Source organism: Planococcus wigleyi (genome assembly GCF_014836985.1).
Lineage (GTDB): Bacteria > Bacillota > Bacilli > Bacillales_A > Planococcaceae > Planococcus > Planococcus notacanthi.
On sequence record NZ_JACSPU010000001.1, the window covers coordinates 1 to 57,671 of the forward strand.

General features: G+C 46.8%; 52 protein-coding genes (1 of these 52 running past the window's edge). 34 read left to right on the plus strand and 18 right to left on the minus strand.

Annotated elements, in window-relative coordinates:
- Positions 1 to 176: 176 nt before the first annotated feature.
- The 5 genes from H9630_RS00005 to H9630_RS00025 all read right to left on the minus strand — a co-directional run bounded on the left by H9630_RS00005 (position 177) and on the right by H9630_RS00025 (position 3,592).
- Positions 177 to 812 (minus strand): response regulator transcription factor, encoded by a 636-nt coding sequence (locus H9630_RS00005; protein ID WP_191713448.1) that lies wholly within the window; start codon positions 810 to 812, stop codon positions 177 to 179.
- Positions 787 to 1,833: a sensor histidine kinase gene (locus tag H9630_RS00010; protein ID WP_191713449.1), complete on the minus strand. Its 1,047-nt coding sequence runs from the start codon at positions 1,831 to 1,833 to the stop codon at positions 787 to 789. Before H9630_RS00010 ends, H9630_RS00005 begins: the two co-directional genes overlap by 26 nt.
- On the minus strand, positions 1,830 to 2,528 hold the full coding sequence (gene liaF, locus H9630_RS00015; protein WP_191713450.1) for a cell wall-active antibiotics response protein LiaF: 699 nt from the start codon (positions 2,526 to 2,528) through the stop codon (positions 1,830 to 1,832). Before liaF ends, H9630_RS00010 begins: the two co-directional genes overlap by 4 nt.
- Positions 2,529 to 2,592: 64 nt before the next feature.
- Positions 2,593 to 3,231 (minus strand): PspA/IM30 family protein, encoded by a 639-nt coding sequence (locus H9630_RS00020; RefSeq protein WP_191713451.1) that lies wholly within the window; start codon positions 3,229 to 3,231, stop codon positions 2,593 to 2,595.
- 13 nt (positions 3,232 to 3,244) lie between these two features.
- Positions 3,245 to 3,592 carry a lmo0954 family membrane protein gene (locus H9630_RS00025; protein ID WP_191713452.1) on the minus strand — a complete coding sequence of 116 codons (348 nt, stop codon included), beginning with the start codon at positions 3,590 to 3,592 and terminating at the stop codon, positions 3,245 to 3,247.
- A gap of 212 nt (positions 3,593 to 3,804) precedes the next feature.
- Here H9630_RS00025 and H9630_RS00030 point away from each other — a divergent pair, with 212 nt between their 5' ends.
- From H9630_RS00030 to trhO, 4 genes are all read left to right on the plus strand, one after another.
- The gene (locus tag H9630_RS00030) at positions 3,805 to 4,893 is read left to right on the plus strand and encodes a metallophosphoesterase (RefSeq protein WP_191713453.1); all 1,089 of its coding nucleotides are present in this window, start codon (positions 3,805 to 3,807) and stop codon (positions 4,891 to 4,893) included.
- A gap of 14 nt (positions 4,894 to 4,907) precedes the next feature.
- A complete protein-coding gene (locus H9630_RS00035) occupies positions 4,908 to 5,519 on the plus strand; it encodes a DedA family protein (RefSeq protein ID WP_191713454.1) in 612 nt (203 codons plus the stop codon).
- Between the two features lie 75 nt (positions 5,520 to 5,594).
- On the plus strand, positions 5,595 to 6,545 hold the full coding sequence (locus H9630_RS00040) for a 2-hydroxyacid dehydrogenase (RefSeq protein WP_191713455.1): 951 nt from the start codon (positions 5,595 to 5,597) through the stop codon (positions 6,543 to 6,545).
- Positions 6,546 to 6,723: 178 nt separating this feature from the next.
- Positions 6,724 to 7,686 carry an oxygen-dependent tRNA uridine(34) hydroxylase TrhO gene (gene trhO, locus H9630_RS00045; protein WP_191713456.1) on the plus strand — a complete coding sequence of 321 codons (963 nt, stop codon included), beginning with the start codon at positions 6,724 to 6,726 and terminating at the stop codon, positions 7,684 to 7,686.
- Positions 7,687 to 7,737: 51 nt separating this feature from the next.
- Here trhO and H9630_RS18845 read toward each other — a convergent pair whose 3' ends face one another.
- Both H9630_RS18845 and H9630_RS00050 read right to left on the minus strand, forming a co-directional pair.
- Positions 7,738 to 7,866, minus strand: coding sequence for a hypothetical protein (locus tag H9630_RS18845; protein ID WP_006829150.1), 129 nt, complete (start codon positions 7,864 to 7,866; stop codon positions 7,738 to 7,740).
- On the minus strand, positions 7,859 to 8,728 hold the full coding sequence (locus H9630_RS00050) for a MerR family transcriptional regulator (protein ID WP_191713457.1): 870 nt from the start codon (positions 8,726 to 8,728) through the stop codon (positions 7,859 to 7,861). Before H9630_RS00050 ends, H9630_RS18845 begins: the two co-directional genes overlap by 8 nt.
- Before the next feature lie 219 nt (positions 8,729 to 8,947).
- Here H9630_RS00050 and H9630_RS00055 point away from each other — a divergent pair, with 219 nt between their 5' ends.
- Together H9630_RS00055 and H9630_RS00060 are read left to right on the plus strand one after the other, a co-directional pair.
- A complete protein-coding gene (locus H9630_RS00055; RefSeq protein WP_191713458.1) occupies positions 8,948 to 10,429 on the plus strand; it encodes an aldehyde dehydrogenase family protein in 1,482 nt (493 codons plus the stop codon).
- A 21-nt stretch (positions 10,430 to 10,450) separates the two neighbouring features.
- Positions 10,451 to 11,617 carry a saccharopine dehydrogenase family protein gene (locus tag H9630_RS00060; protein WP_191713459.1) on the plus strand — a complete coding sequence of 389 codons (1,167 nt, stop codon included), beginning with the start codon at positions 10,451 to 10,453 and terminating at the stop codon, positions 11,615 to 11,617.
- A 76-nt stretch (positions 11,618 to 11,693) separates the two neighbouring features.
- On the opposite strand, the gene H9630_RS00065 is transcribed toward H9630_RS00060, so the two are convergent.
- A complete protein-coding gene (locus tag H9630_RS00065) occupies positions 11,694 to 12,605 on the minus strand; it encodes a diacylglycerol/lipid kinase family protein (RefSeq protein WP_191713460.1) in 912 nt (303 codons plus the stop codon).
- Between the two features lie 94 nt (positions 12,606 to 12,699).
- Here H9630_RS00065 and H9630_RS00070 point away from each other — a divergent pair, with 94 nt between their 5' ends.
- The 5 genes from H9630_RS00070 to H9630_RS00090 all read left to right on the plus strand — a co-directional run bounded on the left by H9630_RS00070 (position 12,700) and on the right by H9630_RS00090 (position 18,702).
- On the plus strand, positions 12,700 to 13,881 hold the full coding sequence (locus tag H9630_RS00070) for an alanyl-tRNA editing protein (RefSeq protein WP_191713461.1): 1,182 nt from the start codon (positions 12,700 to 12,702) through the stop codon (positions 13,879 to 13,881).
- A gap of 68 nt (positions 13,882 to 13,949) precedes the next feature.
- On the plus strand, positions 13,950 to 16,106 hold the full coding sequence (locus tag H9630_RS00075) for a beta-propeller domain-containing protein (RefSeq protein WP_225218299.1): 2,157 nt from the start codon (positions 13,950 to 13,952) through the stop codon (positions 16,104 to 16,106).
- A gap of 106 nt (positions 16,107 to 16,212) precedes the next feature.
- Positions 16,213 to 17,352, plus strand: coding sequence for a zinc-dependent alcohol dehydrogenase (locus H9630_RS00080; protein WP_191713462.1), 1,140 nt, complete (start codon positions 16,213 to 16,215; stop codon positions 17,350 to 17,352).
- Between the two features lie 114 nt (positions 17,353 to 17,466).
- A complete protein-coding gene (locus tag H9630_RS00085) occupies positions 17,467 to 18,222 on the plus strand; it encodes a threonine/serine exporter family protein (RefSeq protein WP_191713463.1) in 756 nt (251 codons plus the stop codon).
- A 12-nt stretch (positions 18,223 to 18,234) separates the two neighbouring features.
- A complete protein-coding gene (locus H9630_RS00090; RefSeq protein WP_191713464.1) occupies positions 18,235 to 18,702 on the plus strand; it encodes a threonine/serine exporter family protein in 468 nt (155 codons plus the stop codon).
- Positions 18,703 to 18,771: 69 nt separating this feature from the next.
- Here the strand turns inward: H9630_RS00090 and H9630_RS00095 are convergent, their stop codons facing one another.
- A complete protein-coding gene (locus H9630_RS00095) occupies positions 18,772 to 20,778 on the minus strand; it encodes a bifunctional diguanylate cyclase/phosphodiesterase (RefSeq protein WP_191713465.1) in 2,007 nt (668 codons plus the stop codon).
- A gap of 166 nt (positions 20,779 to 20,944) precedes the next feature.
- On the opposite strand from H9630_RS00095, the gene H9630_RS00100 reads away from it, so the two are divergent.
- From H9630_RS00100 to H9630_RS00125, 6 genes are all read left to right on the plus strand, one after another.
- Positions 20,945 to 21,478 (plus strand): copper resistance CopC family protein, encoded by a 534-nt coding sequence (locus H9630_RS00100; RefSeq protein ID WP_191713466.1) that lies wholly within the window; start codon positions 20,945 to 20,947, stop codon positions 21,476 to 21,478.
- Positions 21,475 to 22,536, plus strand: coding sequence for a copper resistance D family protein (locus H9630_RS00105; RefSeq protein WP_191713467.1), 1,062 nt, complete (start codon positions 21,475 to 21,477; stop codon positions 22,534 to 22,536). Before H9630_RS00100 ends, H9630_RS00105 begins: the two co-directional genes overlap by 4 nt.
- Positions 22,537 to 22,595: 59 nt before the next feature.
- Positions 22,596 to 23,504 (plus strand): DMT family transporter, encoded by a 909-nt coding sequence (locus H9630_RS00110; RefSeq protein ID WP_191713468.1) that lies wholly within the window; start codon positions 22,596 to 22,598, stop codon positions 23,502 to 23,504.
- Between the two features lie 267 nt (positions 23,505 to 23,771).
- Complete coding sequence (locus H9630_RS00115; RefSeq protein ID WP_191713469.1) at positions 23,772 to 25,499, plus strand: ABC transporter ATP-binding protein; 1,728 nt, start codon at positions 23,772 to 23,774, stop codon at positions 25,497 to 25,499.
- Positions 25,492 to 27,315, plus strand: coding sequence for an ABC transporter ATP-binding protein (locus tag H9630_RS00120; RefSeq protein WP_191713470.1), 1,824 nt, complete (start codon positions 25,492 to 25,494; stop codon positions 27,313 to 27,315). Before H9630_RS00115 ends, H9630_RS00120 begins: the two co-directional genes overlap by 8 nt.
- A gap of 358 nt (positions 27,316 to 27,673) precedes the next feature.
- Positions 27,674 to 28,519, plus strand: coding sequence for a GNAT family N-acetyltransferase (locus H9630_RS00125; RefSeq protein ID WP_191713471.1), 846 nt, complete (start codon positions 27,674 to 27,676; stop codon positions 28,517 to 28,519).
- Positions 28,520 to 28,580: 61 nt separating this feature from the next.
- Here the strand turns inward: H9630_RS00125 and H9630_RS00130 are convergent, their stop codons facing one another.
- A complete protein-coding gene (locus H9630_RS00130) occupies positions 28,581 to 29,096 on the minus strand; it encodes a YusW family protein (RefSeq protein WP_191713472.1) in 516 nt (171 codons plus the stop codon).
- A gap of 129 nt (positions 29,097 to 29,225) precedes the next feature.
- Between H9630_RS00130 and kynA the strand changes: the two genes are divergently transcribed.
- Together kynA and H9630_RS00140 are read left to right on the plus strand one after the other, a co-directional pair.
- Positions 29,226 to 30,080 carry a tryptophan 2,3-dioxygenase gene (kynA, locus tag H9630_RS00135; protein ID WP_191713473.1) on the plus strand — a complete coding sequence of 285 codons (855 nt, stop codon included), beginning with the start codon at positions 29,226 to 29,228 and terminating at the stop codon, positions 30,078 to 30,080.
- A 10-nt stretch (positions 30,081 to 30,090) separates the two neighbouring features.
- Positions 30,091 to 30,807: a glycerophosphodiester phosphodiesterase family protein gene (locus tag H9630_RS00140; RefSeq protein ID WP_191713474.1), complete on the plus strand. Its 717-nt coding sequence runs from the start codon at positions 30,091 to 30,093 to the stop codon at positions 30,805 to 30,807.
- Between the two features lie 113 nt (positions 30,808 to 30,920).
- Here the strand turns inward: H9630_RS00140 and H9630_RS00145 are convergent, their stop codons facing one another.
- From H9630_RS00145 to H9630_RS00160, 4 genes are all read right to left on the minus strand, one after another.
- Positions 30,921 to 31,940, minus strand: a complete 1,020-nt coding sequence (locus H9630_RS00145) for a DUF2804 domain-containing protein (RefSeq protein WP_191713475.1) — start codon at positions 31,938 to 31,940, stop codon at positions 30,921 to 30,923.
- A gap of 134 nt (positions 31,941 to 32,074) precedes the next feature.
- On the minus strand, positions 32,075 to 32,932 hold the full coding sequence (locus H9630_RS00150; RefSeq protein WP_191713476.1) for a DegV family protein: 858 nt from the start codon (positions 32,930 to 32,932) through the stop codon (positions 32,075 to 32,077).
- A gap of 95 nt (positions 32,933 to 33,027) precedes the next feature.
- Positions 33,028 to 33,600, minus strand: coding sequence for a glycerol-3-phosphate acyltransferase (locus H9630_RS00155; RefSeq protein ID WP_191713477.1), 573 nt, complete (start codon positions 33,598 to 33,600; stop codon positions 33,028 to 33,030).
- Between the two features lie 78 nt (positions 33,601 to 33,678).
- Positions 33,679 to 35,055, minus strand: coding sequence for a dipeptidase (locus H9630_RS00160; protein WP_404825513.1), 1,377 nt, complete (start codon positions 35,053 to 35,055; stop codon positions 33,679 to 33,681).
- 149 nt (positions 35,056 to 35,204) lie between these two features.
- Here H9630_RS00160 and H9630_RS00165 point away from each other — a divergent pair, with 149 nt between their 5' ends.
- The 3 genes from H9630_RS00165 (at position 35,205) to H9630_RS00175 (ending at position 38,734) form a co-directional block, all read left to right on the plus strand.
- Entirely contained in the window at positions 35,205 to 36,449 is a 1,245-nt protein-coding gene (locus H9630_RS00165; protein WP_191714457.1) for a CNNM domain-containing protein, read from the plus strand.
- Between the two features lie 192 nt (positions 36,450 to 36,641).
- Positions 36,642 to 37,178, plus strand: a complete 537-nt coding sequence (locus H9630_RS00170) for an RNA polymerase sigma factor (protein WP_191713478.1) — start codon at positions 36,642 to 36,644, stop codon at positions 37,176 to 37,178.
- Positions 37,179 to 37,279: 101 nt separating this feature from the next.
- Entirely contained in the window at positions 37,280 to 38,734 is a 1,455-nt protein-coding gene (locus tag H9630_RS00175; RefSeq protein ID WP_191713479.1) for a phospholipase D family protein, read from the plus strand.
- Between the two features lie 547 nt (positions 38,735 to 39,281).
- Here the strand turns inward: H9630_RS00175 and H9630_RS00180 are convergent.
- Both H9630_RS00180 and H9630_RS00185 read right to left on the minus strand, forming a co-directional pair.
- Positions 39,282 to 40,847, minus strand: coding sequence for an ABC-F family ATP-binding cassette domain-containing protein (locus H9630_RS00180; RefSeq protein ID WP_191713480.1), 1,566 nt, complete (start codon positions 40,845 to 40,847; stop codon positions 39,282 to 39,284).
- Positions 40,848 to 40,884: 37 nt separating this feature from the next.
- Entirely contained in the window at positions 40,885 to 41,067 is a 183-nt protein-coding gene (locus H9630_RS00185) for an SE1832 family protein (RefSeq protein WP_191713481.1), read from the minus strand.
- 147 nt (positions 41,068 to 41,214) lie between these two features.
- Between H9630_RS00185 and H9630_RS00190 the strand changes: the two genes are divergently transcribed.
- Both H9630_RS00190 and H9630_RS00195 read left to right on the plus strand, forming a co-directional pair.
- Entirely contained in the window at positions 41,215 to 43,038 is a 1,824-nt protein-coding gene (locus H9630_RS00190) for a cation:proton antiporter (RefSeq protein ID WP_191713482.1), read from the plus strand.
- A gap of 153 nt (positions 43,039 to 43,191) precedes the next feature.
- The gene (locus tag H9630_RS00195; RefSeq protein WP_191713483.1) at positions 43,192 to 43,755 is read left to right on the plus strand and encodes an NADPH-dependent FMN reductase; all 564 of its coding nucleotides are present in this window, start codon (positions 43,192 to 43,194) and stop codon (positions 43,753 to 43,755) included.
- Positions 43,756 to 43,928: 173 nt separating this feature from the next.
- On the opposite strand, the gene H9630_RS00200 is transcribed toward H9630_RS00195, so the two are convergent.
- Positions 43,929 to 44,894, minus strand: coding sequence for a nuclease-related domain-containing protein (locus H9630_RS00200; RefSeq protein ID WP_191713484.1), 966 nt, complete (start codon positions 44,892 to 44,894; stop codon positions 43,929 to 43,931).
- 266 nt (positions 44,895 to 45,160) lie between these two features.
- Between H9630_RS00200 and H9630_RS00205 the strand changes: the two genes are divergently transcribed.
- From H9630_RS00205 to H9630_RS00245, 9 genes are all read left to right on the plus strand, one after another.
- Positions 45,161 to 47,320, plus strand: a complete 2,160-nt coding sequence (locus H9630_RS00205; protein WP_191713485.1) for a DNA topoisomerase III — start codon at positions 45,161 to 45,163, stop codon at positions 47,318 to 47,320.
- A gap of 62 nt (positions 47,321 to 47,382) precedes the next feature.
- Positions 47,383 to 47,874, plus strand: a complete 492-nt coding sequence (gene ybaK / locus H9630_RS00210) for a Cys-tRNA(Pro) deacylase (RefSeq protein WP_191713486.1) — start codon at positions 47,383 to 47,385, stop codon at positions 47,872 to 47,874.
- A gap of 66 nt (positions 47,875 to 47,940) precedes the next feature.
- The gene (locus tag H9630_RS00215) at positions 47,941 to 48,582 is read left to right on the plus strand and encodes a YczE/YyaS/YitT family protein (RefSeq protein WP_191713487.1); all 642 of its coding nucleotides are present in this window, start codon (positions 47,941 to 47,943) and stop codon (positions 48,580 to 48,582) included.
- Between the two features lie 182 nt (positions 48,583 to 48,764).
- Entirely contained in the window at positions 48,765 to 49,400 is a 636-nt protein-coding gene (locus H9630_RS00220; protein WP_191713488.1) for a class I SAM-dependent DNA methyltransferase, read from the plus strand.
- Positions 49,401 to 49,419: 19 nt separating this feature from the next.
- Positions 49,420 to 49,893 carry an S-ribosylhomocysteine lyase gene (locus H9630_RS00225; protein ID WP_191713489.1) on the plus strand — a complete coding sequence of 158 codons (474 nt, stop codon included), beginning with the start codon at positions 49,420 to 49,422 and terminating at the stop codon, positions 49,891 to 49,893.
- 11 nt (positions 49,894 to 49,904) lie between these two features.
- On the plus strand, positions 49,905 to 50,840 hold the full coding sequence (locus H9630_RS00230) for a PLP-dependent cysteine synthase family protein (protein ID WP_191713490.1): 936 nt from the start codon (positions 49,905 to 49,907) through the stop codon (positions 50,838 to 50,840).
- Complete coding sequence (locus H9630_RS00235; protein WP_191713491.1) at positions 50,837 to 51,970, plus strand: bifunctional cystathionine gamma-lyase/homocysteine desulfhydrase; 1,134 nt, start codon at positions 50,837 to 50,839, stop codon at positions 51,968 to 51,970. Before H9630_RS00230 ends, H9630_RS00235 begins: the two co-directional genes overlap by 4 nt.
- A 206-nt stretch (positions 51,971 to 52,176) precedes the next feature.
- Positions 52,177 to 54,291 carry a M6 family metallopeptidase gene (locus H9630_RS00240; protein WP_191713492.1) on the plus strand — a complete coding sequence of 705 codons (2,115 nt, stop codon included), beginning with the start codon at positions 52,177 to 52,179 and terminating at the stop codon, positions 54,289 to 54,291.
- A gap of 93 nt (positions 54,292 to 54,384) precedes the next feature.
- Positions 54,385 to 55,575, plus strand: coding sequence for a glycine C-acetyltransferase (locus tag H9630_RS00245; protein ID WP_191713493.1), 1,191 nt, complete (start codon positions 54,385 to 54,387; stop codon positions 55,573 to 55,575).
- 118 nt (positions 55,576 to 55,693) lie between these two features.
- On the opposite strand, the gene H9630_RS00250 is transcribed toward H9630_RS00245, so the two are convergent.
- Entirely contained in the window at positions 55,694 to 56,899 is a 1,206-nt protein-coding gene (locus H9630_RS00250; RefSeq protein WP_191713494.1) for a M20 metallopeptidase family protein, read from the minus strand.
- Between the two features lie 100 nt (positions 56,900 to 56,999).
- Between H9630_RS00250 and H9630_RS00255 the strand changes: the two genes are divergently transcribed.
- On the plus strand, positions 57,000 to 57,671 hold the 5' portion of the coding sequence (locus tag H9630_RS00255; protein ID WP_191713495.1) for a mandelate racemase/muconate lactonizing enzyme family protein. 444 nt of this gene lie beyond the right edge of the window; 672 of the gene's 1,116 nt are visible here — the first part of the coding sequence; it begins with the start codon at positions 57,000 to 57,002; its stop codon lies off the right edge, out of view.

Genomic DNA, 57,671 nt, shown 5'->3' on the forward strand with positions numbered 1-57,671 from the left:
CTCTGCCGGGCATAAGACAGACCAGCAGTGTGGCGTTTTTTGCCGCGCAGCTGGGTTGGCTTATGACCCAAAGAGCTGGGCGCTGGAGTCTGGACATTGAAAGAACAGCTGGAAAATTATATTTCTCTAAGTAAAGAAGCCGGACAGCGTAAAAGCTGTCCGGCTTTATTCATGGTTTATTTAGGTGGAGAAATCAGCTTATGCTGGAAGGCATAAATGACTGCTTGCGTCCGGTCATGGACTTCCAACTTGGCCAGGATGTTGCTGACATGGGTTTTGACGGTTTTGAGGGCGATGAATAATTGATCCGCTATTTCCTGATTGGTCAAGCCGCCTGCAAGCAGCAGAAGGATTTCCATTTCCCGTTCGGTCAAGTCATCGTGAAGGACGCGTTCATGGCGCATCTGTTTCATCATTTTGCTCATCACTTCCGGTTCGAGAACCGGTGTGCCGTTCATCGTTTCGCGAATGGAGTCGGCAATTCGTGAAGCTTTGGAAGTTTTTAATATGTAGCTGACGGCTCCCGCTTGAAGAGCCGGGTAAACTTTATCGTCGTCGAGGAAACTGGTGACGATCATGATCTTTGCTTCTGGCCATTGGTCGACAATGGCTTTTGTCGCTTCCGCACCATTCATGATGGGCATCACCATGTCCATCAAAATCAAGTCTGGGCGCAGCTCCAATGCCATTTCAACCGCTTCCTGGCCATTCGATGCTTCGCCGGCTACTTCCATATCCTTCTGGGATTGGAGATAAGCTGAGACACCGATGCGGACCATTTCGTGATCATCCACTAATAAGATGCGAATCATGGGCTTTCTTCCTTTCAATCGGAACTTTTACTTCCACAATCGTACCTTCGGAAGGGACGGAAACAATTTTGCTGGTCGCGCCGATTTCGATGGCGCGTTCTTCAATATGTTTCAACCCGTAAGAAGTTGATTTGGATTGTTCGCTTTCAAAACCGACGCCATTGTCCTGAATGCGCAAAATCGCAAAATTATCGCGCTCAATAAAAAGAATATGGACTTCGGTCGCTTTGGAATGGCGCAGTGTGTTCGATAAAGTTTCCTGTGCAATGCGGAACAGGTGGTCTTCTGCGCCTTTTTGTAGAGGTACTTCTTCCAGTTTGTGCTCGATTGTAAAATAAACTTTTTCCTTTAATTCACTGACCAGTTCAAACAGACCCTGGCGCAGACTCTTGTCATGCAGGGCGGCAGGACGCAAATGCAAAAGCAGTGCACGCATTTCAAGTTGTGCCTGCTGGACCATCTTCTCCGTCTGCAATAGGCCGGGCTGTACATCTTCGTTTTCAGTCATGGAAGACAGCAGCATGGAAGCGGCAAATAACTGCTGCGATACGGAATCATGCAATTCCCTGGCGAGCCGCTGGCGTTCCATGATCAGGCGTTCCTGTATGATTTGATCCTGTGTTTCAGCCCGTTCATTGGCGATGCGTGTCAGGCTTTTCCGTTGTGATTCCAACAGTTTCTGCAGCTTCAAGATGGATCTGGATAAATTGCGCGGCAGGGTTTTCATTTGAGCTGCCTGAACGACTGTCTTGTCTTCATTGCGCAGAAGGGCTTGGAAAATTTCTTCAATCTCCTGAACTTTTGCCCGTGATAAGGACTCGGTCCACCACGAGATGCCGACAGACAACGCCAGCATCAAGACAAGCAGCCAAATGCCCAAAGGCAAACCAGCGATAAAATCTTCCCACAAGACGGACCAGCTGTTGACCGTTGGCAGTCCGAGCAATGCAAAAAGGATGCTGAAGACGATCAATGCGAATAACAATATGAAAAACAGGCTACGGGGCAGAATCTGTTTCATCTGCGGATCACCTCGACATCTCCCATCCATGTAGTGACGGAAATGATCAATTCGACTTTACTGCCCTCATCTGCGGGATAGCCGTCTTCCGCGTGGATTGTGCCATTCACAATCCGTTGTTTGTTTCCAGTGAAAAACCGGGCTTCTCCCAGGAGTGTCGAATAGAAGACGCGTACAGGAACTTCATAAGGCACGACAACCTGGACTTTCCCGAATCCTTGGCGAATGGAAACTAATGAGGTCTTTTTCGGCAATACGGTATGGGTGGTATCGACCAGGATATCGCCGATAAAGCCTTGTACATGAATATCTTTCCATTCATAGGACTCGATCGGTGTGCTTTGGGCGGACATGACTTTGTTTTGGATTAATCCTTTATCAGTAGAACCGTAAAGAGGCGCGGTCTGCAGCCACTCTTCGCCTTTCCATAAACGAAGCAGGAGGTAGATGGCCAGTCCGAAAACCATCAGCCGCAAACTCCACATCGACAGGATGGAAACCCCGATGAGAAAAGCACCTGTCCAAAAATAAGAACGGCGGTATTTCACGTTATTTCGCAACGCATAATAGATGGTTCCGATACCAAGAAGAATCAAAAACACACTGCCGTTTCCAAAGAAGGCAGCTTCTACGAATATCAATAATAAAGCGCTCAACAGAAAAAACGCTTGCCTGTTTGTTGAAAAATGCTGCATAGCTTTTGCCTCCTTCTTTGTATCAGAAAAAATGAGAAGAAGAAAAGCTTCTTCTCATTTCAGTTTAAACAATTTCTTTGTGGTTTGCGCTATTTTTTTCTAAAGATTCAAGACGGCGTTCCATTGCTGAACGTTCGTGGCGTTCTTCAACTTTAGCGCCCAGCGTTGTGATATAGGAAGCCATGTCGTCGAATGAACCGATGCGTTCGGCGACGAGCTCAGGACTCAGTACTTTATCCATCTGATGATGGGCACGTGTTGCATTTTCCTTGCCCATCAATTGCAGCTGTTTCACTTTCATGTCTTTCACTTTATGCTTCATTTCCTCGTAACGGTGTTCAAGGCCAGTGAGTTCAGCGATGTTTTCATCCAGGTTTTGCTGCAAAGTCTTGACGCGGTCGCTGTAAGCCTGCACTTCCATTGCGGCAAAATCAGCAAGGTCGGATTCGCCGGAAGCTTGCGCCAATTCCAATTGGTTTTGGCGTTTGTCGAGCATAGCAGATGCCTCAGCCAGTTCTTTCTCCAGTTTACCATTGAGTTGGGACTGGCGCTCTACCCATTTCCCTGTAGCCGTTGTCTGATTTTCAGCTTCTGTGATGTAGCGGTTCAATAATGCGAGCGGATTCTTTTCCTCTTTCTTTGCAACGACCGCATCCAGGTCAGTTGCGACGGCAAATTTGAAACGTTCCCATAAAGTTGTCATATTCGTTTCCTCCTTATTTGTTTAATTTATTCCATTGATGTTCAAAGTTCGTAAATGGATCGCTTTCTTTCACAGCTTCAAGTGAAACGCTTTGGCCATTCCATTGGCGGTAGATCATCCACAAGCCAGCAAGTGCAGCGGCGCCGATCAATGCAGGCACATTCGATATGGCTGCAAGTCCGCCGATGACACCAACAAATGCCCACCAGAATTTCGCCAATGCCGTGGTGCTTCTTAAGTAATAATGCACCCCCGCATAGACAATCACTAACGATACTGCCAGTCCGATCATTGGGCCCAGGTTGGAAAGTGCGACGATTCCGGCAATGATGCCGAGGGTAATTAACCAAAATTTGTTCATCTTTTTTCCTCCTCTCAATTTCTAACCTAATCATACTAAGCATGCGCATTTTCCAATACGGTCTCTGACTGCATCTTTTACTAGGACCTGAGGCGTAGAAGCGTCTAAGTACCGCAAATTGGGAGGTGAAGTGCTATACTATTTTCTACTCCAATAAAACATTAACCATTTCAAATGGGATCTATTTTATAAGAAGAAAGAGGCGGTCCTCTATGAAAATACTGGCGGGCATCGGTGGTGCCTTATTGGTTTATACATCACTCATTGCGTATCTTGGCTGGGCGGTCTATAGTTGGCTGGCCAGTTTTTGGGAAGGGGCGAATCCATGGGTTTTTGCGGTTCTGTGGCTGGTTGTTGCCTATAGTTACATCATTGGGCGAATCGGCCACAAGTGGTTGGGTTTCACGATTCTGGGTTCCTATTGGTTCGCATTTTTACAGTATGCGATCCTGGTGATTCCGGTTGCGAATGTCCTCGTACTGGCAGTTGAGTTTATGGACGATGTGTTCATTATCGGCAGTGCTGCTGCGATAATATTGCTGGTGATATTTATTGTGGGCACTTATTTGGCTTATAGTCCGGTCGTCCGGAACCTGGAAATCACAGTAGATGGAAAAGAAGCCGATCCTTTGCATATGGTCATCGGCTCCGATTTTCATCTGGGGGTTTTATCAGGGAAAAGCCATTTGCAGCGTTTCGTGGACAAGACCAATGCGCTCGATCCGGATGTAGTGTTTTTAGCTGGTGATCTCGTGGACGATGATCCTGTCTGGTTTGCCCGCTATGGCATGGGCGAGGTAATGGCGCAATTGCATCCTTCACTTGGTGTTTACGGAGTATTGGGGAACCACGAATACTACGGCAAAAAAATTCCTTTGCTGGTAAGGCTGATGGAAAAATCGGGAGTAAATATATTAAGAGATGAAACTATTCTTGTGGGAAATCGTTTCTATTTGACGGGGCGTGAAGACCGGACGAACGGCAAGCGCCATCCGCTGGCTCAGCTGAAGCCGGAAAAAGGCGGAATGCCGTGGATCATCATGGACCATACACCTTCTGATCTGAAAAAACCGGTGGAACTGGATGCCGATTTCCATATGTCAGGCCATACCCACAAAGGACAGATGTGGCCCAATCATTTATTGACAAGAAGGATTTTTGAATTGGATTACGGGTATCGGTTAATAAAGAAGACGCATTTCGTGGTATCTTCGGGTTTCGGCTTTTGGGGACCGCCTTTGCGTATTGGAAGCCGCTCAGAACTATGGTCGGTGAAAATGAATTTCCGGCCTTCTTCGTAAAAAGGAGTGTTTAGATGGAAGATTGGATTACATCAGTCATGTCGGATTATGGCTATTTCGGCATCTTTCTGCTGATTATGCTGGAGAATGTTTTTCCGCCGATACCGTCAGAAGTGATTTTGACGGTCGGTGGATTTATGACCACAACGACAACGATGACTATACCGGGAGTGATCATGGCCTCGACTGCCGGATCGGTTGTGGGTGCAGTTGCTTTATACGGTGTCGGTTTGTTGCTGGACGTGGAGCGATTGGAAAAAATCATTGATAAGTACGGCAATTGGTTGCGTGTGAAGAAGTCTGATATACATAAAGCAGATGCCTGGTTCGACCGCTTTGGAATATGGACAGTGTTTTTCGGACGGTTAATTCCTTTAGTGCGCAGTCTCATTTCAATTCCTGCAGGGATGTCGAATATGAAATTTTGGCTATTCTTAACTTTTACGACTCTTGGCACCTTGATCTGGAATACGGTATTGGTGTTTGTCGGAGAAGCAGTAGGCGATAATAGAGAGCAAATCATGCATCAATTGGAACTCTACTCCAACGTAGTCTATGTTTTGATAGCATTATGCGGTATCGCGGCTATTTGGTATTATTTTAAGAAGATTAGAGCACGCAACTAACAGGAAACTGCTGGCAATTGCCCGCAGTTTTTTAAATTGCTATAATCAGGGCATAGCAGAGAATGGGGGATTTCTATGAAGCCGATTGTATTCATCACACAAAAACTGCCGGATAAGGCAGTAGCTGGATTAAAGGAACAATATGAAGTCCGGATGTGGCCGGAAGAAGACACCCACGCACCACGCGAAAAATTGCTTGAAGAAGCGAAAGAAGCGCATGCGCTTTGGACGATGCTGTCCGACCAAATCGATAATGAAGTATTTGAAGCAGCACCTAACTTGAAAATTGTCAGCAATCTGGCAGTTGGCTACAACAATATTGACTTGGGGGCAGCCCGCAAACATGGTGTGACCGTCACCAACACACCTGATGTCTTGACGGAAGCTACTGCAGACCTGACCTTTGCTTTACTCCTGGCAACAGCCCGCAGAATCATTGAAGCGGAAAAGACGGTTCGCTCAGGTGAATGGAAATCCTGGACTCCAATGGGGATGACGGGACAGAATGTTGGCGGGGCAACGCTTGGAATCATTGGCATGGGACGTATCGGCGAAGCGGTGGCTCGCCGTGCGCAAGGATTTGGCATGGACGTCCTGTATCATAACCGGACGCGTCGAAGCTTGGAAGATGTGCGTTATGCCGGATTCGAGGAATTGCTGAAGGTTTCGGATTATGTGGTCATCTTGACGCCGCTGACACCGGAAACCGAAGGGATGATCGGAGCAGCCGAATTGGAATTGATGAAAGACACTGCTTGCCTCATCAACGTTGCCAGAGGCGGCATCGTCGATGAAATGGCTTTATACGAAGCTTTAAAAGACAACAAAATTTGGGGCGCCGGGCTCGATGTCTTTGAGCAGGAACCAGTTCCGCTCGATCATCCGCTGCTGACATTGCCGAATGTTACGGTATTGCCGCATATCGGCAGTGCAACGATTCAGACCCGTCTGGAGATGATGGCGTTGAATGCAGAAGCAATCAGCGCTTGTCTGGAAAGCCGGTCGGTGAAAAACAGAGTCTGCTGAATAAATTTAAAGAAAAAGACAGCTGCCGTTCAGCTGTCTTTTTTGAAGTTAAGAATGGAGTGCGGGATTTCTTCCAACGAGCCGAAGTTGAACTTTGCCGTTATTTATTGTAAAATGGTTGAGGTTTTCACTGCCTTTTCGGCACAGAAACAAATTGAGGAAATAGGAGGTATGATTCATGCAAAATCATACACACAATGTCTTACTTTATTACCTATATACACCGATTGAAGATCCGGAGGCTTTTGCGGTTGAGCATTTGGCGGCCTGTAAAGAGCTTGAGCTGAAAGGGCGTATCCTTGTTTCTGAAGAAGGAATCAATGGTACATGTTCAGGAACTATTGAACAAACTGAGGCTTATATGGAAATGGTGAAAAGCGATCCGCGCTTCTCAGACATCGTTTTCAAAATTGACGCTGCTGAAGGCCATGCATTCAAAAAAATGCATGTTCGTGCGAAAAAAGAAATCGTTCACCTTGGACTTGAAGAAGATATCAACCCGAATGAACTGACAGGCACTTACTTGGAGCCGGTTGAATTTTACAAGCAGATGCAGCAGCAGGACACTATCGTCTTGGATGCGCGCAATGATTACGAATACGATCTTGGGCATTTCCGCAACTCGGTCCGTCCGGATATTGAAAACTTCCGTGACCTTCCGGAATGGATCCGTGACAACAAAGAACAATTCGAAGGCAAGAAAATTTTGACGTATTGTACAGGCGGCATCCGCTGTGAAAAATTCTCAGGCTGGCTGAAAAAAGAAGGCTTTGAAGATGTTGCTCAATTACATGGCGGTATTGTCACTTACGGCAAAGATCCTGAAGTGAAAGGCGACCTGTGGGACGGACAATTATACGTCTTTGATGAGCGTATCGCTGTGCCGGTCAACCAAATTGAACACACGATTGTTGGAAAAGACCATTTTACTGGTGAACCTTGCGAACGCTATGTAAACTGCGCGAATCCTGAATGCAACGCGAAAATTCTGGCTTCTGAAGAAAACGAACATAAATACATGCGTTCATGTTCAGATGAATGCCGCGAACACCCGCGCAACCGTTATGCTTTTGAACACGGATTGAACGGGGAACAAGTACAGGCGCGTCTTGATGCGTTGAAAGAAACAACTAACGTTTAATGGAATCTAAAAAAGCTGCCGAATCGGCAGCTTTTTTGTTTTGGATTCCGTTTATTTTTCTACTTCTTCCTGGCAGTCAAAGCAGACCAATTCTCCGTCTACATAAACTCCATCGAGAAATCCATCACGGCAATAGACGTCTTTACCACAATTGCTGCAGGGCCCGATGAGTTCACGCATCCTGTAAACCTTCAGCATAGACATACATGGCTTCTTTGAGGTACTTAGCCAATCCTTCACCGTGCTGATCGATATTATTGGCGAACCGGCTATCGGATGCATACAAGTCACCCAGGCCTCGGAACATTTTCGGTGAACAATCATAGAAGCGGTTCAAAAGCGTGTAGTAAGCTTTCATCTCCGTTTGGACAGGAGCAGCCTGTGGAGGCAAATGCATCAAACTGGCAACCGTATTGTAAATGCGGTCCCCTTCACGGTTGATTTCGTCCAAGTCCTCTTCTTCTTTTTCCACCTTCACGGGTTCGCTGTAAGCTGCTGCAGGTTCTTCATGCAAAGCCGTTTCAACTGGAGCGACCGCAACGGCAACCGCGGAGTCCTCTTTGTCATAACTCGGTACAGCCTGATAAGTTTCTAGCGGTGGTTCAGTCTGCTCGAAGACAGGAACGTCCACGTCAGTCTTTTGGTATTTCTTGAGCAGGTCTTCCTGCTTTTGGCTTGAGAAAGCCGAGAAACGTTCTGCATCTGGCAAGCTCTGCAGCCCCTGCAGTTCCAGGTGGGTCTGTTGTGCATTTTCAATCAGATTTTCAATGCGCTGTTTCTTTTGTTCAAGCAATTCAATGTGCTGGGACAATGCATATTCCTGGTCAAAGCCATCAGCCACAAGTTCCTGGATTTTCTTCAGCGAAAAATCCAATTCTTTTAAGAATAAAATCTGTTGAAGCAATTTTAAATCTTTGCCATTGTAGTAGCGGTAACGGTTGGTGCCGATATTAGACGGTTTCAATAAACCGATGCTGTCGTAGTGATGGAGGGTCCGAACACTGACGCCCGCTATTTTTGCCACTTCTTGTACTTTGTACAATCTAATCACCTCTCTCTTTAAAATACACTATAACGCACCGTCAGTGTCAATAGTTTCGAGAAAAAGATGCTGAAATGTATTATTTCTGCTTTAAAACTGTGTAATTTAGAAAATAATAAAAACAGACATTTCAGAAACTTCCTAGGATTTTCTAGTTATCTATGGAATAATGAAAATGAAAGCGTTCTCAAAAGTCGAGTGATGAAAGGGGCAATGATGATGAAATTGACCAATTTCGTGAACGGCCAATGGCAACAGGCAGAGCAGGCAAAATTCAGGCCAGTTTTGAATCCGGCAAATGGAGAAGAGCTGGCTCAAGTAAGAATGTCCACTGCAGAGGATGTCGACTTGGCAGTACAAGCGGCTCTAAAAGCGCAGAAAAAATGGGCAAATGTGCCAGCTCCCAAACGTGCAGCTTATTTATATGAAATCGGGCGGCTGATGAAAGAACGAAAAGAGCAGCTGGCTCAAGTATTGACGAAAGAAATGGGGAAAGTCATCGAAGAAGGGCGCGGTGAAGTGCAGGAAGGAATTGATATGGCTTATTACATGGCTGGGGAAGGCAGGCGGTTATTTGGTGAAACGACACCATCAGAACTGGCGGATAAATTTGCCATGAGCATCCGTTCGCCAATCGGCGTTGTAGGATTGATCACGCCTTGGAATTTCCCAGTGGCGATTGCCACATGGAAGTCGTTTCCGGCTATTGTGGCAGGCAATACATTCGTTTGGAAACCGGCCACCGAAACGCCAATGATGGCTTACGAAATGGCGAAAATATTCGAAGAAGCCGGGCTTCCGGAAGGAGTCGCCAATATTGTCTTCGGATCGGGCCAAGAAGTCGGGACAGCTCTTATTGAGCATCAAGGCGTTCGCGTCATTTCATTTACAGGATCTACAGAAACCGGGCGCAAAGTGGCAGAGGCAGGTGGCCGCAACCTGAAGAAAGTATCGCTTGAAATGGGAGGCAAGAACGCTGTAATCGTCATGGAAGATGCCGATCTGGACTTGGCGGTGGAAGGGATTCTGTGGAGTGCATTCGGAACCGCCGGCCAGCGCTGTACGGCATGCAGCCGGGTGATTGTTCATGCAGGCGTTAAAGAAGAGCTGCAGAAGCGTCTGCTGTCCAAGATGGAAGCGCTGACGATTGGAGATGGAATGGACGAGTCCGTCAAAGTGGGGCCGGTCATCAATCGCCAGGCACTTGAAAAAATCCATTCCTATATTGAAGTCGGCCGTCAGGAAGGAGCTACACTGCTGGTGGGCGGCGAGATCCTGACTGGGGGCATCTATTATAAAGGGAACTATTACGCTCCGACATTGTTTACAGATGTTAAGCCGGATATGCGCATTGCACAGGAAGAAATTTTCGGGCCCGTCGTGTCAATAATTGAAGTATCAAGTTTCGAAGAGGCGATCGATGTCAACAATGGCGTGATTTATGGGTTATCCAGTTCCATTTACACCGCTGATGTGAATCGGGCATTCAAAGCGCAGCGTGATTTGGATACTGGAATCGTTTATATCAATGCTGGTACGACAGGAGCGGAAATCCACTTGCCGTTCGGCGGGACAAAAGGAACAGGCAACGGGCACCGCGATTCGGGAGTTGCTGCCTTAGATGTCTTTACTGAATGGAAAAGTGTCTATATCGATTACAGCGGAAAATTGCAGCGTGCTCAGATTGATAATGACATTTAATGGCGAAAGGGGATGCGGGAGATGAAAATCGTCGTATTAGGCGCAGGATTGATGGGCAAACAAGCGGCTCGGGACCTGGTTGAAGAGGAAGCGGTGGAACGAGTCTTTTTAGCGGATCGCAACATCAGCCAGGCAAAATTGTTCTGTGAGCAGCTTGGCAGCGATAAACTGGAAGTACTGAAACTAGATGCTGCTGATGATGCTGCATTGGCAGAAACTATCAATAAAGGCGACATTGTCATCAATGCGCTATTTTATACTTTCAATGAAAAAGTGGCGGCCACCGCCCTTCAATACGGGGTTCACGTTGTCGATTTGGGTGGCCATATTGGAGGTGCTACAGATGCTGTCCTGGACATGCACGAAAAAGCCCAGCAACAAAGAGTCACGCTGATTCCTGATCTGGGCGTGGCTCCAGGAATGATCAACATCCTGACTGGCTATGGTGCGGGCAAACTGGACCAAGTATCAGATATACGGTTGTATGTCGGAGGCATCCCACTTCATCCAGAACCGCCTCTTGAGTATAATCATGTCTTTTCATTGGAAGGGGTCTTTGACCATTACACAGATAAATCCCATGTCATTCGCAGCGGCAAGCTGCTGGAAGTTGAATCATTATCCGAAATCGAACATGTCACTTTTAAGAATTTTGGTGAACTGGAGGCCTTCCATACTTCGGGCGGGACTTCGACTTTGACGGATACCTTCAGTGATGTCGATTCTTTGGAATACAAAACTTTGCGCTATAAGGGGCATGCCAAGAAATTTAAGCTATTGGTGGATCTCGGTTTTACCGATCGTAAAAAAACCGTGGAAGTGGATGGACGGGAAGTGAACCTTCGCGCTGTTCTAAAAGCGGTACTTGAACCGATAACCGCACTTGGAGACAAGCAGGATGCCGTCGTCTTGCGGGTGTTGGTATCAGGAGTGAAAGAAGGAGAGGAAATCACCTACGAATACAATATGGTGACCGTGAAAGACCCGAAGACAGGTGTAACGGCAATGGCCCGTGCGACTGCCTATACGATTTCAGTCGTTGCGCAGATGATCGGCAAGGGAATTATTGATAAGCGGGGCGCCTATCCGCCGGAAATGATTGTTCCGGGAGATGCATATATCCAGGAAATGGCCAAGCGCGGAGTGGACATCGAGGAGACAGTCCATCGTTCGGCTTTCCAAAGTTGATGAATTAAGTTCTGGCCGTTTTAAAAACGAACAGTGAAAAGGCAGGGTTCCTATTGGAGCCATGCCTTTTTTCGGCTTATATCAGTTCTTCTGCTCGTTTGGGCACTAGCATTTTTAGGCTGCCCGGCTGAATTTCGATATCGAGCGGTGTCTTTAAATAGATTTCGCCATCGGTATCGACATCCAATTCTTCCGTTGTTTTGATGGAAATGGATTTTCCTTGGTAATGGACGATATGCTCAAGTTCTTCAGTCACCACTTCAGGCTGCGACAATGAAAACCATTCACGCAGGGCAGCCAAAGAAGATGTTTGGATAATAAATAGATCCAATAGGCCATCTGCCGGATCGATTGTGGCCAATGGGAAGTTATGCGTACCGATCGATTTGCCGTTCATGACAAGAACCAGCACGCCTTCTTCAGCATAGGTGATGCCATCAATCTTCAGCTGCACGGGGAATGGGTCTGCCTGTCGCATGGATTGCAGCGCACTCATAAAATAGCTCAGCTTACCATAACGCTCTTTTAGATGAGGATCAATATTTGAAGACGCATCCGTGATCAGCCCGATGCCAGCAAAGTTAAGGAAAGACCCGCCATTGATCCGACCCGTGTCGATATCCCTAAATTCCCCATTGATCAATTCTTCCGCTGCTAAATTCAAGTCTAAAGGGATATTCAAGGTGCGTGCAAAATCATTGCACGTGCCACTTGGCAATATAGCCATCGGAGGAGGGGCGGGAATAGCTGATAAGGCACGGACTGCAGAATGGACCGTCCCATCGCCTCCAGCGATAAACAAAATGTCTGCATGGGTTGCAGCTGTCTGGCAGGCATTTTCGAACTCTTCGGGTGATTCAGTTTGGATAAGTTCGAGTGACTTGGAGGCTTCAGCCAAGTGCGGAACGGCCATTCGCAGGACGGAGTCTATCGTAGACGCTCCTGCGTTGCCGTTATACAATAAAACGGAACGATTGAACTTAGGCATTTCATGTGCCCTCCTGTACTTCTATTTATCTATCTATTCCCACTAATACAGATCCCGTAAACTATGGCAGACTACAAAAAAATGAGGTGTCAGCATGACGATGAAATTATATTATCAGGATTCGGAGATTTCAGAAGCAATGGTAGAAGTGATAAAGACTGGAAAAGATCAAGCAGGCTTTTATGCTGTTTTGGACCAAAGCTGTTTCTATCCAGAAGGCGGCGGCCAACCGGCAGATACCGGCAATATCGGATCTGCAAACGTACTGGATGTCCAGACAGTGGAAGGAGAAATCCGCCATTATACCGATGTCGAGCTTCCAAAAGAACGTTTTGCTGCAAAATTGGACTGGCAAAAAAGATGGGATCATATGCAGCAGCATGCCGGGCAACATTTATTGAGCGCATTGTTTGAGGACGAATATGGCTTAAAAACCCAAAGTTTTCATTTAGGGCAAGAGCGTGTCTCCATCGATTTGGATTTGGATACAGTAACAAAAGAACAGCTGCTGGAAGTCGAAGATATGGCCAACAAAACGATCAGCCGACGCCTTGTGATTTCCACAAAGTGGGTCAGTCCTGCAGAAGCCGAAGAATTAAAGTTGAGAAAGCCGCCGGCAGTTGAAGGCGACATCCGTTTGGTTGGAATTGATGGCATTGATCTGAATGCGTGCGGAGGCACTCATCCCAAAAACACGTCAGACATCGGCCTGTTGAAGATCATTTCCACAGAAAAAGCGAAAGGCGGCACACGGGTTTATTTTCTATGCGGCAATCGGGCTTTAACGTATTTTAACTTTTTGATGGACACCACTGACAAATTGGTTGTTCAGTTGAATGCGCCGGCTTCTGAATTGTCCGAAGCTGCCGGGGCTTTGCTGGCTGAAAAAGCCACAGCTGATAAAACAATCAAAACCTTGCAGGAACAATTATTGAATCTGGAAGCGGAAGCGATTCTTCCAGACAATGGCGTTGTCGAAAAATTGTTTGAAGACCGGCCGATCAAAGAGCTGCAACAGCTCGCCCGTTATGTAATCAGCCGGCATCATGCGGCGACCGTGCTGTTCATCAGCCGTTCAGGGGATGATGTGCGTTTTGTTTGTGCAAAAGGTGAACAGGCGCCGGGCGATATGCGGGAAGTGCTGAAGCAACTGCTGGCATTGACGGATGGGAAAGGCGGCGGCAATCCTCAGTTTGCACAAGGCGGTGGCAAGACTGCTGAAGCACCAGAAAGATTCCAGGAGATTTTTCGGACAATGGTAAAGAATTTCGGATAAACTGTGTAACTTTTCCAGCGCATTGCTGTCTAATGGGAAAAGGGATGTCTGAAAGGGCGTGAAGCATCATGAAGAAGAAAATCTGGGCCATTGCAGCTGTCGTGGCTACAGCGCTTATTCTAGCTTTTGTTTTTCTCAATGATAAGGTGTCGGTGAGCGCATCTCCGGTGGCGTTAGCGGAGCAGGGCTGGAAAGCTAATTTTTCTTCTGCACTTCAGCAGGATGCTGTAAATAACGGCGATCTGTACATCACGGATGCAGAAGGTGAAAACATAGCTGCCGAAATGATCATCCACGCCAATGGCAAGACCTTGGAAGTGCCGGGGCTGGCCACAGGCGAATATCGATTGCATATCAAAAAAAAAGCCTTACAAAACAGTTTTGTAAAAAGCTTAGCAGCTACTGAAATAACGTTCGTTGTTCAGGAACAATTGGAAAAGCTGTCAGAGGAAGAAGAGCTGCGCATGTACTTTTCCCGGCTGATGGAAATGCAGCGAAATAATCCGCGATACGGTGGGGCCGTTGCAGAGAACAGTGAAGAGACGGCCGAATCCTCCGACTCTGCAGCAGGCGAAGCTGAAGGTTCTGGTGGAGGTCATTCAAGCACCAATAATCAGGTGGATGGGGTGGATGAAGCGGACCTGGTGAAAACGGATGGTTCGTATGTCTACTCGATCAGTGAGTCTCGAGTGGTGATTTCGGATGTCCGCAATCCGCAGGGAATGACAGTGGCTGCCGAGCTGCCATTTACAGAAGAAACTTATCCGCAGCAGCTTTTCTTATCAGGCGACACCTTGGTGGTTATGGGCAGCCGCTTTTCTGCCATGCCAACAGATGACTTCCAGCTGCCGGAGAACCAGTTGCCGCATTTGAACGTCACATCTGTTTCTTTATACGATGTCAGCAAGCCCACTTCACCTCAGCTGATCCGCGAGTTTGGCAGTGAAGGGAATTTGAACGGTGCAAGGCTGACGAACAATGTCCTTTACTTTGTCACCAATGTTTACCCCGATTATTGGATCTTGGAAGAACAGAGTGAGCCTGAACTCCGGCCGCATCACTATGATTCGAAAGAAGGCGGGACCCTTCAACCGCTCCCTTACGACAGTATCGCGATTCTGCCTGGAACGATGGAAGGCAGCTATAGCGTCATCACGGCGATCGACCTTGCTGCACCTGAAACCAACGACATTTCGACAGAAGGTTTTTTGGGCGGCAGTGAGCAGCTTTACATGAATGAAGAAAATCTGTATCTGACCGCTTCTGCCTATGTTCCGTTGGATGATGAATCGGTACGGAGCGGCAGAGAAACAATGATTTGGATTCCGGAACAAGCCAATACCGAGATTTTTAAATTCGGGTTGAACGGGACGGCTGTAGAGTTCCTGGCTTCTTCAGAAATAACGGGTTCTCTTCTTAACCAATTTTCCATGGATGAACACAACGGCTATTTCCGAGTGGTGACCACAGAAGGGATTGCTTGGGATCTCACCACACCATCGAAAAATCATCTGTTCGTTCTGGATGGACAAATGAAGCAGGTTGGATCAGTGGAAGATTTGGCACCTGGAGAACGGGTTTATTCCGCTCGCTTTATCGGAGATAAAGCCTATATGGTGACTTTCAAAGAAACCGATCCCCTTTTCGTCATTGATATTTCGGCGCCTTCTTCTCCGCAAGTGCTAGGAGAATTGAAAATACCGGGCTTCTCAAATTACTTGCATCCTTTGGATGACAATCATTTGATTGGTTTCGGCTATGATACGAAACTGGTGCCTGAAAAAAATGGAGAACCGCGCGTAGTCACAGGGGGCATGAAAATTTCTTTGTTTGACGTCAGTAACTTTAATGCCCCAGTAGAGAAAGATATGGAAATCATTGGAGGGGCAGGCACTTACTCAGCGCTTCAATACGACCATAAAGCGCTGTTTACGCATAAGGAGAAAAACTTATTCGGTTTTCCAGCTGCCATTTATAAAGAGACTACAGGCGATTACGTGGAATTTGAAGGCGAAGGTGCGTTGATCTACACCATCACGGACCAAGGCATTTCACAAACCGCAAGCTTGGTCGAACAAAGCGACAATCAGTACGAAGATTGGAACACTGCTGTACAGCGGATCCTCTATGTTGGTGACACGCTTTATACAGTCGCGAATGGTGAAATTAAGAGCTATGGTCTGGAGACATTTGAACCCATCAGCATTCTGAAATTTGATCAGTAGCAAAGAAGAGGCGGATTTTTATCCGTCTCTTTTTTTTATATGTTTTTAATTAGCAGAAAAAGGGAAGTTGAGAAGTATTCTGAAAACTATAAATGGAGGGATATCGATGAAAGCCGTAACATTCCAAGGAACAAAAAACATGCAGGTGAAAGAAGTAAAAGATCCTGAAATCCAGAAAAATGATGATATTATCGTGAAAATAACTTCCACGGCTATATGCGGAACAGATTTGCATATTTATCAGGGCGCTTTGCCGACGACAAAAGATACAGTCATTGGGCATGAACCGATGGGGATTGTCGAAGAAGTAGGGTCAGGCGTCACCAAAGTGAAAAAAGGAGATCGCATCGTACTTCCTTTCAACGTCAGCTGTGGCCATTGTTTTTATTGCAGCCATGAAATGGAGAGCCAGTGTGATAATTCAAATGGCAACCCCCATTTCGACACAGGCGGCTATTTCGGCTTAACGGAACGCTATGGAGATTATTCTGGTGGACAAGCTGAATATTTGCGTGTACCTTACGGAAATTTCATGCCGCTTGTCATCCCGGAATCCTCTGAGTTGGAAGATGAATCACTCCTGTTCCTGTCTGACGTTCTGCCGACTGCTTGGTGGAGTGTCGAAAACGCAGGAGTGAAAAAAGGCGACACGGTTGTTGTGTTAGGCTGTGGTCCTATCGGGCTCATGACACAGAAATTCGCCTGGATGCAAGGCGCCAGCCGCGTAATTGCGGTGGATGAAATTCCTTACCGGATGGAACTTGCTAAAAAAATGAACAATGTCGAAATTGTTGATTTCAGTAAACATGACAATACAGGGGCTTTAATCCATGAAATCACGCAAGGCGGGGCGAATGTTGTCATCGATTGCGTAGGGATGGATGGCAAGAAATCGCCGGCAGAAGCAGCTCAGCAAAAATTGATGCTGCAAGGTGGTACTCTCAGCGCAATTGATATTGCAAAAGACGCCGTCAGCAAATTTGGTACGATTCAGCTCACAGGAGTTTATGGCTTGACGTACAATATGTTCCCTCTTGGAAATATGTTCGAGCGGAACGTCACCTTGAAAATGGGACAGGCTCCAGTTATTCACCTAATGCCGATGCTTTACAAAAAAATCGAAAACGGAGAATTCGATCCGCGTGAAATCATTTCACATATTGTGCCGCTGGAAAGTGCCGCAGACGCATATCAGATTTTCAACGACCATCAGGATAATTGTACAAAAGTCGTCTTGAAACCATAATTATCGATTCATCTCCAACACACCATTAAACGCCCCGACGACCTGGGGCGTTTAATTTTTTGTCCATGTGCGTTATGATGAGTACAGAAACCGACCGCGAGAGGAGAGAGACATGTGGCGCAAATAGGAGAGACCCGGCGCGAACTCGCGTTGGATTGTTTTTTGCTGGCGGGCAGAATCATGATGGAGAGCGGGGCCGAAACCTATCGAGTCGAGGACACAATGATCCGGATGGCGGTATCGCAAAATATGGTGAACTCCCATTGTTTTGTTACACCAACAGGCATCATGTTTTCTCCAAGTGAAGAGCTGGCAACTCGATTTGTTCGAATCAATAACCGGAGCACCGATTTGGAACGGGTGGCACTCGTCAATTCCGTTTCACGAAACCTGGTGTCCGGTGAATATACATTGCAACAGGCTTATGATGAAATGCTGATGATTGATCAAACCAATTATCGATCCAGTATATGGGTGCAGACCCTGGCCGCTTCAGTGGCGAGTGCCTGCTTTTTTATTTTATTGGGCGGCAGTTGGATCAACCTTCCATTTGCTTTTGTAATCGGAGGAATCGGCTTCATCATTGTGGAAAAGATCCTGGAAGAAACGCGTGTTAAGATATTTGCTGAATTTATCGGAGCTTTTGTAATCGGGATACTTGCATCCCTCGCTGTCTATTCAGGGATTGCGACCAATTTGGATACGCTGATCATCGGTTCTATCATGCCGCTCGTTCCGGGATTATTGATCACAAATGCTGTACGGGATTTGATGGCGGGCCATTTTGTATCCGGCTTGTCCAAGGGAGCTGAGGCATTTTTGACGGCCTTTGCCATCGGTGCAGGAATCGCTTTAGTCATATCGTTTTAAGGAGGAAATCAAATGAATTGGCCATTGGAAGCGCTACTTAGTTTTTTGGCGGCAGGCGCATTTGGCGTCATCTTCAATGCCCCGCGCCGGACCCTGGTCAGTTGTGGACTGGTGGGCATGAGCGGATGGCTCATTTACCGCAGCTTCTTTCTGATCTTTGAGGATTCGGTCCAAGCCTCTTTTGCTGGAGCCTTTGCTGTTTCAATTGTGGCCCATTTGCTGGCGAAGAAGTTCCGGATGCCCATGATCATATTCAGTATCGCGGGAATCATTCCATTGGTTCCGGGAAGCAAGGCATACAATGCTATGCGCAACATCGTTGAAAACAATTACCTGGAAGCTATCGCTTTCGCATCCGAAGCGTTAATGATCTCCGGAGCTGTGGCAATGGGACTGGTTTTTGCAGAAGTGATGATGCAACTGTTCTTCAAGCGGCAGGCAAAAAGAATACAAAGAAAAATGGGCCTGACACAAGAGTGATTCTTGTTAGTCAGACCCATTTTTAATTTGTGGAAATGAGAGATTGAACAGGCGTTTCCGCTTTTCTAGTTAGTTCAACCATTTCTCCAAATCTGCTGCTGTCATCGGGTGGCCGATGATGTAGCCTTGAAGGCTGTCGCAGCCCATGGCGCGCAACAGTTCAAACTGTTCATTGGTTTCAACGCCTTCAGCGGTTACTTGGAAGTCGAGTGATTTGCCGAACTGAATCATGCCGTTGATCAGTTTTTGTATTTTTTCCTGTTTAGTGATGGATTGAATAATCGTTTGATCTATTTTTAATGAAGAAATTGGCAGCATAAGCATATAGCGGAATGAGGCGTAACCTGTTCCGAAGTCATCTAACGCAAAACTGATGCCTTCTTGTTGAAGAGTCTTCATTTGAGACATAATCGAACGTTCCGCTTCTGCTTCAAGTGCAAATTTCTCTGTGATCTCGATCATCAAGGAACTTGCTTTGCAGTCATTGATTTTTAATTGTTCAAGTACCATCTTCGCCATGTCTTTGTCTCTGAACTCACGGATAGAAGAGTTGATGCTGATTTGCAAGTCGATGTCCTTGGTTTGCCATTCTTTTAATTGACGGCAGGCAGTTTCGACGACAAAGCTGCCGATTTCATTGATCAAGCCATTTTCTTCAGCAATCGGAATCAGTTCGTCCGGTGTAATGACACCGATTTCCGAATCAGTCCAACGCACCAACGCTTCTACGCGCTCCACTTTGCCGTTGTTCAAATTGACCTGCGGCTGGTAGAGGAGCTGTAAGTTCTTGCGGTCCAAGGCATAGATGAGCCGTTTTTCGATAAATGCTTTACGGTTCAGCCGCTCGTGGTCATCAGATGTCAGTGCGGCAATGGCACTGCCTCCACGGTCTTTCACTTTTTTGATGGTCGCATAGGAAGCTTTGATCAAATGCATGAAATTCTGCTGATCTTCAGGGTATTTCGTGATGGCACCGCTGATGGTCAATGGCACTGCTGTACCTTGAAGGTAAATCGGGTGCTGCTTCAGGTAATGAAGGAAGCCTTCGATAAACCAGTTGCTCAACGGTGTAACCAATGCAAATTCGTGCAGGCCAGCACGCGTGATGATCGAATCGGAAAAATACATCCGAAGGCGCTTAGTGAACTCGATGAGCAGCTCGTTTTCTGTATCCGTATCCGAGACGTCGCGCAATGTGTAAAAACGGTCAATATCCAGGAAAACAAAGGAGAAATGACGTTCTTCTTCTATGTATTCATTTACGACCTGTTCAAGGCGATGGCGATTCTCAAGGCCGGTGACCGGATCAATAAAAGCAATTTCTTCGAGATGCTGCTGGGCTTTCTTATTGGCGGTTATGTCTTTTTCCAGGAAAATGTAATAAGTATCATCACCGGAAAGCTGCATCGGAATGGCCGTTAAGTCCACCCAGTAGATTTCTCCATCTTTTTTCACTTTTTTCGCTTCACCGTTCCAGACATTTCCTTGTCTGAGAGTGGACAAAATCGAATCGACAAACTGAACGTCTTCTTCACTGTCTCCGAACATATGCCAAACAGGCTTGCCCAAAATACGTTTTGGTGTCCACTTGCTCAACTTCAAAAACAGTGGGTTCGCATAGGTAATCAAAAATTCCTGATCGAAATAAAGCAACATGAAAGAGTCGTCCAGACCGTTCCGCAAATGGTTTAATTCTTTAGCGGGAGAACCGTCTTCATCGGTTTCGTCCAGTTCGTAGATGGTCATGACATACTGCTCGTCGTCGGCTGTATAGGATTTGGCTACAACTGTTGTATATGCTTTTACTCCGTCGCCCATTTCGATTTCCACATCTTCAAATCTGACCGGTTCCTTAGTCTTTAGTAACTTGTCCCAGGACTGCTTGTTCAACGCTGCTTTTTCGGGATTCATATAAGGAGAGAGCTGTCCTTTGACAGCTTCGGATTCTATTTGGAAAACACGTTCAGCATGCTGATTGCACCATGCAATGAACCCATTTTTATCCATGATGATGATGGGGAATGGAATATGGTTGAAAACGAGGGTATCGGCTAATTTTCCTTGCAATTCGCTCATTCTTTGACGCTCCTTAACCGTAGTCTATTCTTATTATAGAGAAGAAAAGGTCTATCGTCATCCTTTTCAAAATAATCTCTATGACAAGTTTATGGTTTTTTCACTATCCTTTAGCCGATAATCGTGAGAGAATAGGCATAAATCATAAGAAAATTGAGGTAAGAGTATGTTAAAGAAAATTTTTGTATTATTATTCCTGATTTTTATAATTCCTTTTTCAACTCTGGCACATACGACTCTATTGTCATCGACACCTGCTGAAGGTGAAAATTTGACGGAAGCCTTAAAAGAGGCGGAACTGGTTTTTGGAACAAGAATTGAAGAAGGCAGTACGATGACAATTGAAGGAGAAAACGGTTCTTTTGAATTCGACAGTATTGCTATTGAAGGGGATACAATGAACGGCATTTTCAGTGAAACCTTGGAAAATGGATCTTATCGTATTCTTTGGAATATCATTGGAGAAGATGGACACCCGATAGAAGGGGAAATCGCTTTTGGGGTAACTGTTGAAGAAGAGGAAGCTCCGGTTGCCGCTGAAACAGCCGAAGAGCCGGCAGAGGAATCTGCGGCACCTTCAGAAGAAGTGGTAGAACAACAGCCTGAAGAAGGCGGCAATTTACTGGTAACGATTCTGCTTGTGGCGGCTGCTGTTTTGGTCGTCTACGGAATCTTTAAGTTGCTCAAGAAGAAAAAATGATGTCTTTCTCCGCAATTGCCGATGTCTTGCTGTATGTCGCTTTTTCGTATCTCGCAGGCTCGATTGTACTCCAGTTTATCCCGGATGACCGAAAGCCATCGCTATCCACTTCCAAAATTCTGCTGCTGCTCAGTACGGCCGGTGTTATTGTGCTGTCCTTTATGCCGGTCTATGAATTGGCTTTATTCCTGCAGAGCAGCCAAGGATGGGGCGAGGCTTATCAGAATGCCATTACCGGGTTCCGGGTAGGGCAAGGCTGGCTGATCACGGTGCTGCTCAGCATCATTTTGGGAATCTCCATCTATTTGGGGGGCAGCCGGTATATTCAGGCGCTGTACTTATTTTTACTTATTTTGACCGTGGGCTTTTACAGCCACATTTCCACGCTTGATTTGTGGGCCGGCTTCGCTCTTCATTCCATCCATGTTCTTTTCATGGCAATGTGGGCGGGGGTTCTGCTCCATGTAAGCTGGTTCGCAAAGGATGGCTCAAATTGGCGGCGCTTTCTGTCCTGGTTTACGCCTTTTGCGTTTTTCTGTGTGGCAGCCGTCATAGGCAGCGGCATCATTATTATGTTCTTTTTTGTGGCGCCGGCCGATTATGCGAATTCCTGGGCATTGCCTTATGGCCAATTGCTGTTGCTGAAGCACCTAAGCATTATTCCGGTGCTGTTGGCGGCTTTGATCAATGGCTTTCTCAATAAGCAAAAAGTTTTCCGGCAGTCTTGGCTAAAACTTGAAAGTACCCTGTTGCTGCTTGTTTTTGTTTTTACTGCGTTTATGAGCAAACAGGCTCCTCCTCATGACGTTAATGACACACTCCGGATTGAAGGCGGAGCTTGGTTTTTGGAGGGATTGGCGGGACCATTATATATCCCGCTGGCAGCCGGATTGGATTGGACATTGAACGGCTCACTGCTGATGGGGCTTGGCTTGCTGCTATTGGCTATGATGCTGTTGAGTTTTTTCCGACAGCTGAATGCTTGGCTGTCATTGCTGTTCAGTCTCGGCTTTATCATTTGTTTCTACGTGGGCTTAATGATGAATCTGTCATTCTAAATAATTAATGGCCAATCTTTCGGGATTGGTTTTTCTATTGGAAGGAAAGGAGAGCTGATATGGAACGTCTAAAAGGAATAGCCATGATATTAATCGGAGCGATGCTGTGGGGAGCCTCGGGTCCTTTGATGGAATGGACCATGGAAGTTTACGGGATTTCCGTTTCATTTCTCTTAACTATACGATTGACGGTGGCGGGCCTTTTCCTGCTTCTTTTCTTGAAGCTGAAAGGCGTGCGAATTACGGCCATTTTCCGCAACAAAATGTGGGTCCGGCCTTTGCTGATATTTTCCGTATTGGGAATGTTGGGTGTCCAGTATAGTTTTGTCGCTGCCATCGAAGCAAGCAATGCAGTAGTCGCCACTTTGATGCAATTTTTGGCGCCTGTCTATATTATTGCTTTTGTTTCTCTAACCCATAAAAAATTGCCGCCGGTCTACCAAATTATCGGAATGGCAGGAACATTAGCGGGATTGTTCCTGCTGCTGACCAATGGCAGGCCTGACCAACTGATTATTAGCGGAGAAGCATTTTTCTGGGGAATTCTCGTCGGACTGGCTTTCACATTTTATACGCTTTACCCTGCACAGCTTATGCAGGAATGGGGCGTCCTGCTCGTTGTCGGCTGGTCGATGCTTTTTGGCGGAATTTTTTTAGGGCTGGTAAATCCTATCTTCCTTTCAGATGAATGGCCGGTCTTGGCCCAATGGCCGGTAATTGGATCCATATTTGCCATTATTGTCGTCGGCACAGCTGCCTTTATCTTGTTTCTAAGCAGCATGCGCTACATTACGGCCGTCGAAACCAGCATTCTTTCATCCATGGAACCGTTGACGGCAATGGTCATCTCCGTGTTCTGGTTCGGGCAGGTGCTGTCGCCGATTCAATTGTTTGGGGCATTCGCCATGCTGGTGTTTGTCACCTGGTTGTCGCTTGCCGGCAATCCAAAGAAGAAAACTGCACGGTGAATTAGCATAAGGATTCGGTTCTTTGGCGCGGATCAATATGATCAATAAAAGCAAAATGGTAATGAATGATGCCTATCACCTGAAAAAGCGATGCCCCTTAAAAAGGCATCGCTTTTCTGGCTTATTCCGCTATAGCAATCAAAAGGAATGAAGAATCGGGCTGCTTGATGTTTGCTTTAAAATAGAAATCCCTATTCGATATCTGAAAATTATGGCATACTAGTCAATATAAAGGTTCGAGTTTCGAAACGTTTAGGAGGCACTCCCATGAAAACAGTTTTTTCATACGCCAAACCATATAAATTTTATATTGTTATTGCATTGATTTTAATGCTTCTGGAATTGACAGTGGAGTTGCTTCAGCCGCTTGTCATTGCGAGCATTATCGACCAAGGGATCGTGGCGAGAGATCAGGACGTTATCATTCAATTGGGCTTAGTGCTGATGGGCTTGTCGGTCATCGCCTTTGTATCGGGCATCGTCAATTCGTATTTTGCAGCACATGCCTCGCAAAGTTTTTCGTTTGATCTTCGGCAGGCTCTTTATGGGCGGATCCAATCATTTTCACTGGCTATGTTCAACAAATTCCCGGCTTCGGGTTTGATTACACGATTGACCAGTGATGTCACGTTGGTGCAGCAAGTCCTCTATATGGGGCTTCGGATTATGCTGCGCGCCCCTTTGCTTGTCATCGGAAGCATGATTATGGCATTTGTCGTTAATCCGAAACTGGCCTTTTATTTGGTGATTGTTTTTCCATTCTTATTGATATTCCTGTATGCCATGGTCAAAAAAGGAGTCAGCTATTTCGGTTTTGTCCAAAAGCGTCTGGACCGGGTCAACCGGATTGTTCAGGAAAATCTGCAGGCTGTGCGCCTGATCAAAGCCTATCTGCGCGGAAAATATGAAACCAACCGTTTTTCGGAAGTGGCAGGCTCATTGAAAATTGATACAGTAAAAGCATTTCGCATCATGGAAATCATTTTGCCGATTTTATTGTTCGGCATGAACTTGTCCTTATTGGCTGTTTTATGGTTTGGCGCCTTTGAAATCCGCAGTGGCGGTGCCCAAATCGGTGAATTGGTCGCCATTGTCAATTACGCGATGCGGATGACGGGTGCTTTCACCATGTTCTCTTTCATCATCATGATATTTGCCCGTGCGAAAGCATCCTCAGAGCGCATTGAGGAAGTGCTGCTGGCAGAGGATGTCCGTGAAAAAGATGAGAGCGGCGAATCCAAAGAAGTGCACCGCGGTGAAATCCGTTTCGAGAATGTTTGGTTCATGTACCCGGAAACTTCAAGGCCGGTGCTGCACAATATTTCCTTCCATTTGAAAGCCAATGAAAAACTGGCAATTATGGGAGCGACCGGCTCCGGCAAATCTTCTTTGCTGCAGCTGATTCCGCGTTTCTATGACGCCACCGAAGGAACGGTCTCAATCCATGGCAGGGATGTAACGAAATGGCAGCTGCGTGCTCTGCGAAAAACGATCGGCATTGTGCCCCAACAATCGCTCCTTTTTACAGGGACCATTTCCAATAACTTATCTTGGGGGAAAGACGAAGTAGTGCAGGACGAATTGGCTGACGCGGCGATTAAAGCGCAGATCCACGAAACGGTCGAACGTTTCCCGAAAGGCTATTACACCCGCGTGGGTCAAAAAGGCGTCAATTTATCCGGCGGCCAAAAACAGCGTCTGTCGATCGCCCGCGCTTTGGTGCGCAAACCTTCCATTTTGATTTTGGATGATAGCACAAGTGCACTGGATGTTAAAACCGAAGCAGCATTATGGGAAGAGTTGGAACAGGAACAAGCGACAATGCTGGTGGTTACGCAGAAAATCAGGACCGCTATGAGGGCGGACCGGATTCTGTTGCTGGAAGATGGCCAAATTTCCGGTTACGGCACCCATGCCGAGCTCTTGGAAAGTTCTGAGCTGTATCGCCAGATTGCGATGTCCCAACAGGAAGAGGAGGTTGATGAATATGTTTAATGCCATTCGCCGCCCATTCGGCCATGAACCGCTTTTTTCGAGAGAAGACTTGAAGAAAAAGGATGAGAAGAAGAACGAACGTGCAGAAAACTGGAAATCAACCTTGCTGCAGATCTGGAGACTGGTCGACGAGCAGCGCTTCCTGCTGATTGTGGTGTTGTCGTTGGTGTTTGTCAGCTCGGCTCTTGCCTTGCTGGGACCTTATTTAATCGGCTTCATCATTGATGAATACATCGTTCCCCAGAGCTTCAATGGCATGGGCATCGTTGTCGTGTGGTTGATTTTCGTCTATATCGGGCATTCCGTTTCGCTGTATCTGCAGAATTTCTGGATGGTGGGAATCGCACAGCAAGTGATTTTCCGTATGCGGACGCGTCTCTTTTCACATCTTCAGCGTTTGCCGGTATCGTTTTTTGATAAACGGCAACATGGGGAGTTAATGAGCCGTATGACCAATGATATCGAAAACGTTTCTTCGACCTTGAATACGTCTTTTATCCAGGTGTTTTCGAGTATTTTGACTTTGACCGGTACGGCGATCGTCATGCTGACCCTGAGCCCGTTGTTGACGTTGTTGACCTTGATCATCATTCCGCTTATGTACATTTCGATCCAATGGATCACCAAACGCACCGGCAGGCTCTATAAAGAGCAGCAAAAAGCAATCGGTGAATTAAACGGCATGATCGAAGAAACGATTTCCGGACAAAAAATCATCAAGGCGTTTTCACAGGAACCCCGTGTCATGGAAGAATTCCGCGAAAAAAGCGAACGGCTTCGGCGTGCCGGATTTTGGGCATGGACCTATGCCGGCTTTATTCCAAAAGTCATGAACTTCCTGAACAACGGCAGTTTTGCCATCGTGGCAGGTGTCGGAGGCATCTTGGCGCTTAACGGGTCCGTGTCGATCGGTGTCATTGTCATTTTCACAGAGTACTCCCGACAATTTACCCGTCCATTAAACGATTTAGCCAATCAGTTCAACACCGTTTTGTCTGCAATTGCTGGAGCTGAACGAGTTTTCTCGATTATGGATGAAACAGAAGAAAAAGACGACCAGGTCCTCAACGTGGAAAAACAGTTGGAAGGCGAAGTGGTTTTCGACCAGGTGTCGTTTAAGTATGAAGGCGCAGAAGAAGATTGGACCATTCGTGATGTCAGCTTTTCCGTCGGCATCGGCCAAACTGCAGCACTTGTCGGTGCAACTGGGGCAGGCAAGACGACAATCATGCAGCTCTTGGCGCGTTTCTATGATGCCAATGAAGGCGAAATTCGTCTTGATGGCACCCCGATTGCAGAGATGCCGCGTGAAACCTTGCGCAAACAGATCGCTTTTGTGCTGCAGGATCCATTTCTGTTCGAGGCGAGTGTCAGCGACAATATCCGTTACGGGAAATTGGATGCAACGGATGAAGAAGTAGTGGAGGCAGCAAAAGGTGCCAATGCCCATGACTTTATCGAGAAGCTGCCAGATGGTTATGACACGATTCTGACAGGAGACGGGTCCATGATCAGCCAGGGACAGAAGCAATTGCTGTCGATTGCCCGTGCGTTGATTGCCGATCCGGTTATCCTGTTGCTGGATGAAGCGACGAGCAGCATCGATACGGTTACCGAACTGAAAATCCAGGAAGCGCTGGAGCACTTGATGGCAGGGCGAACCAGTTTTGTCATCGCCCACCGATTGAATACGGTGCGAAAAGCCGATATGGTCTTGGTTATGGAAATGGGAAGATTGGTGGAATCAGGAACGCAGCAGCAGTTATTGAACGGAAATGGCATTTACGCCAATATGCTGGCTGATGCGAAATTATAAAGAGAAACTTCGCTCAGTGGGGGTCTTCCCCACTGAGCGTTAGTTGAACCAATCGGACTTTTACGGTCAGTAAACCCCCGCTGAAAAGTGGGGGGGGTACTGCCCGTTGAAGCGGGATAAAGAGAAATTTCGCTCAGTGGGGTCTTCCCCACTGAGCGTCTGTATCGGATAACTAGAAGGCCTGTTCCGGAAAATTCGGAGCAGGTCTTTCTGATTGAAAAGGTCTGTGTTTTTCTTTCTTTTCAAGCTCGATTTGTCCAGTTGATGTGATAGGATGAAAATACAGAGAAATACTGAAAAAACGAGAGCTATTCCCGCGCATTGCATTAGCAGGATATCGTTTACAGGAGGTTGAAAAATGGATTTATCGCTATCGATCGTTTCATTTCCGATAGATGAGCAAACTGCCAGCGACATGGCGCAATTGCTCGAACATCTGCCATCCGAGAATCGGACAGTTCTCCATCCATCGCTATGGAGAGCGGATGAATCCAGGGGTTTCGCAGTGATTGCCTATACCGCTGAGGATGAATTGATCGGGTTTGCTGCGGCAGCGGATATGGTGGGCCTTCACCATTATGAGTGGTCGCTTTTCGTCCATCCGGATTACCGCCGGCTTTCGCTTGGAACAGCGCTGGCAGACGGTGTGGCTCATGCTTTGGCGCAGCGCCAGGCGGAAAGTGAACTGGCGGCTTTCGTCAACAATTCGGACATCGCTGCATTTATGGAAAGCCTTGGCTTCCGCCCGGATTTCAAGGAGATCCTGCTATCTGCAGAACCGCTGCCAAGCAGTAGCCTGCCGGATGAGTTTCAGGTGGTTCCTTATGCAGGAGAAGCGGAGGAATTGACTGAGTTGCTGGCTAAGGCATTCGACGACAGCATTCTGCCTATATTGGAGCATAATATGGAGGCTTCGGAAAGAGAAATATGGCTGTTCAAGAAAGGCGGGCAGCCCCTTGCCACGGCAACGCTTTTGACAGAAGAAGGTGCATTATGGGTAACGGCATTTGCTGTCCATCCGGATCAGCAGGGGAGAGGCTATGGCAAGCTGTTCTTGAAATGGTGCCGGGAACTGGCTTTCAAGCGTAACCTTGAAAAAGTCCTTTTGGATGTCGAAACAGAGAATGATGCGCTCCATGTCTATGAGAAATCAGGTTTTCACAGACTGCAGACAATTTCATATTGGAAACGGGAAACAGCTTAGAAAAATGAAAAACCATCCGCTTATGCGAATGGTTTCCCTGTCGGCAACAGCTGCTTTTAAATCAATTGCCGGTTTGTTTATATTCTTTATCGGTGCCGTCCGGATATCTGACTTCAATTTCGATTTCGGTATAACCACTATCGATGCCAAAGGCTTCGACGACCTGTGAGATGGCTTCATCATCGGGAGTGTCCGTTGTCAGTTCCAATTGGCTGAGGCCGGGTTCGATTTCATCCATGGCATCATTTCCTGACAAATTCGTTTCCGTCATTTTGTTTTGGTATTCAGCTTCCACTTTGTCACGGTCTTCTTCATAATTGATTTCAATCATGTCATCCATGTCGGGGAAATCGACATTAACATCAAGTTCAGTAAAGCCGAATGTTTCACCGCCGATGCTACCTTCGTCCAGGCCGCCTTCAGGAGAAGCGTTGCTGGTTCCACCGGCATCAGCAGGCTGTCCTTGATTTTCATTATTTACAGGCTCAGTCACTTGTTCGTCATCCCCACAGGCGGCAAGAAGCAGCACCGAAGAAAAAAGTATGGGAGCCAATAGATTTTTTTTGTTACTAGTCATTTGCTAACATCCTTTCGGGGAATTGGTATAGTAAGCACTTTCCCGTTTTTTTGAGAATTTAATCATTTGCAGACGAAACGGTAAAACAGACCAGCAGAGCCCAAGCCGAGAATGAACGGAGCAACTTTGATGAACAACTATGAAAATGGACAGAATATCGCCGCTGCCGCTGAGAAGAATATCCGCACAGATTTTAAGGAAAGCATGACATATGGTGACTATCTTCATCTGGACAAGCTCTTGACGGCACAAGATGGCGTCAGTGGCCATCATGACGAAACCTTGTTTATTATCATCCACCAAGTATCGGAACTGTGGATGAAGCTGATCTTGCATGAACTGCAGGCAGCTATCGACAATATCCATAAAGATGATCTTCAGCCGGCGTTCAAGCAATTGGCCAGGGTCTCACGTATCCAATCCCAGATTATCCAGGGCTGGGATGTGTTGTCGACATTGACGCCTGCTGAATACATGGAGTTCAGGGACGATCTCGGCAATGCCAGTGGATTCCAATCCTACCAATATCGCATGATTGAATTTGCACTTGGTTATAAAACCAAACATGTGTTGAAAATCTACGAAAAAGATGCGCCGCTTCACGCCGAGCTTGAAAAAGCTTTTAATGCTCCAGGGCTTTACGATGCAGCGATTCAGAAACTGGCAAGAAGCGGGTTTGCTATCGATAAAGAGATATTGGAGCGGGATGTCAGCATGGTCTACGAATCGAATGAAAGTGTACGCGATGCCTGGAAAACGGTTTACCGTGACGTGGATACGCATTGGGAACTGTACCAGCTGGCTGAAAAACTAGTAGACATTGAAGATTGGCTCCAGCAATGGCGCTTCCGCCATATGAAAACAGTGGAACGTATCATCGGTTTCAAACAAGGAACGGGCGGTTCGTCGGGAGTCAATTACTTGAAAAAGGTTCTGGATCAATACTTTTTCCCGGAATTATGGGAGATACGAACAGATATTTAGGAGGGGTTTTGTGAAGATTTACGCACATAGAGGCTGCTCAGGGGCCTATCCGGAAAATACATTAGTGGCCTTTCGTGCAGCAGCTGAATTGCCGATTACAGGCGTCGAAATTGATGTGCATTTAACCAGAGATGGAGAAATCGTCGTCATCCATGATGAAAAAGTCAACCGCACCACCAACGGCAAAGGCTATGTAAAAGATAAGACCTTAAAAGAACTTCGTGAATTGGATTGCGGTTCCTGGTACTCCGAAGAATGGAGCGGCGAAAAGATTCCGACACTGGATGAAATCTTTGATATTTTTGAAGAGACCAACCACAGGCTGAATATCGAATTAAAGACCGATGTCTTTCCTTATGATGGCTTAGCGGATAAAGTTGTCGACCTCGCTGCAAAACGCGGGTTCACGGATCGTGTGCTGATTTCTTCTTTCAACCACGAAGATATTCTGTCGATTGTGCAGGACAAACAGGTTGAAAGCGCCATCCTGACTTTTGAAGTGCTGGTTGACGTTTACGACTATGCCCGCGTTATCGGAACAAAACGCATTCATATTTCCTTGCCATCCGCTTTCAGAAGAATGACAACAGACGCTTTGCGAAAAGGCGCCATCGTCTATGTTTATACGGTCAATGACCTGAGCTACGCGGAAGAACTGCAGAAAATCGGCGTCCACGGAATTTTTACCGATCATCCCGAAAAGATGCTGGAACATTTCGGACAATAGAGTCGGAAGTAACAGGAGTCGGGCTTTCAAAGACTAGGGTGCAGAAAAAAATAGTGCCACTAAAGAAGGCGAAAAAAGACGAATTGGATGTTTCTCCAATTCGTCTTTTCTTTTTACCATTTAGCGTAATGCTCCTCGATGGAACCGAGAAGCCGGGTGATTTTCAGTTTTTTGCCATCGGAATAACGGACATAACCATTATAATAGCCGATTAGTTGATGGACTTCCGATTTGACGAGGCGTACATCGGTTTTGGAGACGCGTTCAAAAAATGGAGAGAACGTCAGTTGGACATCATCAGAAAATTTGGTATGGATCAGCCAGGGTTTCTTGTAATCTTCTTTGTCGTAATGAAACAAAATGTCTTCATGGATCTTCGTCATTTTGCCATTGACGAAAAAAGCGTTTTCCGTCATTCCAGTCCCATCAGTCCATTTTCCGCCTAAATTCAAGCCAATCACTTTCCCGAGTGAGCGTTGGGAAGCCATACCCCAATTCCAAAGAGATTCCCGAGGCCAAACCCCACGGCCATAATCCAATACCGCAAAACTGTCGAGTTTTTCAAACTCAAACCGTTGGCTGCCGATTTTCACCATGCCATTGACTGGCAGTGACGTATGCTTCCCAGTGAACTGGAAAGTTTGGCGATTCCATGGGACAACAACATTCAAGGATTCGTAATCTTTAGGATGAGAAATGACCAGGATCGCTTCCAAGTCTTCTCCATCAAAGTCCTTGACGCTGACTGTTAAATGGGTCGCATCCTGGCTGTATATGGATTCGATCGTCATGGTATCGCTCCGGAAATAACAGGGATCCAAGGCATTTTCAGACAACTTCACGTGACGTGTAAAAGGAAGCACGACTGTTTTTTCATAAAAGCGCTGGGTTTCGTAATTAAGGAAATACACAAAGCAGACAGTCGCATAATCCAAATGGGAAATAGTGGCTGAAAACAGGATTTCATCCCCGAATACACACCAATAATTCCATTTTTTCTTACGCATGAAATTTCCGCTTAAATTGCTTTCCACCAAAGGCTGCTTGGCATAACCAATGGCTTTTGGATTTAATTGGCCTCTTGCATCACAAAGTTTTACGTATTCAGTAAGCTCTCGTTCAACATGTTGCATTAAATCCACCTCACCATCAATCTTCTCCTCTTATTGTAGCAGAATAGAGATGGAATAGCCGTCCAAGAACGGTCAGTTTAGACAAAAAGTCTGAAAATTCTTATGGGCTATGTGTCATTAGTCACGGAGAAGTTTTACGAAACTTCCCGTCGCCATTGAAATGCCAATGTTCCTTCCCCGGCATGGACAGCAAGAGAAGAACTTAAATCGCCGATTAAAATTTCAGCTTCCGGCATTTCCTGAAGCAAGACCTGTTTCAGGTTTTCGGCTTCTTTCACAACATGGCCGTGCATAATCTGGAAACGCCGCACACCGTGCTCATCGTAATCTTTTTTGGCATGGTTGATCAAATACTGAATCGCTTTTTTATGTGAACGAACTTTATCGATCGGCTGAAGTTCGCCATCGGAAGTGAGCTGGACAATCGGTTTGATCTGCAGCAGGCTGCCGATATAGTACTGGGCGCCACTCATGCGGCCGCCTTTGTAAAGCTGTGTCAAATTGCCGATCAGAATGTAATTGCGGAAATTAGCGGTTTCTTTTTCCAGGTGTTGGGCGATTTCTTCTGCCTCAACTCCTTGTTCCTGGAGCTTGAGCCCGCGTTCAATCAACCCAGATAAACCGTAAGACAGCGCCAGAGAGTCAATGGCGTAGACCTTGAATTCACTCATCTCGGCACCGGCAGTGGAAGATGCGATGGTTCCGCTGAGCTTGGCCGATGCATGCACGGCGATGGCGCATTCATATTCTTCTTTCAATTTGTCATAGAGCTCTGCAAATTTTCCTGCAGCAGGCTGTGAGGTCTTAGGGAATTCGGTTGATTCTTTTATGCGCCGGTAAAGTTCATCGTTCGTCAAATCCACCCCATCATCAATAAATTCCTCTGTGCCAAAATGAATATTCAACGGCACAATATAGACATCAGGATGAGCTTTAAATTCTTCGGTGACAAACCCGGTTGTATCCATTACCCATGCAATCGGTTTCTTCATAAAAAAACTCCCTTTTCTGTTAGAATAGTTCGAATACAAAAACTATAACACGGATAATATTTCTGCGGTAGCAATAGCTGTAAAAGCAGAAGTTCCTATAGAGAAGAGGAGCGGAAACGCCCATTGAACGATTCCTCGATATCGGTTTTATGTTTAATCACAATAATAATTATGGCTCCAATCAATGGCCAAATGACTAACCAGACATTGAGGATTACGGCCATTGCGATAAACCCGGCAAAGCTGGCAAGCATCGATAAAGTCGCACTTTTAAGCCAAGGAAAAAATGCCAGGAACAATATGAACATCGCCAAAAATAAATCCGGTGTTAGACAAAATGTGACCCCGATGAAAGCGGCGATTCCTTTCCCCCCTCGGTACTTGAGCCAGAAAGGGAATAAGTGGCCCAGGACAACGGCGAGGCCAGCCACAGCAATTTCCCAAATGGAAAAATGGTAGAAGAAGCCGATCCAGACAACGAGGGCACCTTTACCGGCATCGCCAAGAAAAGTCAGGACAAAGGCGGTTTTGCCGAGGATAGCACCAGCATTTCTGGCGCCGAGATTGCCGCTGCGCTGCTGGCGCAAATCAACGCTTTTCCATTTGCCGATCCACCAGGCTGTCAGGAAATTGCCGATAATATAGGAAAGTAGCCAGTATACGATCATAAGCGGGACCTCCAATTTCAAAATAAAAGCAGAGTAGAAAGGCCTTCCCGATACGCTGGGAAGGCCTTTATGGGAAAATCAGTCCAGCTCTGCAACTTGGTATAGGTAATCGCTGATGACGCGAAGCCCTTTATCGAAGTTTTCAAGATGGAAATGTTCATTGGGTGCATGGAAATTTTCAGATGCAAGACCGAAGCCCATCAAAACCACGGGCAGGCCAAGAATTTCATCAAAAGCGGCAACGATTGGAATGGATCCGCCCATGCGTGTGAAAGCGGTCGGTACGCCATATACTTTTTCATAAGAGCGGCCGGCTGCCTGAATGGCAGGATGGTCATAAGGCGTCAGGAATGGTTTGCCTTTGTCGAACTCAGAAATCTCGACGGTTACCCCTTTAGGCTTATGGGATTCAACATGTGCTTTCAATTTTGCAACGATATCATCAGGGTCCTGGTTTGGTACCAGACGGCAAGTGATTTTTGTGCTGGCTTCTGCAGGCAGCACGGTTTTGATGCCTTCGCCTGAGAAACCGCCTGTAATGCCGTTGACTTCAAGAGTCGGACGAATCCATGTACGTTCGACGAAGGAATAGCCTTTCTCGCCAAAATCCTCTGAAATGCCGATTTCCTGTTTCTCGTGTTCCAGGTCAAACTCAAGCGCCGCAAACTCTTCCCGTTCTTTGTCGGAAACTTCGAGTACGTCGTCGTAAAACCCTTCTACTTGAATCAATCCTTCCTGGTCGCGGAACGATTGAAGGATCTCCACGATGGCATGAAGCGGATTCTGTACCGCGCCGCCGTAAAGTCCGGAATGGAGATCGCCTTTTGGCCCTTTGACATCAATCTGGATGCCGGCAAGACCGCGCAAGCCGTAGCAAACAGCCGGGCGTCCTGGCCCTTGCATACCGGTATCCGAAATAACAATAATATCGGATTTCAATAATTCCTGGTTTTCTTCCACGTATTTCGGAAGGCTTGGGCTGCCGATTTCCTCTTCGCCTTCAATGATGAATTTGACGTTGACCGGCAATTCACCGTTCAATTGCAATAATGCTTCAACAGCTTTCAGGTGCATGAATACTTGGCCTTTGTCATCGCTTGCGCCGCGCGCATAAAGTTTGTTGTCACGGACTTGCGGTTCAAAAGGTGCGGATTCCCACAGGTGAAGCGGATCGACCGGTTGTACATCATAATGGCCATATACCAGTACGGTCGGTTTGCCTGCTGCGTGTAGCCAGTCGGCATACACCACAGGATGTCCGTCGGTCTCATCGATTTTTGCATTTTCCAGTCCAGCGCTTTCCATTGCGGAAATCAGCCATTCAGCGCCTTTGCGCATATCGGCTTTGTGTTCGGATAAGGAGCTGACGGAAGGGATGCGCAAGAACGTTTTTAATTCTTCCAGATGTGTTTCACGGTTATCTTTAAAATATTGATCAACTGCTTGAGCGTTCATCAGGATCCCTCGCTTCATTGGATTTAACTATGAAAAAATTATAACATACCAGGTTTTGGTTTTCGACAAGTGGAAATTAGCTATGGTATAGTGTTTAATACGGAAAGAGTTCGTAAAATTTTGTGTTTTTGACACTGGAGGAAATGAAATTGTTTATAGCTTTAGGTATCTTTCTATTCATGTCGTTCTTCTTATCGGGAAGCGAAACGGCATTAACGGCAGTAAATAGGATGAAGGTCCATCTTCGCGCCGAGCAGGGTGACGTCAAGTCTCAGAAACTGCAGAAGTTAATTGCGAAGCCGGACCGAATGATTACAACGATTTTAATCGGTAATAACATAGCGAATATTATGCTGCCTACATTGGTGACGACGATTGCCATTACAAGAGGATGGGAAGTTGGACTTGCAACAGCTATTTTAACGGTGATCTTGATTATTTTCGGTGAAGTGCTGCCGAAAACCATCGCGGCGACTTTTGCTGACAAAGTGGCTTATATTGTATTCCCGGTCATCAGCTTTTTGGTCGTTCTTTTGACGCCGTTAACATGGCTGCTTGCACAGTTCACCAATATCTTCATTCGCATCATCTCCAAAGGAACAGTTAAAGAAGCGACCATGACCAAAGAAGAGTTGCGGACGATGGTCGACATCGCTTCAACTGAAGGGACGTTTGAAGAGGATGAATCCGAACGCATTAAAGGTGTTTTGGATTTCCCGCATAAAGACGTTTCGGATGTCATGTCCACCCACAGAACCGATACGGTAGGGATCGCCATCGATTCCACTTATGAAGAGGTTCGCGACCTGATCCTGGATTCTTCGTATACCCGTTATCCGGTCTATGAAGACAGCATGGACAATGTTGTAGGCTTGTTCTATTCGAAGAAACTGATCGAATGGTCGATGAATCCGAATTTAACGCTGGAAGAGCTGATGGACGATAATCCATTATTCGTGGTTCAATCGGTCAGCGTTGAAAAAGTCTTTAAAATGATGATGGCAAAGAAAAAGCACATGGCTGTCATTTTGGACGAATACGGCGGAACTCTTGGTATTGTCACCCATGAAGACATTATTGAAGAAATGATCGGCCAGGATATTGAAGATGAAACAGATGAAGAAGACGACGAACTGGTCTTTGAAATGACCGACACGACTTTGTCTTGCCACGGCCGCTTGGAAATTGAAGATGTCAACGACATGTTCAAAGTGGAAGTGCCGAATGACCATGACACCATTGCCGGTTTCGTCATGCAGCAATTGGGACATGTTCCGGACGAAGGTGAAGAGTTTGTGTATGAAAATCTTCACGTAGAAATCAATGAAATGGACCGTAACCGTATTGTGCGTTTAACCATCACAAAAAAAGATAAAGAAGAAGCGCTAGCATAGAAAACTCCTGTCCTTGGACAGGGGTTTTTCCTTTTTAACAACTGGATTTTGAAAAAGTTCCCTTTATTACACCTTTGTAAGGAAAATGAAAGCAGAAGCGATAGAGTGAAAGATGGACTTCCGTCATTATAAGGTTATAAGAGAAAGCGAAAATCACTTCGCTGGACAAGCAGAACGGACGGGGGCACGATCATGGAAACGTTATACACAGAATACAATCGCTATATTTATCATTTATGCTTGAAGCTGACACGCAATAAAGCCGAAGCGGAAGATTTGATGCAGGAAGTTTGGTTAAAAGTTGTACGCTACGAATCTTCGATTGCTGAAGTGGATCATGTAAAGGCGTGGTTGACGACAATCTGTATGAATACGTTCCGTGATCGTTACCGCAAAAATGTACGGCGAAGCAAGCATCTGATCCAGCAGCCTGAAGGCTTGGATGTTTCCTTGCTTGACTTGATTCCTTCAGATTCAACAGGTGTCTCTGAATTATTGGAAAAACAGGATGTCTCTGTGATGATCCGCCATAAGATTTCCGAGCTGGATGCGATCTACCGCACGACCATTCTTTATTTCTATGTCCACCAATACTCACTGATTGAAATTGCCGATGCGATGAAAGTGTCAATCGGCACAGTGAAATCCCGTTTGTTCCGAGGCAAGCAACGCCTGAAGGACATGCTGATGGAAGACGATCGGACACGTGAATACGTAGTGGCAATTTAATTTACCTGAAACAACCGAATTTTCGGTTGTTTTTTTTATGGAAAATATTAAAAGAATTTTTCTCTGGAGCAGGTATAATAGAAACACGAGGAGGAAGATTCATGAAAAAGAGAAAGTTTCAGGATTGGAGCAAAAGGCGGCGAATTGCCATGGGCAGCGTCGGCATTTTGGCATTCCTGTATATTACGGTCATTGTTTGGCATACTTTCAAGCCATTGCCTGAGGGAATTTCAGTCGCAGGCGACCTCCATGCGGCCGAAGAGGTGGAAATGATCTATGATTTATCCTATGCACAAGATAAAGAAGGTACAAAAACAGAAAGCGAACTGCGGATCTTCAATGAAATAAACGACATGATCGATCAGGCAGAAGAATTCATCGTCATCGATCTCTTTCTCTTTGACAATTACAATGACCAGGACATGGATTTTCCCGCAGTAGCGGAAACCTTAACAGATCATTTATTGGATAAAAAAGCTGAAAATCCCGATATGCCGATTTATTTCATTACCGATCCATTGAATTATGGCTATGGTTCCTATGAAAATCAGTTTTTGGGTACGCTGGAAGATGAGGGAGTCGAAGTCATCACTACGGATCTGGACAAGCTGCGAGACTCCACGCCGCTTTACTCCGGATTCTACCGCGTGATTTTTCAATGGTTTGATGCAGGAGGCCGAGGCTGGGTTCCGAATGGCATGTCGAGTGATGCACCTGATTTAACGGTATCTTCCTACTTGAAAATGATGAACATTAAAGCCAATCACCGAAAAGCGGTGATTACGGAAAAAGAAGCGTTGATCAGTTCAGCGAATCCTCATAATGCCAGCGGTTTGCACGGCAATATGGCCTTCAAAGTCAGCGGCCCAGTAGTGAATGACATGCTGGAGGCTGAAGAAGCCGTATCCCGTTTATCGGGAGGGCCCGATTTGCCTAGAGTAGAAGTAGCTGAACAACAAGGGGACTACCAGGTGCAATACCTGACCGAACGCAAAGTGCTCGATGCCCTGCTTTCCGATATTGAAAAGACGGCAAAAGGGGATGCCATCCGTTTGGCGATGTTTTACATTGCAGAAAGCAGTGTGGTGGACGCCTTATCAGAAGCTGCCAATCGCGGAGTGGATGTCCGTTTGATTCTTGATGCCAATGAAAATGCCTTTGGAACCGAAAAGACCGGTTTGCCGAACCGGCCGGTGGTCCATGAGATGTTGGCGGAATCAGATGAGCATCTGCAAGTCCGCTGGTACAACGCTGTGGTCGGGCAGTTCCATACTAAATCGATCATGATCCAAACCGACAAGGAAACCATTGTCTCAGGAGGCTCGACCAATTACACGGAGCGGGCATTCAATGACTACAACCTGGAAAGCAATATCCGGATTGTGGCTCCAAACGACAGTGAAATGACCCAGGACATGGAGGCGTATTTTGATCGCTTATGGAATAACGAAGACGCTCTTTACACGCTGGAAACCGATGAATACCAAAACGATTTCACTTTCTGGCAACGCGGAATCTACGGCTTCCAAAGATTGTTCAAATTAACGACCTATTAAAAAAACGCCTCTTCTGAAAAACAGAAGAGGCGTTTTTGTTTGTGGATGTAGTCTAGTAATAGTGAATGGCGGTTCATAACCCCAACCGCTCTGGCTACTCCGCTTTCCATAGGCTCAACCTCTTCGTCACTGGAAAACTAGTGCTCCTGCATCGCTGCGCTAGCTTTCATCGCTATGCTGCACGCATAGCGACGAGGCCGGTTCGGTTGTGTGTATGTGACTTCAGTGAAAGAGAGAAGCTTGTTAGTCAATTCCAAGGTGAAATAGCCTGAGCAAATTCAGTCATCCTCTCACGCAAGGATCCGGAGCGCAAGTCGGCGACTCCAGCGGGAAAGCGAAGTGCCGAAATCCACTCGGGCGCTAGTCCGAGTTAGTTCGGCGCAAGCCCGCAGGAAAGCGTCCGAATGGAGCACAGGATTCGGTATAAGTGTAATGAAATGTGTAAATGTACTGCAAAACATATAATTTTTTTTATTCACAAGCTACAAAAACGCCTCTTCTGAAAAACAGAAGAGGCGTTTTTATTTTTATTCGATTAAGCGGTACTTTACGATTGCACGGGTTTGCCGGCTGAAATCCATTCTTCGACATTCCAGACTTTCGTAGCCAGTCCTTCGTAGAAATCAGGTTCGTGGCTTACCAGAACGATGGTGCCTTTATAGGCTTGCATAGCGCGTTTCAATTCTGCTTTGGCATCTATGTCCAAGTGGTTGGTCGGTTCATCGAAAATGAGCCAGTTGCTTTCTTCCATCATCAATTTGCACAGACGGACTTTGGCTTGTTCGCCACCGCTCAGCTGTGTCATCGGACGGGAAATGTGTTCGTTCTTCAATCCGGTACGGGCAAGGGCACCGCGAACCTGGCCTTGGTCCATGCTTGGATAAGCAGCCCAAATTTCATCAAGCGGCGTATGCGTCGGTGCTTTGACTTCCTGCTCGAAATAGCTAGGTGTCAAATATTCACCGCGAAGTACATCGCCGTCCAACGGTTTGATTTTGCCGAGCATCGTTTTCAACAACGTCGATTTCCCGACACCGTTCATGCCGACAAGCGCGATTTTTTCGCCGCGCTCAATCATAAACGTCAACGGCGGCAGAAGCGGTTTATCGTAGCCGATGGAAAGAGCTTCCGCTTCAACTACGTAACGGCTCGGGCTGCGTGTTTCTTTGAAAGCAAATTGCGGTTTTGCGGCAATTTCCGGCTTGTCGATGCGGTCCATGCGATCCAGTTGTTTCTGGCGGGACTTGGCACGGCCGGTTGTCGACGCACGCGCTTTGTTTTTCGCAATGAACGTCTCGGTTTTCTTGATCATGTCTTCTTGTCTTTCATAAGCATCCAAATGCTGCTGCTTGCTCAATTCAGCAAGTTCGATGAATTTTTCGTAAGTGGCTGTGTAGCGCGTCAGACGTGAAAATTCCAAGTGGAAAATAACGCTAGTGACGCTGCTCATGAATTCCGTATCATGCGAAATCAATAGGAACGCATGCGGATAGTTTTTCAGGTAGTTGACGAGCCATTGAATATGCTCTTCATCCAGATAGTTGGTCGGCTCATCCAAAAGCAATACTTTCGGTTTTTCAAGAAGCAGCTTCGCCAGCAACAGTTTTGTGCGCTGTCCGCCAGATAAGGCTTCCACATTGCGATCAAGGCCGATGGCATCAAGGCCCAAGCCGCGTGCAATCTCTTCTACTTTGCCGTCCAATGTGTAAAAATCTCCAGCATCCAAAGCATCTTGCGCTTCTGCCATCTGCTCAAGCAATTCTTCGAGCCGTTCAGGATCGGCATCGCCCATTTGCATGGCGATATCGTTCAATTCCGCTTCTTTTTTATAAAGAGGCAGGAATGCATCCTGAAGGGTTTCGCGGATTGAACGGCCAGGCTGCAGTTGCGTGTGCTGGTCCAAATATCCGTAATGCGTCCGTGGCTGCCATTCAACGCGGCCATCATCGTGGATGATTTTGCCCGTTAAAATATTCATCATCGTCGATTTTCCGACGCCGTTCGCTCCAACCAATCCGACATGTTCGCCTTCTACCAATCGGAAAGATACATCGTTGAAAAGGGTCCGGTCACCGAAAGTGTGGCTTAAATTTTCTACTGTCAATAAACTCATTTAATAAATTCCTCCATTATCATAAAAAAAATCGCGGTTACAGATCCGCGAGTTTTTGGTTTAATTCCGCAAGTTGTTGTTCCATTTTTTCCAAACGCAATTCCGCTTTCTCAACCATTCCGGCATGTCCAGTCGTTTCCAGCTTTTCGATATCGCCTTGGTAGCGGACATAATCCATCTTGAGTTCAGCAATCGCGTATTCCAATTCCTGTTTGTTCACAAAATCACCCTTATTTTTCTACCATTGTAACACAAAAACACAAAATTTGAATCTATTACGATTTTCATTCACAATATAAAACCTGTATAATTCCAAAAAAGAACTAAAGGAAGTGGACTTGCCATCGATACTTTATTATTTGATTTGATGCTCATTATATTTCTAGGAGTGCTCTCCCAATGGATTGCGTGGCGTCTTCAGCTTCCTGCAATTGTACTGATGTCGATTGCCGGCCTCCTTGTCGGCCCAATTTTTGAAATCATCCACCCCGCCGAGAGTTTCGGGGAACTGTTCAATCCGTTTATTTCATTGGCAGTAGCGATCATTTTGTTTGAAGGCAGTTTGAATTTGAATTTCAAGGAAATCCGAACCTTCAGCAAGCCGATTTTACGGATCGTCACACTCGGCGCATTCATTGCCTGGATCGCCGGGTCCCTGGCTGCGCATTACATTGCCGGTTTATCGTGGGCAGTGGCATTTGTTATCGGCGGGCTGTTTATCGTAACCGGGCCCACCGTTATCCTGCCGCTATTGCGGCAAGCAAAGTTAAAATCACGCCCGGCAGCCATCCTGAAATGGGAAGGCATCGTTGTCGATCCTTTCGGGGCGTTGCTGGCTTTATTTGCATTCCAGTTTGTATTGTTTGCCAATGGTGACGAAACAGCGGCCGCCTTTGGCCTGTTTTTCCTGGCATCCCTTTTTGCAGCCGCACTTGGCGCAGGAGCAGGGTGGCTGATGGGGCTGATGTTCGAGAGAGGGCAGGTTCCGGAATTTCTGAAGGCGCCGATGGTTTTTGGTATGGTGCTGCTGACTTTTGTCGTGTCGGATTTGATCATGCATGAAACCGGGTTGCTGGCGGTGACCGCAATGGGCATGATGATGGCCAATATGAACATCGCTTCGATTAATGACATGCGCCATTTCAAAGAAAATATTTCCGTTCTGCTGATTTCCAGTATTTTCGTGATGCTGACTGCTTCATTAAGCCTCGAAGTCCTGATCAGCATCTTCAACTGGCAGATCATTTCATTCGTTTTGGCGACGCTGTTTGTCGTCCGGCCTTTGTCGATTTGGCTATCGACGATCGGCACCGATTTGACGATTCAGGAAAAAACCTTGGTCGGCTGGATTGCGCCGCGCGGCATCGTGGCTTTGACGGTTTCCGGTTATTTTGCGGGCGTTTTGCTGGAAGCCGGATTTGCAGATGCGGAACTGCTGACGGCGCTGACTTTTGCGCTGGTCTTTTCGACCGTTATCGTACACGGCTTTACTATCAGCTGGCTTGGCAAAAAGCTTGGGTTGGCAACAGCGGATGACCCAGGTGTCATCATTGTGGGAGCCAGCCGGTTTGCCACAAAGCTTGGTGAAGCAATGGCAGATTTCAATAAAAACGTACTGATTGTGGACCCTTCCTGGGGTCGCCTGCAAGGGGCGCGCCAAGCTGGATTGAAGACATATGCTGGTGAAATCCTGTCGGAGCATACGGATTATGAAGTGGAGTTAACGCCTTACGAGACGATGATTGTTGCTACAGAGACCGATTCCTACAACTCTCTTGTCGTCAATAATTTCGTTCCGGAACTGGGTCGTACGAACCTTTACCAGACAGCGATCCATATTGGGGATCCGTCTGACTTTCATGTTTCCTTGAGCGGGCGGACGTTATTCGCAGAACAATGGAATATCCATGAACTGGAGGCGAAGACCGAAGAAGGCTATACGATGCGCAAGACGCAATTGACGGATCAATTCAGCTTCGAGGACTTCAAAGGAAAATGGTCAGATGAGATGATCCCGCTCTTTATTCAAAGGTCCCAAGGAAAAATTGAGTTCTTTGAGGGCAGCAATAAACTTGAACCAAAAGCTGGGGATGTAGTTGTCAGCTTTACTTCTCCTGCACGCCAATCGGACCGCACGCAAGAACGTTTGGAAAACAAACGGGTTAAAATTGCGACTCAGTCTAAAGAATGAAATCATCCATATGTAAGCTTTTCGATACGTAATGTGAAACAGGGTTTGTTATGATTGGAACAAACGGGTTGCTGCGGATTTAGTTGCAATAACGTGGATTTACACACATACAACCGATTCGTTACTTACGCATTTTGAGGAGGACATAGAATTATGAAAGTTTTATTAGTAGACGGAACGATTCTTGGACGAAAAACCGGTGCCATTCTGGAACAGGTGCAGACTTACATCAAGGAATTCGCTCCTGAAATGGAATTAACGATATTGAAGCTGGCCGATTACGACCATCAGTTTGTCGATGGCCGTCCACTTGGTGAATACAATGACAGCATGCAGGAAATTGTCCGCCGCTTTGAAGAAGCCGACGGCTATATCATTGCCTCGCCGATTTTCCAGGGTTCGATTCCAGGTGTCCTGAAGAATACATTCGACATGCTGCATCCGCGCACCATGCGCTACAAGCCGGTATCGATTGTGGCGAACGGCGGCACTTACCAGCATCACTTGGTCATCGAAAACCAGCTCAAGCCGATTCTCGATTACTTCCGCTGCCTGGTGACGCCCAACTACGTCTACACCCACAGCAGCCATTTTGACGACACCAACACCATCACCAACGACGACGTCCACAACCGCCTGCGCGAACTGGCACGCGTATTCGTGCAATATGCGGAGATGAGTAAGCACCTGTCGAAGGAAACGTTGGATAATCATTGATTGAAGGAAGAAACCTCCCTGTGTGGGAGGTTTTTTTGGTGTCATTTTGGATTTTGTTTGAAGAAATGATTTGTTTTATTCCATTAAAAGAGCTTACTTTCTATTAAGAGTCAAATACTTTCTGTTTAGGAGCAAATACTTTCCGTAAATGATTGAATACTTTCTAATAAACTCTAAATACTTTCCATGCCTTCAAAAAGTTCAGGAATAGCATATATTCGATCTTTATAACTTCCTGCAAAGGGCATATTCGTCGATTTTAATAGCTTGGAGGCGGTGGTAGTGTAGTGAAGTCCAGTAAACTCCCGGAATTCCCGATTGCTGATCGTCGTATTGGCCAGTGTCCGGTATTGCAACAATGCTTCAAGATGAGCGACCGGGTCACCATGGGCGCACGTTTCGCAGCGCCACTTCCCCCGGCGGTAACTCAGTAAGCGGTCCGAGCAATCAGGACAGAATATACCTTTCAAAAGTGAATTCGAAAGACCCAGAGGTGCTGAAGGTTTTGAAGAATGAAGCTCCAACAATTTATGGGCGATTAATTCTGTTTTCTTCTTTGATAAGATTTCTTGCGGATGTTTTTCCAACAATCGATCCATTAGGTGGGGGAGGCCGGAAGCCTGGACCATCAAACGGTTTCCGGCTCGCGATTGAACGACCGATGAAGGATAAGTGAAGACGATGACGCCGATGACAGGCAACTTTACCCGCTGCTGGAATAAAAACTGTTCCAGCCATTTTTCGTGGCGGCGCAATTGGTCATCCGGGTTTTTCATGCCGTCGATGCTGCCGTCTTTATTGGTACGGGAAAATTGCCTCAGTTGGGGATCGAAGTTGAGCAGGCCGGAAATGCTTTTGATTTCCAATGCCAATATGAAACGGCTGGTGATGAGGACGCTGTCAATCTGATGGGAAGACTTCTCTTTTTGGATGAATAAGTCGTGGATGAAGTAATGCGGCAAAGGGAGATCGATTTCGTGCCAAAGGGAGTCGACGCGCAATTCGCCGTGGTAACCGGCAGTGATGCGGCGGAGTTTTTCGGTCCAGTAGGGAGCTTGGGGATGGACGGGTGATATGCGCTGGAGCAGGCTTTCGAGCTGGAAGATTTCTTGCGGTTTGTTTCGATCTTTAAAAATCAATTTATCCTCTCCTTTTTTATAAATCTGCTCCAATATAGCGTAAATTCTTAGGGATAGCAATACTGTTTCAAGGATTCTGGAAGTTATTTGGAAATGCTTTCTGTTTGGGTCAAAATACTTTCCAAAAGGCTATAAATACTTTCCAATAAAATGAGTTTACTTTCCATTGGAAGCTAAATACTTTCCAACCGACAAAAACCCCTCCCAAAAGCCAGCTTCAACAGAAAATGTTACAATAATCACATCAGAAATGAGGGTGAATTTAAATGAAATCAGTAGTTTTAGCAGAAAAGCCATCCGTGGCGCGTGATATTGCGCGTGTTCTCGGATGCGAACAAAAAGGCAATGGATATTTGGAAGGCAAGCAATATATCGTCACGTGGGCACTTGGCCATCTGGTGACGCATGCGCAGCCGGAGCAATACGACAACGACTTCAAGGAATGGAAAATGGATACTTTGCCGATCATTCCAAAGCCGTTCAAGCTGGTGCCGATCAAACAGTCAATGAAGCAGTTTAACGCGGTCAAATCCCAGCTGCAGCGCGGCGATGTCAAAGATGTCATCATCGCGACAGATGCTGGACGCGAAGGCGAGCTTGTGGCGCGTTGGATTCTGGAGAAGACCAATACGCGCAAGCCGGTGAAGCGCCTGTGGATTTCGTCCGTTACCGATAAAGCCATTAAAGACGGCTTCAACAACTTGAAAGACGGCAAGGCTTACGAAAATCTCTACGCAGCAGCTGTTGCACGTGCGGAAGCGGACTGGGTAGTCGGCATCAACGCGACGCGCGCGCTGACCGTCAAATACAATGCGCAATTGTCAACTGGCCGCGTGCAGACACCGACGCTGGCGATGATCGCCGAACGCGAAAAGCAGATCCGCAATTTCCAGCCGAAGCCGTATTACGGCATGCAGGCGATTACCGACAAAGCGGCATTCACCTGGACGGACGGCAACTCGACGCAATCCTTCGACAAGGACAAAATCGACCGCTTGTTCAATAAACTCCAGAACACCCACGAAGGCACTGTGACGGATATCAAGATTACGCCGAAACGCCAGCCGGCACCGCCTTTATTCGACTTGACCGAACTGCAGAAAGAAGCCTACAAGCGCTATAGCTGGTCGGCGAAAGAGACGCTCAACACGCTGCAGAATCTTTACGAGCGCTACAAAATTGTGACCTATCCGCGGACCGACTCGAAGCATTTGACGAGCGACATGCGGGATACCTTGAAGGACCGCGTCAAAGCGGTGCAAATGGGTCCTTACCGCAGCCTGGCCGCAATGATCTTGAAAAATCCGGTAGCGCCGCAGAAAGGCGTGATCGACGACGCAAAAGTTTCCGATCACCACGCCATCATCCCGACGGAAGAAACGCCGCCGCTGCATGATCTTTCCGATAAAGAGGTTAAATTATACGACATGATCGTCAAGCGCTTCCTAGCGGTATTTTACCCGCAGTACGAATACGACCAGACGACCGTCAAACTGACTGCCGGCGGGGAAACGTTCCAGGCAAAAGGCAATACGATCCGCAATGAAGGCTGGAAACGCATCTACAAAGATGAAGATGACGACAACGATACTACGCTGCCGCCGTTTGAAAACGGGCAGAAGCTGGCGATCAAAGGCATCGCGCTGACGGATGGAAAAACCAAGCCGCCCGCTTTCTTCAATGAAGGGACGCTTCTTGGCGCTATGGAAAATCCGACGCAGTTCATGAGCGGCGAGTCGAAAGAACTGATTCAGACGCTCGGCGAAACCGGTGGACTGGGTACGGTTGCAACGCGTGCCGATGTCATCGATAAATTGTTCAATACTTTCCTGATTGAGAAAAAAGGCAAGGACCTGACGATCACTTCAAAAGGCCGCCAGTTGCTGGAACTTGTTCCGGAAGACTTGAAGTCGCCGAAGCTGACAGCAGATTGGGAACAGCAATTGACCAAGATCGCCAAAGGCCAATTGAAAAAAGAAGAATTTATTAAAGAAATGATTGTCTTCGCTGAAAAATCCGTATCGGATATCAAGAAGAGCGACAAAAAGTTCAAGCATGACAACATCACCGGCAAAATGTGCCCGGATTGCGGCAAACCGCTTCTTGAAGTCAACAGCAAGCGCGGCAAAATGAATGTCTGCCAGGATCGCGACTGCGGCTACAAAAAGCAAGTGGCGATGCAGACCAATGCGCGCTGCCCAAACTGCCACAAGAAGTTAGAGATGCAAGGTGAAGGAGACGGCAAGATTTTCGTCTGCAAATGCGGACATCGCGAGAAGTTGTCAGCCTTTGAAAAACGCAAAAAATCCGGTCAATCTAAAGCTAATAAAAAAGACGTCAATAAATACTTGAACCAGCAGGAAGAAGCGCCGCAAAATACGGCGATGGCTGATGCACTGAAAAAATTATTGGGCCAAACCGAATAGAATCCCGCTGCTGATGATGGTATGCTGTGAAGAAGCAAGTTTTCAGATAAGGAGAAAACGCCATGGCTAAAAAAATCGCAAAAACCAATGCAGCACGTATGCTCGACAAAGAAAAGATCCACTATGAACTGCTTCATTACAGTGCCGAAGACGGCAAAGTGGACGGCGTTTCTGTCGCTGCCAAAATTGGCCATTCGGCAGAACTCGTCTATAAAACTTTGGTGGCCATTGGTGCCTCCAAGCAGCCATATGTGTTTGTTATTCCGGTTGCGGCAGAACTGGACTTGAAAAAAGCGGCCAAAGCGGCCGGCGAAAAGAAAATTGAGATGGCACCGGTGAAGGATATTCTTGCACTCACCGGCTATATTCGAGGCGGCTGTTCGCCTGTCGGGATGAAAAAGCCCTATCCGACTTTCGTGTCAGTTGAAGCGGAGCAATTGCCTGAAATGATTGTCTCTGCCGGTAAAATCGGCATGCAGTTGAAACTGGCTCCTGCGGAACTGGCCGCTGCGACAAAAGGCCACTTTGCGGAATTGACAGCTCCAGGTCAATGAAGCTTCCATCCATTCGTTTTGAATGGGTGGATTTTTCATATCATAATAAAAGAAAGAAGGATTTGGATGAAGCGTTCGCTGTTTTACCGTTGGCTGTTTTTTATTGTCGGATTGATTGTTCTCGCACTTGGGTTTACCATGACCATCAAAGGCAGCAAGCTGGGCATCGGGCCATGGGATGTGCTGCATGTCGGCCTGTATCTGAACTTCGGATTGACCATCGGCACGTGGTCGGTCATCGCCGGATTTGCGCTGATTGCCAGTACCGCTATCTTCACACGGAAAGTACCACAGATCGGCACTTTTTTGAATATGCTGCTGATCGGTGTCTTTATCGACATTTTCAATTTCCTGATTCCGGACATCCATACGCTGGTTGGGCAAATCCTGATTTTGTCAGCCGGAATCGTCGTGTCAGGCTATGGCGTCGGCCTCTATGTGTCGCCGAAAATCGGTGCAGGTCCGCGTGACAGCTTGATGATGATGCTCGTTGAAAAGACCGGCCTCAGCATCAGCGTCGTTCGGGCAGGGATTGAAGTCGGGGTGGCGTTGCTTGGTTGGCTGCTCGGCGGACCGGTCGGCATCGGCACCATTGCAGTTGCGTTGCTGACGGGCAGAATTGTCCAAGTATCCTTGCCGCAATTTGAAAAACTGCTGGTGACGCTCATCGGCAAAAAAGAAGGCATTCCGCCAGTCCTTAAGATTTAAAGGAATGGCCTAAAAGCTAAGTAAAGCAAGAGATCGGGGACGTGCTCATTCTCTTGCTCTACTATGCTAAAACCCAATTCTCATGACCGTTGTGATTAGTTGAATCCTTTCTGCCAATATGTTATAAATAAAGCCGAGTAACTCTATTGGTTTTATTGAATATAAGAAAAGGGGCTTGAACAATGGGACGCGAGTTTGTGGGGATTTTCGATGAATGGGTTCATACCTATGATGATTCAGTAAGTGGAAAAGATGAGGAATACAAAGATGTATTCATGAAATATAACGAAATTTTGCAGGCGGTGGCTGATGCAGCGATTGGTCCGGTTATAGAATTCGGTGTCGGCACCGGCAACTTGACGGAAAAACTTTTAAGCCGTGGCTTGGAAGTGGTCGGAATCGAACCAAATCAGGCGATGCGTGAAGTGGTTGCGGAAAAGATGAACGAATTGACTGTCATGGACGGTGATTTTTTGGAGTTCGAAACAGCAATCAAACCACAAAGCTTTGTCAGCTCATACGCATTCCATCATTTGACGGACACGGAAAAAGCACAGGCTTTTCAACTATACGCCGAGCAATTGCCGGCGGGCGGCAAAGTGGTTTTTGCAGACACGCTTTTTGCTTCAGAAGCAGCCAAAAAGGAAATAATTGCATTTGAACAAGCAAGAGGTCATGCTAATCTAGTAGAGGACTTGAACCGTGAATATTACACAACGGTTCCTGTGATGGAAAAACTGATTACGGATGCAGGGTTTACGGTGGAATTGTCGAAGATGAACAATTACGTATATCTGATTGACGCAACTAAAAAATAAGAAATAGGGAGCGATTGGAATGAAAAAAATGAATGTTGAAAGCTTTAACTTGGACCATACAAAAGTAGTGGCGCCATATGTGCGTTTGGCAGGAGAAAAAACCGGCGCAAAAGGCGATACGATCCGCAAATACGATATCCGTTTTAAACAGCCGAACAAAGAGCATATGGATATGCCTGCGCTTCATTCCCTTGAGCACATGATGGCTGAACACAGCCGCAACCATTCGGACAGCATTGTGGATATTGGGCCAATGGGCTGCCAGACAGGTTATTACCTATCAGTTATCAACCATGACGATTTCGAAGACATTCTGCGCATTTTGGAAAACACCTTGAAAGATGTCATTGAAGCGGACGAAGTGCCGGCATGCAACGAAGTGCAATGCGGATGGGCTGCAAGCCATAGCTTAGAAGGCGCTAAAGAACTGGCGCGCGAAATGCTGGCGAAAAAAGACCAATGGAGCCAAGTCTTCGCGGATGAAGCGATCTAAGGAGAATTACGATGAACTATGTAACTGAAATTCAGCAATTGATCGGCAATACGCCGTTGCTGGAACTGACACACAGCAAAATTCCGAACGGCTGCCGCATCTTTGCCAAGCTGGAATATTTCAATCCCGGCGGCAGCGTCAAAGACCGATTGGGTGTTTCATTGATTGAAGATGCAGAAAAACGCGGAGTGCTGAAACCGGGCGGCACGATGATCGAGCCGACGGCCGGCAATACCGGCATCGGCCTGGCCATCGCAGCCATTGGCAAAGGCTATCAGGTGAAGTTTGTGGTGCCTGAGAAATTCAGCCAGGAAAAACAAGGGTTGATGCGTGCCCTAGGCGCAGAGGTCATCAACACGCCAACTGAAAAAGGCATCAAAGGCGCCATCGAAAAAGCCAAGGAATTGGTTGAAGCAGAAGGGGCATTTTCCCCTTCTCAATTCTCCAATCCGGCAAATCCCGAAACCTATGTCCGAACGCTTGGGCCGGAAGTCTGGGAAGCCCTTGATGGAGAAATCGATGTCTTTATTGCAGGAGCAGGATCCGGTGGCACGTTCATGGGGACTGCGCGTTACTTGAAATCAAAAAAACAAGCCGTTAAAACAGTTATTGTGGAACCCGAAGGCTCGATTTTGAATGGCGGACCATCCGGACCACATTTGACTGAAGGCATCGGCATGGAATTTTTGCCGGATTACATGGATGAGAACTATTTCGAAGCGATCCACACGATTACGGACAAAGAAGCATTCATGGCAGTCCGGGAATTGGCGAAAAACGAGGGTTTATTAGTCGGAAGTTCCTCCGGCGCCGCTTATGTGGCAGCGTTGCGGGAAGCGGAAGCTGCCAAACCGGGAAGCCATATTGTCACCGTATTTGCGGACTCAAGTGAACGCTATATGAGCCAGGATATTTATGGCCGAACTTTTAAGGAGGATCAGGAATGAAACCGAAAACAAGATTAATCCATGGGGGCATTGTCGGCGATGAAGCGACAGGCGCCGTATCTACACCAATTTATCAGGTCAGCACCTACAAGCAGGAAGCTGTCGGTAAATTCAAAGGCTACGAATATTCACGTACAGGAAACCCGACACGCCACGCGCTCGAAGAGTTGATTGCAGATGTTGAGTTCGGCCACGCCGGCTTTGCATTCGGTTCAGGAATGGCTGCCATTTCGTCTGTCATGATGCTGTTTTCTGCGGGAGACCACGTCGTTCTGACAGATGATGTCTACGGCGGAACTTACCGCGTCATCAATAAAGTGCTGAACCGTTTTGGTTTGGAGTTCACATTTGTTGATACGGGGAATTTGGAAGAAGTGGAAGCGGCGGTCAAAGAAAATACGAAAGCGATTTTTATTGAAACACCAACCAATCCACTATTGAAAGTGACGGATATTGAAGCTGTCTCAGCCTTTGCAAAATCGAAGGGCTTGTTGACGATTGTCGATAACACCTTCATGACGCCTTATTTGCAGAATCCGATTTCGCTGGGCGCTGATATTGTTGTGCATAGCGCGACGAAATACATCGGTGGCCACAGTGATGTTGTAGCAGGACTGGTAGTCGTCAATTCAGCGGAACTTGCGGAACAAGTACATTTTGTGCAAAACTCCATCGGCGCTATTTTAGGGCCGCAGGATTCATGGCTGCTGATTCGCGGGTTGAAAACATTGGGCTTGCGCATGGAAGAAGCCAATTCGAATGCACAGAAAATTGCTGAATTCCTGGAAGCGCATGAAGCGGTCGGCAAAGTCATTTACCCAGGACTTGAAAGCCATCCGGGACGTGATTTGATGCAGAAGCAGGCTAACGGATTTGGCGGTATGATTTCATTTGATGTAGGCAGCAGAGAGAAAGCTGGAGAATTATTGGCCAAACTGAAATACTTTACCTTAGCTGAAAGCTTAGGAGCTGTTGAAAGCTTGATTTCTGTACCGGCCCAAATGACCCATGCTTCCATTCCTATCGAACGCCGTGCAGAACTGGGCATTGTCGAAGGGCTTGTGCGCATTTCAGTCGGGATAGAAGATGTGGAAGATTTGATTGAAGATCTGGAAAATGCTTTAAAATAAGTGACTAACCGCCTACTTCAGGCGGTTTTTTTATGTTCTTTTAAAGTTATTGAAACCATATGGACTAGTTGGATGTCAGAAAAAACAACCATATTACCTGAAATTTCGTAACTCGAAATACATCTTATAGCCTATTCTTCTGACTATTCTGTCATGGTAAGATTTTCAAAGAAATAATATTCTGACAGTTCGGAAGGGGATTCAACATGAAAAACAGCAAATGGGTATCGATCTTATCGGCTAGTGCGTTAACCCTATCTTTATTCGCGCCAGCAGCTGCAGCGGCACCGACCGAAGCAGTGCCATCAGTAAACGACTGGAACAGCGAACGATACGGGGATCGGATCGATATCGACCAAAGCTTGAATGATTTAACGCAGGATGAAAATTTCAAAAAAGAAGCGGATAAAAAGATAAAGGCGCAGGCTGATGAAGTGGCAGGCGGAGAGTCTGATTCAAAAGCAGACAGCGCATTTACAGAAGACCATGGAACGAAATTATTCCTGGACCGCAACTTAAGCTTTAAAGAATTTACTTTGCGCAGCATTGGCGACAATGTGGAAATCTGGGTAGCCAATGATTTGGCTTATGGACCGAACAACCCAAAACCAGCCGATGTGGTAACACAAGCGCAGGTGGATAAATTACGTGCTGAATTCGACAGCAATATCTATCCGGTAGCGACGGATTTCTTTGGAACACCGGACCAATTGGACGGATCAAAGGCTACTGTTCCAGGTATAGTAGGACTACCTGATGACTATTACGAAGGATCTGACAAAGTCATCATGCTGGTCGATAATGTCCAGGATGAAGGCTGGAACAACCCAAGCTACCCATTCTTTGTTGCCGGCTTCTTCTGGCAAACACTTGAAAACTATACAGACCGCAACATCATCACCATCGATACGAATTCATGGGAAACGCGTTTGGAGAGCACATTCTTCGGCACAACCATCCATGAGTTGCAGCATTTGATCCAAGCCGATAACGATGGCGCTGAGGAAACTTGGTTGAACGAAGGCATGTCGACATTCTCTGAATTCCTGGGCGGTTATGGCCATGGAGAAGGATCGATCAACTTCTATTTGGATCACCCGGAAAACTCATTGGTCAACTGGGATGAGCATGGAACAGCAGCGACTGGCCCGGAAACAATTGCGGATTATGGCCAGGTCTACTTGTTCACTCTTTATATGTACGACAAGTTTGGACAGGAATTTATTCGTGAGTTGGCAACAGATGGCGACAGCCAAGGGATGGCAAGCGTCGACAAAGTGCTGAAAGATTATGGCACTGGTAAAACATTCACGGAAGTCTACCAGAATTTCATGACGGCATTGACGTTGGACAATTCGGATGTCAGCAGCGACTACAATATCGACAGCATTGACCTTCGTAAACTGCCAGTTGGCACTGCAGATGAGGTAAGAGGCAAAACTGTAGATTTTGAAAAAGCGAAAACATTTGAAAAAGAAGGCGTTCCGGCATGGGGCGGCGACTTTAAAGAGTTCAATTTCGGCAAAGATGTCCGCGGCCTGGAATTTGACGGCGTCGACTTCCTGCCATTGCAATGGCAAACTGTAGCAGATCCAAAAGGGTCTGGTGCACAAGTATTGCATGCAAATAACGGAGACGAAGCAGATCAGGAATTGATCTTTGGAGCAACAGTGCCTGCTGCCAACGCGGCTTTGACGTTCGAGCATTACTACGATATTGAAGAGCAATGGGATTTCGGCATGGTTCAAGTATCGACTGACAATGGTGATACATGGACTTCGCTTGAAAACGCCAATACGCGCAGTGACGTAGTGGCAGAAGGCTACCCGACCATCAAGGAAAACGTACCTGGCTTCACGGGAACAAATGGCGACTGGGCAACAGAAACATTTGACTTGTCGGCTTACGCAGGAAAAGATGTCCTGGTTTCATTCCGTAACTTGACTGACTGGGGTTCCAACAACCCAGGCTGGTTCATCAAGAACATTAAATTAGGTGATTTCTCGGCTGACGGCACGTCAACGGATGTTTTCCAGTCATTGGGGCAGTTGAAAGGTGACTACGTCAACTTTACAACAACATTCATCCAAACCAAGAAAAATGGCAAAGAACGCGTCTTCCACGTAGATCCGTATAACGTGACGGAGAAACAAGCCTTGGATCTTCAACAAGTTCTCCGTGAAGGCAATGTGAAAATGATCACTTCTTATGCTGCTGAAGAAGGGCAAAAAGAAGCGAAAGAATTCACTTATGAAGTCGTCTACAAAAAGGACAACCCGAACAAAGGCAAAGGCAAGAACAACGGAAAAGGCAATAAATAAGGCAAAAGCGGACCTCGGTCCGCTTTTTCTTTTGGAGAAAATGCCCCTTATGGTAAGATGGAAACTGAGATTGTTTGTGAAAGGAAGAGGACATTGTCGAAAAAATTAGATGCATTTTTAGATGAGAACTTAACAGAATTAAAAGAGCAGGGCCTCTATAATGAAATCGATCCGGTTGAAGGACCGAACGGCGCGATCATCAAAGTGCGCGGCAAGGAACTGATCAACCTTTCTTCAAATAACTACTTGGGGCTTGCGACCAACGAAGACTTGAAGCAAGTGGCAAAAGACGCCATCGACAAATACGGTGTCGGCGCAGGGGCAGTCCGTACAATCAACGGAACGTTGGATCTGCATGTGAAGTTGGAAGAAAAGTTAGCTGAATTCAAAGGTACAGAAGCGGCTATTTCTTATCAATCCGGCTTTAATTGCAACATGGCGGCCATTTCAGCTGTCATGGACAAGAACGATGCGATTCTTTCTGACCAGTTGAACCATGCATCCATCATCGATGGCTGCCGCTTGTCGAAAGCGAAAATCATCGCATTTAAGCACTCGGATATGGAAGACCTTCGCCTGAAAGCGAAAGAAGCGACTGAATCCGGCCTTTACAATAAAGTCATGGTCATCACAGATGGTGTCTTTTCGATGGATGGCGATATTGCCAAGCTTCCGGAAATTGTAGAAATCGCCAAAGAATTCGACTTGATCACATACGTGGATGATGCGCACGGTTCAGGCGTTACCGGCAAAGGGAAAGGCACCGTGAAGCATTTCGGCCTTGAAAAAGAAATCGATATGCAAATGGGTACTTTATCCAAAGCAGTCGGCGTTGTCGGCGGTTATGTGGCCGGCAAGAAAAATCTGATTGACTGGTTGAAAGTTCGTTCACGTCCATTCTTGTTCTCGACAGCGGTGACTCCAGGCGACGTTGCAGCTATCACAGCGGCAGTCCAAATGATCATCGACTCAACGGAATTGCACGATAAATTGTGGGACAATGGCGATTACTTGAAAAAAGGCCTGGATAAACTAGGCTTCGATATCGGCCATTCAGAAACACCGATCACTCCTTGCATCATCGGCGACGAAAAGTTGACGCAGGAATTCTCGAAGCGTTTGTTCGAAGAAGGCGTCTACGCGAAATCAATCGTCTTCCCAACGGTTCCAAAAGGCACTGGACGCGTCCGCAACATGCCGACAGCTGCCCATACGAAAGAAATGTTGGATGAAGCCATTGCCACTTACGAAAAAGTCGGCAAAGAATTAGGCGTCATCAACTAAAACACGAAAACACGCCCGGCTTTATGCTGCCGGGCGTGTTTTTATTTCCAGATATAGGATATACAGTCCTGGTTGGGTGAAATACAGTCCAAATTGGCGAAGCACTGTCGAAATCAGCTTACTTACTGTCCAAAACAGGCACAATACTGTCCAACGCCAATTTCTGCTCCTCAAAATAAATCGCAGCGAACATTTCCGCTGTTACCAGCATAGCGGTTTCATTAAAATCGAAGTTTTCATGGTGATGCGGGTAAACAGCCTGTTCATCATCCATTTTCGCGCCGACAAAGAAATAGGCGCCGGGTTTGGCCTGTGTAAAATAAGTGAAATCTTCGACCGGCATGACCGGATCGATTTCCACCACATTTTCAACTCCCAATACTTCACGGCCGGCAATGCGGACACGATCGGTTTCAGCTGAATGGTTCCAAAGAGAATCGTAGCCATTTTCGATGATCACTTCTGCGGTGGCGCCCATGGCGATGGCGACGTTCTCGACAACGGTCCGAAGGCGCTGGCTGGCGAGCGCGCGGAGTTCGGGATCGAATACGCGAATTGTGCCTTCCAGCACTGCTTTGCTCGAAATGACGTTATCGGCATCGCCGGCATGGAATTTGCCGATTGAGACGACCAGTTCTTTCAATGGATCGGCATTGCGGCTGACGATGGACTGCAAAGCAACCATGATATGGCTCGCTGCCAAAATCGGATCGACGCCGTTGTGCGGTTCTGCCCCGTGTGTTCCGGAACCGTGGACGATAATTTTGACGGTATCTTCAGAAGCCTGAAGGAATCCGTCGCGCACATAAATCCGGCCGCTGTCCATCTTGCTTTGCAGGTGAGCACCGTAGACCGCATCGACGCCGTCCAGGCAGCCATCTTCAATCATGGCGCGTGCACCGCCTGGCGATAGTTCCTCGCCGAATTGATGGATCAAGACAATTGTGCCCGGCAGTTCTTCCTGAATGGCCACCATCGTTTTGGCGAAGCCCAGCAAAGCGGCAGTATGGCCATCATGGCCGCAGGCGTGCATCACACCCGGAACCGTGGACTTATAAGAAACGTCTTTTTGGTCATCGATCGGCAAAGCATCGAAATCTGCACGGAATGCAATCGTTTTGCCAGGCTTTCCGCCGCGGATCGTCCCGACAACACCACGTCCGCCAACGTCCCGGCGAACTTCTATACCCAATTTTTCCAAACGATCCGCAATAAAAGCGGGCGTGGCGATTTCTTGATGCGACAATTCGGGGTGCATATGCAAATATCTTCGGGTCTCCACCATTTCGCCGTAGAGCGACCGGATCTGTTCAGTTAACGTCATTTGTCAAAACTCCTTTGTGATGAAAATAAAATACCATTCATTCACGAATTTCACTATAGTAGTAAGTATACAATAAGTTAAATTTAATGGAGGCTGTCAAATGAAAATCACAAAAGCGTCATTGCATGCGGTCAGATTTCCACTCAACGAACCATTCATCATTTCCTATGCGACGTACCCGGATATGCCGGCATTGATTCTAGTACTGGAAACCGACAATGGATTGGTTGGATACGGAGAAGCCGTTCCGGATGAACATGTAACTGGAGAATATTTCACGGCTGCTTTTGAGGTGTTGAAAGAACTGTTCCTGCCGGCCATTATTGGCATGAACCCGTTCGACATCGAATCGATTCATTCAAAAATGAACGCATTGATGGCACGGAACCCTGCAGCCAAAGCTGCTGTGGATATTGCCTGCTACGACTTGATGGGCAAGGCGGCCGGCCAACCAGTATACAACTTGATCGGCGGACAGGCGGCGGAACATCTTGATTACCCGAAAGTGCTCAGCATTGAAGCACCTGAAATCATGGCGGAAAAAGCCAAGAAAGCTGTTGAAATGGGCTATGCGTCCCTTAAACTGAAAGTAGGGAAAGGGCAGGCGCAGGAAGATGTGGACCGGATTTTGGCAGTTCGTGAAGCGGTCGGCAAGGACATGCCGATCCGCGTGGATGTCAATCAAGGGTGGAAGTCCTCAGGGATAGCGGTTGCAGCCATTAAACAGCTCGAAGGAGCGAACATTGCCTGGATCGAACAGCCGATCCGCATG

Coding starts and splice junctions, on each gene's coding strand:
- H9630_RS00065 (WP_191713460.1), bottom strand. CDS start 12,605: ATGCCTAAGTTCAATCGTTCCGTTTTATTGTATAACGGCAACGCAGGA.
- H9630_RS00130 (WP_191713472.1), bottom strand. CDS start 29,096: ATGACTAGTAACAAAAAAAATCTATTGGCTCCCATACTTTTTTCTTCG.
- H9630_RS00175 (WP_191713479.1), top strand. CDS start 37,280: ATGAAAAAGAGAAAGTTTCAGGATTGGAGCAAAAGGCGGCGAATTGCC.
- H9630_RS00055 (WP_191713458.1), top strand. CDS start 8,948: ATGAAATTGACCAATTTCGTGAACGGCCAATGGCAACAGGCAGAGCAG.
- H9630_RS00030 (WP_191713453.1), top strand. CDS start 3,805: ATGAAAATACTGGCGGGCATCGGTGGTGCCTTATTGGTTTATACATCA.
- H9630_RS00155 (WP_191713477.1), bottom strand. CDS start 33,600: ATGATCGTATACTGGCTACTTTCCTATATTATCGGCAATTTCCTGACA.
- H9630_RS00095 (WP_191713465.1), bottom strand. CDS start 20,778: ATGAGCGAATTGCAAGGAAAATTAGCCGATACCCTCGTTTTCAACCAT.
- H9630_RS00195 (WP_191713483.1), top strand. CDS start 43,192: ATGAAAGTTTTATTAGTAGACGGAACGATTCTTGGACGAAAAACCGGT.
- H9630_RS00205 (WP_191713485.1), top strand. CDS start 45,161: ATGAAATCAGTAGTTTTAGCAGAAAAGCCATCCGTGGCGCGTGATATT.
- H9630_RS00235 (WP_191713491.1), top strand. CDS start 50,837: ATGAAACCGAAAACAAGATTAATCCATGGGGGCATTGTCGGCGATGAA.
- H9630_RS00160 (WP_404825513.1), bottom strand. CDS start 35,055: ATGAACGCTCAAGCAGTTGATCAATATTTTAAAGATAACCGTGAAACA.
- H9630_RS00105 (WP_191713467.1), top strand. CDS start 21,475: ATGATGTCTTTCTCCGCAATTGCCGATGTCTTGCTGTATGTCGCTTTT.
- H9630_RS00180 (WP_191713480.1), bottom strand. CDS start 40,847: ATGAGTTTATTGACAGTAGAAAATTTAAGCCACACTTTCGGTGACCGG.
- H9630_RS00220 (WP_191713488.1), top strand. CDS start 48,765: ATGGGACGCGAGTTTGTGGGGATTTTCGATGAATGGGTTCATACCTAT.
- H9630_RS00070 (WP_191713461.1), top strand. CDS start 12,700: ATGACGATGAAATTATATTATCAGGATTCGGAGATTTCAGAAGCAATG.
- H9630_RS00250 (WP_191713494.1), bottom strand. CDS start 56,899: ATGACGTTAACTGAACAGATCCGGTCGCTCTACGGCGAAATGGTGGAG.
- H9630_RS00075 (WP_225218299.1), top strand. CDS start 13,950: ATGAAGAAGAAAATCTGGGCCATTGCAGCTGTCGTGGCTACAGCGCTT.
- liaF (WP_191713450.1), bottom strand. CDS start 2,528: ATGCAGCATTTTTCAACAAACAGGCAAGCGTTTTTTCTGTTGAGCGCT.
- H9630_RS00025 (WP_191713452.1), bottom strand. CDS start 3,592: ATGAACAAATTTTGGTTAATTACCCTCGGCATCATTGCCGGAATCGTC.
- trhO (WP_191713456.1), top strand. CDS start 6,724: ATGCAAAATCATACACACAATGTCTTACTTTATTACCTATATACACCG.
- H9630_RS00125 (WP_191713471.1), top strand. CDS start 27,674: ATGGATTTATCGCTATCGATCGTTTCATTTCCGATAGATGAGCAAACT.
- kynA (WP_191713473.1), top strand. CDS start 29,226: ATGAACAACTATGAAAATGGACAGAATATCGCCGCTGCCGCTGAGAAG.
- H9630_RS00120 (WP_191713470.1), top strand. CDS start 25,492: ATGTTTAATGCCATTCGCCGCCCATTCGGCCATGAACCGCTTTTTTCG.
- ybaK (WP_191713486.1), top strand. CDS start 47,383: ATGGCTAAAAAAATCGCAAAAACCAATGCAGCACGTATGCTCGACAAA.
- H9630_RS18845 (WP_006829150.1), bottom strand. CDS start 7,866: ATGCGTGAACTCATCGGGCCCTGCAGCAATTGTGGTAAAGACGTCTAT.
- H9630_RS00035 (WP_191713454.1), top strand. CDS start 4,908: ATGGAAGATTGGATTACATCAGTCATGTCGGATTATGGCTATTTCGGC.
- H9630_RS00040 (WP_191713455.1), top strand. CDS start 5,595: ATGAAGCCGATTGTATTCATCACACAAAAACTGCCGGATAAGGCAGTA.
- H9630_RS00240 (WP_191713492.1), top strand. CDS start 52,177: ATGAAAAACAGCAAATGGGTATCGATCTTATCGGCTAGTGCGTTAACC.
- H9630_RS00090 (WP_191713464.1), top strand. CDS start 18,235: ATGAATTGGCCATTGGAAGCGCTACTTAGTTTTTTGGCGGCAGGCGCA.
- H9630_RS00190 (WP_191713482.1), top strand. CDS start 41,215: ATGCTCATTATATTTCTAGGAGTGCTCTCCCAATGGATTGCGTGGCGT.
- H9630_RS00145 (WP_191713475.1), bottom strand. CDS start 31,940: ATGCAACATGTTGAACGAGAGCTTACTGAATACGTAAAACTTTGTGAT.
- H9630_RS00080 (WP_191713462.1), top strand. CDS start 16,213: ATGAAAGCCGTAACATTCCAAGGAACAAAAAACATGCAGGTGAAAGAA.
- H9630_RS00225 (WP_191713489.1), top strand. CDS start 49,420: ATGAAAAAAATGAATGTTGAAAGCTTTAACTTGGACCATACAAAAGTA.
- H9630_RS00230 (WP_191713490.1), top strand. CDS start 49,905: ATGAACTATGTAACTGAAATTCAGCAATTGATCGGCAATACGCCGTTG.
- H9630_RS00110 (WP_191713468.1), top strand. CDS start 22,596: ATGGAACGTCTAAAAGGAATAGCCATGATATTAATCGGAGCGATGCTG.
- H9630_RS00215 (WP_191713487.1), top strand. CDS start 47,941: ATGAAGCGTTCGCTGTTTTACCGTTGGCTGTTTTTTATTGTCGGATTG.
- H9630_RS00060 (WP_191713459.1), top strand. CDS start 10,451: ATGAAAATCGTCGTATTAGGCGCAGGATTGATGGGCAAACAAGCGGCT.
- H9630_RS00115 (WP_191713469.1), top strand. CDS start 23,772: ATGAAAACAGTTTTTTCATACGCCAAACCATATAAATTTTATATTGTT.
- H9630_RS00005 (WP_191713448.1), bottom strand. CDS start 812: ATGATTCGCATCTTATTAGTGGATGATCACGAAATGGTCCGCATCGGT.
- H9630_RS00020 (WP_191713451.1), bottom strand. CDS start 3,231: ATGACAACTTTATGGGAACGTTTCAAATTTGCCGTCGCAACTGACCTG.
- H9630_RS00150 (WP_191713476.1), bottom strand. CDS start 32,932: ATGAAGAAACCGATTGCATGGGTAATGGATACAACCGGGTTTGTCACC.
- H9630_RS00010 (WP_191713449.1), bottom strand. CDS start 1,833: ATGAAACAGATTCTGCCCCGTAGCCTGTTTTTCATATTGTTATTCGCA.
- H9630_RS00170 (WP_191713478.1), top strand. CDS start 36,642: ATGGAAACGTTATACACAGAATACAATCGCTATATTTATCATTTATGC.
- H9630_RS00100 (WP_191713466.1), top strand. CDS start 20,945: ATGTTAAAGAAAATTTTTGTATTATTATTCCTGATTTTTATAATTCCT.